The sequence below is a fragment of the Streptomyces sp. V2I9 genome (genome assembly GCF_030817475.1).
Taxonomy (GTDB): domain Bacteria; phylum Actinomycetota; class Actinomycetes; order Streptomycetales; family Streptomycetaceae; genus Streptomyces.
Genome location: NZ_JAUSZJ010000002.1, coordinates 1,735,286 through 1,792,119, shown reverse-complemented (window position 1 = coordinate 1,792,119; position 56,834 = coordinate 1,735,286). Strand labels below are relative to the sequence as shown.

Here is a 56,834-nt window from a genome sequence, read left to right as displayed (position 1 = left end):
CCTTCTCCGCGATGGAGTGGATCTCCTGGATGCGCGCCGGGCTCGGCTCGGCCTCGGGGTCGATGCCCGCGATGCCCTGCTGGGTGAGCCCGTAGCGCTCGGCGAGGTAGCCGAAGGCGGAGTGGGTGGTGATGAAGGTCTTCGTGGCGGTGTCCTTCAGCCCGGTCTCGTACGCCGTGTTCAGCTCGCCCAGCTCGGCGACCAGGGCCTCGGTGTTCTTCCTGTAGTCGGCGGCGTGGTCGGGGTCGGCCTTCTCCAGGGACTTCCCGACGCCCTCGGCGACCTCGGCGTACTTCACCGGGTCGAGCCAGATGTGCGGGTCGGCGCCGCCCTCCTCGCCGTGGTTGTGGCCGTCGCCCTCGGAGTGCTCCTCGTGGGCCTCCTCCTCGTGGCCGTGCTCGTCGGCGTGCTCCTCCTCGCCCTCGTGGCCGTGGTCGTGGCCGCTGACCTCGGAGCCGTGGTTCTCCAGTGTGGTGAGGGTCGCGGCGTCGACGGTGTTCTTCACACCGGACTGCTTGATCGCGTCGTCCACGACGGGCTGGATGCCCTTGAGGTACAGGACGTAGTCGGACTCGCTGATGGAGCCGGTCTGGCGCGGGGTGAGCTCCAGGTCGTGCGGCTCGACGCCCGGCTTGGTGAGGCCGGTGACCGCGACGTGCTCGCCGCCGATCCTCTCGGCCAGGAACTGCATCGGGTAGAACGACGCGGTGACCTTGAGCTTGTCACCGTTGCCCCCGTCCGCCGCGTCGGAGGTGGAGCAGGCGGAGAGAGCGGTCAGACCGAGGACGGCTGCTCCGGCGACGGCGGTGGTGGGTATGAGGCGACGTACGTTCATGACAGTCATTTTCAACAAAACTGGAAACGATTGTCAACAAGGCTGATGAGATGCCCGGAAGATCACGAGGTGGTGGCGCCGAGCCCCTCAACCCCTCTATCGATTTGATCCGGGGGGTGCACGCGCCGGTAACCTGAGTCATTCGCCGTTCGTCATCGTCGTATGAAGAGAGCACCGTGGCCGCCGACAAGATCGACACCATCGTCAGCCTGAGCAAGCGCCGTGGCTTCGTCTACCCCTGCAGCGAGATCTACGGAGGCCAGAAGGCCGCCTGGGACTACGGGCCGCTGGGCGTCGAGATGAAGGAGAACCTGAAGCGTCAGTGGTGGCGCTACATGGTCACCGCGCGCGAGGACGTGGTCGGCATCGACTCGTCGGTCATCCTCGCCCCCGAGGTCTGGGTCGCCTCCGGCCACGTCGCCACCTTCTCGGACCCGCTGACCGAGTGCACCTCCTGTCACAAGCGCTACCGCGCCGACCACCTGGAGGAGGCGTACGAGGAGAAGCACGGCAAGCCGCCGGTCAACGGTCTCGCCGACCTGAACTGCCCCAACTGCGGCAACAAGGGCACCTTCACCGAGCCCAAGCAGTTCTCGGGTCTGCTCTCCACCCACCTCGGCCCCACCCAGGACTCCGGCTCGGTCGCCTACCTGCGCCCCGAGACCGCCCAGGGCATCTTCACCAACTTCGGCCAGGTGCAGCAGACCTCGCGCAAGAAGCCCCCGTTCGGCATCGCCCAGATGGGCAAGTCCTTCCGGAACGAGATCACTCCGGGCAACTTCATCTTCCGGACCCGTGAGTTCGAGCAGATGGAGATGGAGTTCTTCGTCAAGCCGGGCGAGGACGAGGAGTGGCAGCAGTACTGGATGGACCAGCGCTGGAACTGGTACACGGACCTCGGCATGCGCGAGGAGAACATGCGCTGGTTCGAGCACCCGAAGGAGAAGCTCTCCCACTACTCCAAGCGCACCGCCGACATCGAGTACCGCTTCCGCTTCGGCGGCAACGAGTGGGGCGAGCTGGAGGGCGTGGCCAACCGCACCGACTACGACCTCAAGGCGCACTCCGAGGCGTCGGGCACCGACCTCGTGTACTACGACCAGGAGGCCAACGAGCGCTGGACGCCGTACGTCATCGAGCCCGCGGCCGGTGTCGGCCGCGCGATGCTGGCGTTCCTGCTCGACGCCTACGTCGAGGACGAGGCCCCCAACGCCAAGGGCGTCATGGAGAAGCGCACCGTGATGCGCCTCGACCACCGCCTGGCCCCGGTCAAGGTCGCGGTCCTGCCGCTCTCGCGCAACCAGCAGCTCTCGCCGAAGGCCAAGGGCCTCGCCGCCGACCTGCGCAAGAACTGGAACATCGAGTTCGACGACGCCGGCGCCATCGGCCGCCGCTACCGCCGTCAGGACGAGATCGGCACCCCGTTCTGCGTCACCGTCGACTTCGACACCCTCGACGACAACGCGGTGACCGTGCGCGAGCGCGACACCATGAAGCAGGAGCGTGTCTCGCTGGACCAGATCCAGGCGTACCTGGGCGCGCGTCTGCTCGGCTGCTGACGTCCGTCCGTACGGATTCATGGCGAGGCCCCCGGTTCCGGGTAGGGAACCGGGGGCCTCGCCGTACGCCGGAAGCCCGTGACGGCGGAACGGAGCCCGTGACGGGGGAACGGGGCCCGTGACCGGGAACCAGGGGCGTGTTCGCGCGCCGGGTCCGTGACCGGAAATCCGGTGCGGCGCGCTCGGGGCGCAGGGTACGGTTCCCGCATGTCTTCGTTCTTCCAGATCTACGAGTGAGAGCGCGGCGGGTGCGCACACCCCGCCGCAGCCGGGGACCGGGGTGACCGGCCCCGTCCACCTGTCCTGACTCACTTCACCTTCCCCACGGGAGAACACCATGGCCAAGAGCCGCAACAACCTTCTCGGCGTCGGCGGTCAGCGCAAGAAGCTGTCCCGCGCCGAACAGCAGGGCGCGGGCTCCGTGCGCGACGCCGACCGCAAGGTCGCCGAGGACAAGAAGCAGGAGCTGGTCCGCAAGATGCGCGAGCGCGCCGAGGCCCAGACGGCCCCGGTCGCCGAGCCGGCCGACCAGGACGCGTCCCCCGCGCAGAGCTGACGCCTGAGCGGTAGGACCTCGTACGTTCCGTACGACCGTGGGCCCGGATCGACTGCTGGTGATCCGGGCCCGCAGCCGTACCCGGGGGCAAGGGTCACGCCCGTGCCCCTGCCCTTCCAGGGGAAGGAATCCGTACACCTTCCCCTCGGAACCGGATGAGAGGTCGTGCGGTCGGGCCGGATCGCACGGAACCGGGAGGCCGGACGTTGGACACGAACAGGCGGGAAGTCCTGGCAGAGGTGGCGTCGGCGGAACGCCCGTCGTCCCCGGAGGTGATCGCCGAAGCCGTGGACGCGCGACGGGTCCGCGCGCGGGCGCGCCTGACCGACTTCGACCCTCCGGAGGAGTGCGTCGAGGTGGAGGCGGTGGCCGGCCTGCTGCGGGACCTCCAGGAAGCAGGGCAGGTCAAGGGGTACCCACGGGACGTGTGGGTGAGCCTGGGCACCGAACCGGGGGCCACCGCGCACCCGACCGCGCTCCTGTGGTGGCCGTTGACCGAGTGGCGGGCGGCGGCAGTGCGTCGCGCCCGCCGGGACCTGGTCGTGGTACGGCGGGAGGGGGCCCGGAGGGCGGAAGAACGCGCGAAGCGGGTGAGCCGGGTGTCCGACGCGGTGGACAGGGTTCTGGTGCGGCGGCGGCGGGACGCCCAGCACCCGTATGACGGCCTCGACCCTCTGTGACGCCGCTCCTCCGTACGACGGCCCCGGCCACCGAGCCGGGCGACCGGAGGGAATGGCTCGTCGTCCCTCCCGTCCGGGAAACTGGCCGCCATGGACAAGGTCGAAGTCGTCGTCGCCCATGCCGAGCGTGCGACTCTGCGCGTCGGTGACGTGTTCCTGAAGGTGGACGCCGATCAGGCGCGGGTCGACGCCGAGGTCGAGGCGATGGCCCTCGCCCCGGTCCCGACGCCGGAGATCAGGTGGCGCAAGCCGCCCGTGCTCGCCCTCGCCGCCCTTCCGGGGGCGACGCTCGGACGTCTCGGCGGTCGGGCCACCGGGTCGGCGGCGGGGTGGGCGGCGGCGGGAGCCGCCATCCGGAAGCTGCACGACGCACCGCCACCGCCCCGGACCGGCCGGGCCGGCCGGAGCGCCGCCGCGCTGGGTGCGGAACTCGACGCCGAGTGCGCCCTTCTCGTGGCGAACGGTGTCCTGCCCGCCGACCTGGTGGCCCGCAACCGCCGGGTCGCCGAGGCCGCGCTGCGACCCTGGACCCCGGCGTTCACACACGGCGACCTCCAGATCGCCCACGTCTTCCTCGACGGTGACGAGGTCACCGGCATCATCGACTGGTCCGAGGCGGGCCGGGGGGACGCCCTGTACGACCTGGCCACCTTCACGCTGGGCCACGAGGAGCACCTCGACGACGTCCTCACCGGTTACGGCGGCGACGTCGACCTCGACGTGATCCACGCATGGTGGTCGGCGCGGAGCCTGCTGGCGGTGCGCTGGCTGGCCGAGCACGGCTTCGACCCGTTCGCGCCCGGCTGCGAGGTGGACGTACTGAGATCCCGCATGTGAGCCTTCACCGGCTCCTGGTGAGGGCCCGTCAGCGGAACAGGTGCGGGTGCTGTCGAGCCAACTCCCGTGTGATCGCCTCGTCGGTGGGGTCCGCGATCTCCCAGTCGTGCGGAGCCGGGTGCCCGGCGAACAGGCCGCAGGCCGCGTCCGCGTCACGGGGGTCGAGGACGGCGCACCAGGGGAGCGGTGTCAGCCGGGCGGGCCCCGCGCCCCACCGGGCCCAGACGGCGCTTCCGGGCCGCCCGCCCTTGTCCCACAGCATCGCGGCGTGGGCCTCCTCGTGGCCCTCCCCGAGTTCGCAGAGGACGTGTCCGGTCTCGGGGCTCTGCCCGGGGTCCGCGAGGGCGACCGCGTACTTCGGGGGCGGCAGTGACGCGACGGCGGTGCACTGGTTCACGGGTACGGGTCACCCTTCGGGGCGTCACCGAAGGCGAGCCGTTCCGCGACCAGGTCCCCGAGCGGATCGGCCACGTCCCAGGAGTGGGACGCGGGGTGCCGGTCGAAGTAGGTGCACCGCCGCACGATGCCCGTCTCGATCTGGCGGAGGATGACGGGGCACCAGGGGACGTACGCGGTCCGGTGGGCGCGCTCCGGCTCGCTGCCGGTCCAGAAGAACCACAGGGCGGGCGAGTCGGGCGTACGCCCCGGCACGAGGTAGGCGGCGTGTTCGGTGCCCTGGTCGTCGTGCGCGCCGAGCTCGCACAGCACGTACGGCTCCGGTTCGGCGGGGCCGTCCGTGTCGGAGGCTAGGAGGCGCAGCAGGTCCTCGGGCGGGAGGGCTGTCACGGCGGTGCACTGGAGCACGTCGTTCAACTCCTGGTCGAGTGGCGGGATGCCCGGCCCCGCAACCGGGCGGTGGGGTGTCACAGGACTTCGCCCCGGCTACGGGCGTTGAGCCGGGCGGTACGGGCGCGGAGCTGCTCCATCAGGACGGCGGGCCGCACATGGCGGGGCGCGACCTCCCACTCGACACCGCCACCGACGGGCCGCAACGACCAGTAGGGGCCGGCGACGCCACGGAACTCCCCCACGCGGTCGGCGCGGCTGGTGTCGACCACGAGGGTTCCGAGGGCGGGGACCGGGTCCGGGGCCGGGGCCAGGGCCGGGGCGGGGGTGTCGGAGGGTGTGGGGGTAATCGGGCGTACGTTCTCGCCGTCCATCGATCGCTCCTCTCCGTAGCCGTTTGGCTACCGGGGCGATTCAGAGTGACCTAGGGTCGGGACGTCTTCAACGTGGGGATCTGGGAGGGCACGTTGGCAAACATCAAGCAACTCAACCCCGAAGCGAGCCTGCAGGCGGCCTTCGGCGCCCGTTTGCGCAGGATGCGTCTGGAGCGTGGCTGGATCCAGGATCAGCTGGCCGACCTGCTCGGCTGCTCGGGCAGGCACATCTCGGCGATCGAAACTGGCCGCAAATCGGCGACTCTGCCCTTCGCGAGGAAGGCCGACCGGCTATTTGATCTCATCGGCTCGGAGCACTCGTTCGAGCGTCAGTGGCAGGAGATGAAGCACGGCAACCTGCTGGAAGGCTTCCCGGAGTACGTGGGGTACGAGGGCCGGGCGGTGGAGATCAGGCTGTTTGACGTCGGTTTGATCCCTGGACTGTTGCAGACGCCGGAGTATGCGCGGGCTGTGGCATTCGGAGATGTGAAGCGCGGCTCCATCACTGCGGAACAGGCCAATGAACGTGTCGCGTTCCTGGCGGAGCGGCAGGCTGCGCTCATTCGGCCACGGCCACCCATGGTATTCGTCGTCATGGATGAGAGCTGTCTGCATCAGGCGGTCGGCGGACCGGATGTCATGGACGCGCAGCTCCAACGGCTGATCGAGATGTCCGCGCGGCCCAACTGGATCATCCAGGTAGCACCGTTCAGTCTGGGGGCGCGTAGGGCGTTCTACCTGCCGGTCAATCTGCTGACCATGGCAGACCGGTCCATCGTTGCGTACGCCGAATCGCAGACGCAGGGGAGCGTCGAGCGCGAAACCTCGTTCGTGGTGCCCATGCTCACGGCCTACCATCAGTTCCAGAGCGAGGCGCTGTCGAAGGCGGCCTCTGTGGCCAAGATCAGCCGGTTGCGAAAGGGCACTCAGTGAAGACCGAATCCCCTCGTTGGTTCAAGTCCTCGTACAGCGCGAACGGTGGCAACTGCGTCGAGGTGGCGGCCAACTTCGCCGCCTCGCGTGGCATCGTTCCGGTCCGTGACTCGAAGGTCGTGGACGGCGCTGTGGTCACCGTTCCCGTGACCGCGTTCGCGGCGTTTGTCATGGGTGTGCAGGGCGGAACGTTCGACACCGTCTGAGGAACCGAGCAGCGGGATCGCCCCACCGTGCCGCGCATGGTGGGGCGTTCACGTATTCGGTGCCCTCTGGTGTCCGTCCGGCTGCATCCTGCATGGTGGGGTCAACTGCGGCGAAAGGGCACTCCGTGACGACCGAATCCCCTCAATGGTTCACGTCCTCGTACAGCTCGAACGGCGGTGCCTGCGTCGAGGTGGCGGCCAATTTCGCTGCCTCGCGCGGCGTTGTTCCGGTCCGTGACTCGAAGGTCTTGGGCGGGCCTGTGGTTGCCGTTCCCGTCACCGCGTTCGTGGCGTTTGTCGCGGGTGTGCAGGGCGGAACGTTCGACACCGTCTGAGGAACCGAGTAGCGGGATCGCCCCACCGTGCCGCGCAGGGTGGGGCATCCTGCTGCTCGGAGAGAAAGGGCACTCTTGATGACGGCCACTGATACCAGCGGGCGCGAGCCCGAGCCTCGACCGCTCGTGCGTCGAGGGATTCAGCGTCTGGCACACGAGCACTGGAGAACCGGTCGCTCCGTGTGGGAAGCGGATCTCGCAGGCAGAGAGCTGGTGGTGGATCACCTGGAGGTGCGCGAGGGCGTTGCCTCAGAGAATGCGGCACGCGTGCTCGGGCCGGACAACGAGCTTGTCTGGATCAGGAGTCGGCGCTTCGTCCTGGACGGCAAGCCGGTGCTGCTCGCGACGTCATACCTTCCGGCGTCTCTGGTCGACGGCTCCGCGATCACCGAGCCGGCCACGGGGCCTGGCGGAATCTACGCTCGGCTGGCCGAACTGGGCCACGGACCGGTCCACTTCCGGGAAGAGATCCGTTCACGCATGCCACTGCCCGAGGAAACCGCAAAGCTCAGGCTTCCTACTGGGACGCCCGTCATGCTTATCTGCCGGACCGCCTTCGCGGAGGAGGGGCGTGTTGTGGAAGTCAACGAGATGGTGCTCGATGCCGCCGCGTACGTCCTGGAGTACGACTTCGACGCGTGATCCGACCCAAAGCCCTCTGGTGCCCGTCCGGCCGCATCCTGCATGGTGGGATCAACTGCGGCGAAAGGGCAGCCCATGGCGACCGAATCTCCTCGTTGGTTCACGTCCTCGTACAGCTCGAACGGCGGTGACTGCATTGAGGTCGCAGCCAACCTTGCAGCCGCTCGTGGCATCGTTCCGGTCCGTGACTCGAAGGTTGCGGACGGGCCCGTGGTTGCCGTTCCCGTCACCGCGTTCTTGGCGTTCGTCGCGGGTGTTCAGGGCGGAACGTTCGACACCGTCTGAGGAAGCCACTGTGTCGGTCGTTCCAGCCGCACACCCCGGCCCGCTCGCATCTGTCCCGGCTGTGGTTCCGCAGGCTGCCGAAGGCTGATGGACTCACCCCATGACGACCTTGCTGCCCCGCGTCCTGCACGCACTGGAGCGGTTCCATGCCACCCGCCCCTGGGATCACAACGCCCACTACCACCGGTGGATTCTGCGCCGTCTCCCCAGCCGTTTCAGCAGGGCTCTGGACGTCGGATCGGGCAGCGGCGACCTCGCCCGGCTCCTGGCCTCACGGGCCGGAACCGTGCGCGGTATCGACGTCGATCCCACGATCGTCGACCGTGCGCGGGAACTCACGGACGCCGCCGCCCCGGTGACCTTCACGGTCGGAGACGCCCTGCAGGAAGTGCCGCCCGGACCCTATGACGCCATCACCTGTGTCGCCACCATCCACCACATGCCGTTCCGCGACGCCCTCTCCTGCTTCCGGCGGCACCTGTCGCCCGGCGGAACCCTCGTCATCGTCGGTGCCTACCGCCCGCAGTCCCCGAGCGACCACCTGATCGACGCCGTGGCCGTTCCGGCGAACGTCGTCATGGCCTGGATCAAGAGCAGAGGACGCAAGGTCCCGCGACCGGCCTCGATGTCCGCTCCGACCCGACCGGCGGCCATGACCTTCGCGGACATCGTTCTCGACGCCCACCAGGCGCTACCCGGTGCACGATTGCGCCGCCGTCTGTTCTGGCGCTACACACTGGTATGGCACCGGCTTCCGGTCCGCGCGTCGAAAGTAGATCTTGAGCGATGAATGTCCAACGTTCGGGATCGGAAGCGGTGCTGGAGACGGCACACGTACCCCGCCTCGGACCGGGCCGGCCATCAACGGGTGGTGGTGATCCATACGCGTCGCTACTGCTCGTAGGCCTGGGGCCGGCTCCTCCCGACGAATGCCGCGGAGCGCACGGTGGAACAGGCCTCCTGGATTCCCGTCATCACCTGATCCGCCGGACGGTCAGGAACGTGGGTCGGCAGGCGCAGCCGTCTCGGTCCAGGCGGTTTCGAAGTATCTGACGCGTTCGTTCTGCCCGGCAGGTCTCATGCCGGCTGCCAACATCACGTGCTGGGACGCGATGTTGTCGTGGTCGGCGTCGCCCTTCACACGGGTGGCGCCGTGTTTCCGTGCGATCAGCAGCAGTTCGCGGAGGGCTTCGGACGCGTACCCCTTGCCTCGCGCAGACGGGACGAGGCCGTAGCCGACCGTGACAGTGCCGTTCATGTCCGCAGGTCCGTGGAATCCCAGGCCGCCGATCGTCCGACCGTCCTCACGGCGACGGATCTCGTAGTTGCCGAACGGCTGGGGGTCACCGGTGTTCGCGCAGGTGTCCAGGAAGCGCTTGGCGGCGGCCACATCCCCGACGCCGGGGTATCCGGGCGCCCATCGGGCACCGCCGTCCGACTCGCCCGCCACCACCTGCTCGGCCTCGCTGAAGGTCATCGGATGAAGCACGAGCCGCGCCGTCACAAGATCGCTCATGGCAGGGAGGTGTATCACGCGGGACGGCCGTTCAGCACGTGGATTGTCCGACCTGGCGGCACCCCGCATCCGGGCCATGCGCCCGGCCGGCCCTATTCGCCCGGCGCGGCGCGTACTTCGGCCAGGTGGCGTCGGACGTCGGCTCTCCACCCGTAGTGCAGGTAGCGCAGGTCGAGCGATACGGACACGGTGGTCCCCGATTCGTCACCTACCGGCCGTCCGGGCCGCTGTCGGCGCGTGCGGCTCGCACGGCCTCCCGTACGGGATCGACGGCCGCGCTCCATCACGAGCCGTCGCCCGGGCGCGCGTTGAGCACCCGCGCGGCGTCCGGTTCGGGAGGGGGGCTACGCTCTCGGATCATCGATGCGGATGATCGGCACCGACCAGGGGGAGCAGCTTGTGCGTACGGCCACGGTGACAGCCGGCGGGGACCAAATCCGCTGGGTGGAGCTGCCGGGCGAGGACCCGGCCCGTGTCTACGTGCACGGTCTGGGGGCGACGTCGCCCGCCTACTTCACCGAGGTCGCGGTGCACCCGTTGCTGGCAGGCCGCCGTTCGCTGCTGATCGACCTGCTCGGGCACGGCCTCAGCGATCGGCCGACGGATGTCGACTACACCCTGGAGTCGCACGCCGACGCCCTCGCCCGCGCCTTGGAGTACGCCGGTGTCGGCGGCGCCGAGGTGATCGCGCACAGCATGGGCGGCTCGGTGGCCATCGTGCTCGCCACCCGGCATCCGCACCTGGTCTCCCGGCTGGTCCTGGTCGACGCCAACCTCGACCCGATCGCGCCCCTGCGCGGGGCGAACGGCAGCAGCGGCATCGCCGCGTACAGCGAGGAGGACTTCCTCGACGGCGGCTGGGAAGAGGTCCGCGACCAGGCGGGCCCCAGCTGGTGGTCCACCATGCGGCTCACCGGCCGGGAGGCGCTGCACCGCACCGCCACCCATCTCGTACGGGACACCGTTCCGGCACTGCGTGAGCAACTGGTGGACCTGCGGATTCCCCGCGCCTACCTGCTGCCCGAGGCCGACGGGCCGCTTCCGGGCACCGACGCGCTCACTCGGGCCGGGGTGTCCGTCGTCCCGGTCCCGGACTGCGGCCACAACATCATGCTGGACAACCCGCAAGCCTTCGTGCGGACCACGGCGGCGGCGCTGACGGACTGAGCCGCGAGGCCCGGCCCGGAGTCCCACGCGGTCGAGTCCCGCGCGGTCGAGTCCCGCGCGGTCGAGTCCCGCGCGGACGGGGCCGAGGCGCCGGAGGCGGCGGTGGGCGGGGTCTTCCGGATGGCCCCGCCTCCCGCGACCGGCCCCGGCCATCTCCCGAGCCCGACCCGCTCACCCCACGAGATCGCGCCAGAACGGTACCGTCGCCCGCAGCGGTGAAGCGTCGTCCCATCGCGGGGAGCCGTGGGCCTCCTGGTCGATGTAGTCCGCCAGGTCCGCACCGTAGAAGATGATGTCCGTCTGGTGGATCGACAGCACCGGGTGCCCGTACGTGCCGCGGCCGGCCGGGAGGTAGCGGTGCGAGTGGACGGGGACCAGCCGCGGGACGCCGGCCAGCTCCGCACGGGCCGTCGCCAGGGCTTCGGCGAGGACGTCCGGCCGGGGGCCCCACGCCGGTGACCAGAAGGCGTTGTGCTCCACGTCGAACAGCACGCCCTCCACCGGCGACGCCAGGCTCGCGCGCAGACCGTCGCGGTCACCGTCGCGCCAGTCCGGCCACCCTGGCCGCCGGCTGGCCGGGGAGGGGCGTCCTACGGGCAGCCCGGCTGCCAGGAACGCCCGGTGGTCGTCGGCGAACGTGAACCCGAACTCCTCCTCGACGCGCGCGCATTCGATGTCCGTCAGGCCGGGCAGGATCTCGACCCTCCTCAGCCGTGCCAGCCTGCGCGCGGCCTCCTCGCCCAGTCGGGCCCCTGCGTCCGTGGTCATCCCGCCATGGTAGGGGCGCGCTGCGCGGCCCCGGCGGCCGCACGGTTTTGAACCGCTTCCCGGGGGCAACCGGCCGCCATGGACACCAACGCGCGCACGGACGAAGCGGCTCCCACCCGGGGAGACGAGCACCACCTCCTCCTCAGCGCCGACACCAACGGTGACGGCAAGCCGGACGTGTGGATGACGGACACGACCGGCGACGGCAGAGCGGACCTCTACCAGTTCGACACCACCGGCGACGGCACCGTCGACGTGACGGTGGTGGAAGGAGCGGAGGAGCCCGGCACGGACCGGCTCGTCGTCGAGGGCGACGGCGGCCACCCCCCGCAGGTCTGAGGACCCGGTTCCAGGGCGGTGACGGGGGGCGGCGCGAGGAGCGTTTTGGCCGCTCCCGGCGGGCGGGTCAGACTGTGGGCGGCCTCCCGCCCCGCCGGGCCCCGCTCCTCTCCCCGTCAGGAACCGCCGTGTCCCACCTCTCCGCCGCCCCCGAGACCTGCGGCGCCGCCCCGCCGCGCGCCGACGAGCACCGCTTCAGCGCCGTCATCCGCCGCATAGCCGAGGAGATGGCCGACCGCGACGACCACGGCGCCCCCGCCGACTACATCCCGATGCTGGCCGGTGCCGACCCCCGCCGCTTCGGCATGGCCGTCGCGGAGCCGGACGGGACCGTGTACGGGGTGGGGGACTGGCGGCAGCCGTTCTCCACGCAGTCCATCTCGAAGGTGTTCGCCCTGGCCCTGGCGCTCTCCCTGGACGGCGAGCGGATCTGGCGGGGCGTGGGCCGGGAGCCCTCGGGCAATCCCTTCAACTCGCTGGTGCAGCTGGAGTACGAGAACGGCATCCCCCGCAACCCGTTCATCAACGCCGGCGCGCTGGTGGTCACCGACCGGCTCCAGGCCCTGACCGGGGACGCCTCCGGCCAGGTGCGGGAGCTGCTGCGCAGGGAGAGCGGCAACCCCGCCATCGACTTCGTCCCGGAGGTCGCCGCCTCCGAAGCGGCCCATGGCGACCGCAACGCCGCACTGGCCCACTTCATGGCCTCCTACGGCAACGTCACGCACCCGGTCCCCGACCTGCTCACCGCCTACTTCAGCCAGTGCTCGATCGAGGCGTCCTGCGCGGACCTCGCCCTCGCCGCGGGCTTCCTCGCCCGGCGCGGAGTGCGGGCCGACGGGTCCGTCCTGCTGAGCCGCAGCCAGGCGAAGCAGGTCAACGCGGTCATGCTCACCTGCGGGACGTACGACGCGGCCGGGGAGTTCGCCTACCGGGTGGGCCTGCCGGGCAAGAGCGGCGTCGGCGGGGGCATCATCGCCATCGTGCCGGGCGAGTGCACCCTGTGCGTCTGGAGTCCGGGTCTCGACCGGCGCGGCAATTCGGTGGCGGGCGTGGCGGCCCTCGACCGGTTCACCACGCTCACCGGGCTGTCCGTGTTCTGATCCGCCCGCCCTCCCTCCGGGGCCGGTACCGTGCGCCCCCTCCCGTCACCACCCGTGACGCCCCTCCCGTCATCACCCGTGACGCCCCTCCCGTCACCACCCGTGTGCTCGGACGGCAAATGGCCGTGTACGTAAGGGAGTTCGGGGCACTCGGTGGTCAGGCCGGTCCGCTTCGAGACCGGATCCGGAGCGACCGTCCCGAAGGAGCGAGAAGATGGCTACGCAGTACACCGGCCAGCAGCATCACCACGCGCCGAAGAGTGGGGCCGCAGGCAACGTCTTCAGCATCATCGCCATGGTCCTGGGCGTGATCGGGTTCCTCTTCCTGCCGATCGTCTTCGCCCTCGGCGGCCTGGTCATGGCCATCATCGCCAAGACCGTCCGCCATGAGCGCCTCGCCACCATCGCCATCGTGGTCAGCGCCACCGGTCTGGTCGGCGGCATGCTGCTCGGCTACCTCGTCAACACGTGACCTGCGGGTCCGCCACCGTACGACCCCGCACGACCCATGGCACGACCCCGTACGACCTCCGGCCTGAGCCTCACCCACCCCATCCGGAGTGGGTGAGGCTCAGGCGTGTGCGCACGCTCACTCCACTCCGCGCGCCTTCCGGACCTGCCCGATCCGTTCGGCCAGGGCGACGATGACGACGATGGCGACGTTGTCCATGCGCTGAACGGCCACGGGGTGCTCCTTCGTGGTCGCGCGGCCCCGCAGGGGGGCGCCGTTGCTCCGGGGAAGGGGACGTGTTCAGCCCGCTGACCCGCCACCGGGAACGCCCGCCGAATCGCTCGGCCATTCGACCCCCTTCCCGTAAGCGGAAAACGCCCTCGCGCCCGCTGAAATGCTCTTAAAGTCGCCCTGCCATGCAGATCTGCGTGGATTCTTCGAAGAATCCTCCATGGAGGCATTTTGCTGCCTGAAAAGCTCTGTCGAACCGGTTTCAGGGGCACGCGGGCCCGAAGAGCGACGGTGGCCGTCACGGCTCTGACGGTCGGCCTGCTGGCCCCGCTCGGTCAGGCCCCGGCCGGCGCCGCTCCCGCCGCCATCACTCCCGCTGCCACCGCTCCTGCTCCCGCCGCCGCTTCCACCGGGAGCCCGGTCGTGGCCACCGGGACGAACGGCGGGGCCCTGGTTCTGGTGCGCGGCGAGGACGGCACCGTCCACCGGCGCGCCCACGACCCGGAGAAGAACACGTGGGGCGCCTGGACCGACACGGGCGGCAAGGCCGCCGGCGATCCGGTGACCGCCCGCAACCTCAACAAGCGGACCGAGGTGTTCGTACGGCGTGACAGCGGCCGCCTGTGGTCCCAGAGGCAGCAGGCCGACGGCTCCTGGAGCGAGTGGAGCGACCTGGGGACCCCTCCCGGTACGACCGCCGCCGGGGTTCCCGCCGTCGTCGCCAACGACAACACGTACAGGAACCCCGCCCCGAACAAGGAGGGCGTCGTCCGGGGCAACACCGACGGGCGGCTCGAACTCTTCGTCCGGGGCGCCGACAACCGGATCTGGCACCGCGTCCAGAAGGCGCCCAACGGTTCGACCTGGAGCGCGTGGGAGGCGCTGCCGGGCACCTGGGCGGGCAACCCCACCGCCGCGGTCTCCGGAAACGGACGCATCAGCGTCTTCGCGCGCAAGGCCGACGGACGCCTGCGCGTGACGGCGCAGAAGCGCCCGAGCACGCCCGACACCTCGCTGCCCGCAGCCAACTGGGCCGCCTGGAAGGAGATCGGGACCGGCCATACCGGCAACGTCACCGTCGCCCTCAACAACCGCAAGAAGGGCACGTTCCTCCAGGTCTTCGGCAACCGCGGCGGGAACGGGCTGTGGACCGTCACCCAGTCCGAGCCCGGTACGGCGAAGAACCCGACCGGGACCTGGGCCACCGGCAAGGCGCAGCGGATCGGCCCCGCGGTCCCCGGCCGCCCCGTCGTCATCGCCCACAGCGACAGCCGCCTCGCCGTCCACGGCGTCAACGCGGACGGGTACGTCGCCTACCGGACGCAGACCGCCTCCTCCACGCAGGACGCCCCGAACGGGATCTGGGCGGCCGGTTGGAAGCCCCTCGGCGACCGGCAGGCGGACTCCTTCGCGGTGCGCTCCGCTCCGCAGGGCACGACCACCGCGTTCGACGTGTTCGCCATCGGCACGGGCACGAGCACGCTCTACCAGCGCTCCCGGTTGTCCGCCGGCACGGGCGACGGAAGCCGCGAGGACGTCTGGCTCGACTGGGCCGACCTCTCTCCCGTCGGCTCGGGTCCGTGCGACGGCCCCGGCTCCCTGGAGTGCCTGAGCATCGAGAGCGCCGGTCTGAAGCTGGTCCTCGGCCTGGAGAACTCGCTCGACCCCGAGGGCAACGTCACGCGTGAGCCGCAGACCGGCCGGCCGTGGCAGAAGTGGACGCTGAAGAAGACGGGCGACCCGAGCGGCGCGATCGCCATCGTGAACCGCGCCAAGGGCACGTGCCTCGACGAGGACGACGACATCGTCCTCCCCTACCACCTCGTGCTCGCCCCCTGCGATCCGGAGCGGAAGGAGCAGATGTGGTACGTCGAGCCGGTCCTGCCCGAGGGGGCCGACGCGGGGAAGGACACCGCGTCCACGTTCCGCCTGCGTCACCGCGCCGACCCCGAGAGCTGCCTGACCGCGCTGGCGGGGGACGACTGGCCGCACACCGCGAAGAAGGTGGAGCTGATCGACTGCGACACCGAAGCGGACAACGACCACACCACCTGGCGGTTCGGCAACAAGTCCATGGTTCCGGGAGCGACGACGGCGACCGCGCCCGGGGTGCTGGACATCGTCCTCCAGCAGGCCGCCCGGCGGTGCGCCGAGAAGCCCGAGACCAACACGTGCGAGTTCGTCGCCCTGGAGACGCCGAAGGCGTACCGGGCCGCCGAGGGGTGCGTGAGCGGGCAGGTGCTGTACAACCAGAGCTCCGACCGGGACGCGGAGTACTCCATCAGCTGGGCGCACACCACCGGCACGCAGTTCTCCTTCGGCCGGACCGTGGGGGTCTCGATCGAGTTCCTGTCGAGCGAGTTCAGCCTGAACTTCAGCTGGCTCCAGGAGAGCACCAAGACCGAGCAGGTGCAGGTGCACGTACCGCCGAGGCAGTTCGGCTGGGTGGAGTTCGCCCCGGTCCTCCGCGAGACGATCGGCTACTGGAAGATCACGCTGGACGGCCACAAGTGGACCGTGCCGGGCCACAACGTCTCGTACGCCAAGAACGGCACGAGCGGTGCGGAGACCTACGTCGTCCCCCGTACGTCCGACACCCCGCCCCACGGCGATCACTGTGACTGATCCGCCGATGTGCCCGATGTGCCGGATGTGCTGATCCGGTGCCGGTGATCCGCTCGCCGTCGCTCCCGCGCCGGTGAGCGGGACGGCCCCGGGAACCCTGTTTCCCGGGGCCGCCCGCCGCGCGGTCGAGCGGGCGCGGCCGGGAAGGCGACCGCGGCGGCCGCTTCCGCTCGCCTGCGAACGGCGGGCCCCGTCGCGTACGGGTGCGCGGGCCACCCGTCCGGAGTACGCGACAATGGGGCCATGACCACGCTCGCCCCCGCCCTCCCGCAGCTCCGCATCGGCCCGCACACCGTGCAGCCGCCGGTCGTGCTGGCCCCGATGGCCGGCATCACCAACGCCCCGTTCCGGACGCTGTGCCGGGAGTTCTCCGGGGGCAAGGGGCTGTTCGTCAGCGAGATGATCACCACGCGGGCGCTGGTCGAGCGCAACGAGAAGACCATGCAGCTCATCCACTTCGACGCCACCGAGACGCCGCGCTCGATCCAGCTGTACGGAGTGGACCCGGTCACCGTCGGCAAGGCCGTCCGTATGATCGTGGACGAGGACCTGGCCGACCACATCGACCTCAACTTCGGCTGCCCGGTCCCCAAGGTCACCCGCAAGGGCGGCGGCTCCGCGCTCCCGTACAAGCGGCCCCTGCTGCGGGCGATCCTCCGGGAGGCCGTCTCGAACGCCGGTGACCTCCCCGTCACCATCAAGATGCGCAAGGGCATCGACGACGACCACCTCACCTTCCTCGACGCGGGCCGCATCGCCGTCGAGGAGGGCGTCACCGCCGTCGCCCTGCACGGGCGCACCACCGCCCAGCACTACGGCGGCACCGCCGACTGGGACGCCATCGCCCGGCTCAAGGAGCACGTCCCGGAGATCCCGGTGCTCGGCAACGGCGACATCTGGTGCGCCGACGACGCCCTGCGGATGATGCGCGAGACCGGCTGCGACGGCGTCGTCGTCGGCCGCGGCTGCCTCGGGCGGCCCTGGCTCTTCGCCGACCTGGTGAGCGCGATGGAGGGGCGCACGACCCGGCACGCGCCCACCCTGCGCGAGGTCGCGGACGTCATGGTGCGCCACGCGACGCTGCTGGGGGAGTGGATCGGCGACGAGGCGCGGGGCGTGATCGACTTCCGCAAGCACGTCGCCTGGTACCTCAAGGGCTTCGCGGTCGGCTCCGAGATGCGCAAGAAGCTGGCCGTCACCTCCTCGCTGGAGGAGCTGGCCTCCCAGCTGCACGAGCTGGACCTCGACCAGCCCTGGCCGGACGGCGCGGACGGGCCCCGTGGGCGGACCTCGGGCAACAACCGGGTCGTCCTGCCGGACGGCTGGCTCAAGGACCCGTACGACTGCGCGGGCGTCAGCGCCGACGCCGAACTGGACACCTCCGGCGGCTGACCGCGTACGGACGCGGGCCCTGCCCGTACCCCGTGACGCCCCGGCCCGCCGCGTCCGTCCGGGATGCCGTCCGCGCCGGGGCCGCGCTCAGCCCGTGACGTCCGGACCCGCGTGGCGTTCCAGCGGGGCCGCCGCCGCGGAGTTCATCACGTTGAAGACGACGCTGCCCGCCCGGTAGCGGTCGTCCGTCCACTCGATGGCCCGGCCCGCCGCCGTGTACGTCAGATGGCGCTGGCGCAGCAGCGGGCTGGCCCGGCGGACCCGCAGCAGCCGGGCGTCCTCGCTGCCCGCCGCCACCGCGTCGATCAGGTGCTCACCGTAGTGCGCGACGACGTCCGCCCGCTCCGCGATGCTGTCCATGATCGAGACGCAGTCCTCGGGGAGCGCGAGGACCGCCGGGGCCACCCACTCCGCGTACACGGTCCGCTCGACCATCACCGGTTCGCCGTCCAGGCGTCGCAGTCGCAGCACGTACAGCACCCCGCTGCCCGGTTCGGCGCCCAGCCGGGCCGCCTCCTCGTCGGTCGCGGGCCGCGCGGTGCGCTCCAGGATGCGGCTGGAGACCTCGCACCCCATCGCCCGCGCCCACTGCGCGAAGCTGTTCAGCTGCTGGAAGCTCTGCCGCCGCTCCTGGCGCAGCACCACCCGCCGGGCCCCCTGCCGGGAGCCGATCATCCCCTCGGAGGCGAGCAGGGCCACCGCCTGGCGCACCGTGCCGCGCGAGACCTCCCAGCGGGCGGCCAGGTCGCTCTCGGACGGCAGCCGGGAGCCCAGCGGATGGGCGCCGCTGCGGATCGCCTGACGCAGCGATTCGGCGATCTCCTCGTAACGCGAACGGCCCACACGTCCCCCGTCGGTCGGCTGATGTCTGACCGGACTGTGCACAGGCAGCTGACCGTGCGGTGGTCCGAAGGCCCACCCTAACGTCTCCTCGCATCGGTCCCGCGTCCGGTTCCGCCGTCGTCACAACTCCGACATGACGGGCTTTCCTCTTCCGCCGGTCTTGCGGGGGCGGACATCGGGTGTTCACCGCGCCGACATCTGAGAAGGGCGAACTGATGCCAGCTTGTCTGAACAAGTGACCCTCACTTCGCTCCGGGAGACTCACCGTGCACAGAGCCCGACCCCGCCTCCGCACCCGCGCCAACGGCCGTGCCGTCGCCGCTCTCGCCCTCTCCACCGCCGCCCTCACCGCGCTCACCGCGTGCGGCGCGGCGCCCGAGGAGAAGACCGCGACGGGGGTGAACGGGGTGAAGTCCACCGAGGCCGCCTCGGTCGCCGACTTCGGCGGGCTGGAGAAGCTGGTCGCCGCCGCCGAGAAGGAGGGTGAGCTGAACGTGATCGCCCTGCCGCCGGACTGGGCGAACTACGGCGAGATCATCAAGGCGTTCGAGGCCACGTACAAGATCAAGATCAAGAGCGAGACGCCCGACGCGTCCAGCTCCGACGAGATAGCCGCCGTCAAGTCCCGCAAGGGCCAGAAGCGCGCCCCCGACGTCCTCGACCTCGGTATCGCCTTCGCCCGCAGCGGCGCGGCCGAGAACCTCTTCGCCCCGTACAAGGTCGCCTCCTGGGACAAGATCCCCGACAGCCAGAAGGACGCGGACGGCCGCTGGTACAACGACTACGGCGGCTACGTCTCCATCGGCTGCGACGCCGCCCGCATCACGACCTGCCCCGAGACCTTCGCCGACCTGCTGAAGCCCGAGTACAAGGGCAAGGTGGCCCTCAACGGCAACCCGACCAAGTCCGGCTCCGCGTTCGGCGGCGTGTACGCGGCCTCGCTCGCGAACAAGGGCTCGTTCGGGGACATCCAGCCCGGCATCGACTTCTTCGGCAAGCTGAAGAAGAGCGGCAACTTCATCCCCGTCGAGTCCACCCCGGCGACCGTCGAGAAGGGCGAGACGCCGATCAGCATCGACTGGGACTACCTGAACGCCGGGTACGCCGACCAGTTCAAGGGCAAGGGCGTCGACTGGAAGGTCTCCGTGCCGACCGACGGCGTCTACGCCCAGTTCTACTCCCAGGCCATCAACAAGGAGGCCCCGCACCCGGCCGCCGCCCGCCTCTGGATGGAGTTCCTGTACAGCGCCGAGGGCCAGAACCTCTGGCTCAAGGGCTACGCCCGCCCCGTGCTGCTGCCCGCCATGACCGAGGACGGCACGGCCGACAAGGCCTTTGTCGCCAAGCTGCCGAAGGTCGCGGGCACCCCGTCCTTCCCCTCCTCCGAGGAGCTGGACCAGGCCAACGCCACCCTCGCCGAGAACTGGGACAAGGCCGTCTCCTGATGACTTCCGCCCACCCGACCGCCGCCCCGGTACGCGGGGCGGCCCCCGCCGGGGCGCCGGGCACCGGTCCCACGGCCGCGGGGCCCACGACCACCGGGCCCCGGCCGGCGGGCCGTCCGCGCCGGGCCCGGCCCGCCCGCGCCTGGCTCGGCGCGCTCCCGCTGCTCGTCTTCGCCGGCCTCTGCTTCGGACTGCCCGCCGGCGCCCTGCTGTACGGGGCGCTCACCCGCACCGACCCGGTCGCCGGGACCACCGAGTTCACCGGCGAGCACCTGGAGCGTTCGCTCCGGGGGCCCTACCTCACCTCGCTCACCGGCAGCGTCGAACTGTCCGCGCTGACCGCCGCCCTCGCCACCGTGCTCGGGGTGCTGATCGCCCGGGCCGTCGTCACCTCCCGGCGCGGCGCGCTGCGCGGGGCGGTCCTCACCGCCTCCGGGGTGCTGGCCAACTTCGGCGGCATCCCGCTCGCCTTCGCCTTCGTCGCGACCCTCGGCATCTCCGGGGTCGTCACGGAGATCGGCCACCTGGACGCGCTCGGCTGGAACCTCTACTCCTTCACCGGGCTCACCGTCATCTACCTCTACTTCCTGGTCCCGCTCATGGTCCTCGTCGTCGTCCCCGCGCTGGACGGGCTGCGCCCGCAGTGGCGGGAGGCCGCGCTCAGCACCGGGGCCTCCACCTGGCAGTTCTGGCGCCACGTCGGCCTGCCGGTGCTCGCGCCCTCGCTGCTCGGCGGCTTCGTCCTCCTCTTCGGCAGCGCCTTCGCCGCGCACGCCACGGCCGCCGCCCTGGTCGGCGGCTCCGTCCCGCTGGTCACCCTGAAGATCGCCGACGCGCTCTCCGGCAACGTCCTGGTCGGCCAGGAGAACGTGGCCCTGGCGCTGAGCCTCGACATGATCGTGATCGCCGGACTGGTGATGGCCGTCTACCTGCCCCTCCAGCGACGGAGTTCCCGATGGCTGCGCTGACCCCCGCCTCCCCGGCCGCCGTCCCCGCCGCGGAGCGGAAGGCCCGCCGCCCCCGTCCCCGCTACTGGCGCGGAGCGGTGCTCACCGTCGCGGGCCTGTACTTCCTCACCCCGCTGATCTCCTCGTTCGTCTTCACCGTCCACGTACCGGGGCAGGGCGTCACCTTCGCCGCGTACAGCGGAATCCTGTCGGCCGAAGGCTTCACCGAGAGTCTGTTCCTCTCGCTCTCGCTGGCCGCCGCCACCATCGCGCTCGCCCTGCTACTTGTCGTGCCCGCCCTGATCGCGGTCCGGCTCGGACCGGCCCGGCTGCGCGCCGTCGTCGAGATCGTCTGCATGCTGCCGCTGGTGGTGCCGCCGATCGCCCTGGTCACCGGGATCGCCACGGTGCTGCGCTGGGGACCCGACCACCTCTCCCGCACCCCGCTCTACCAGACCTTCCTCGCCGTGCAGAACGAGTCGTTCCCGGTGGTGCTGGTCCTCGCCTACACCGTGCTGGCGCTGCCGTTCGTCCACCGCTCGCTGGACGCCGGACTGCGCGCGGTCGACGTGCCCACCCTGGTGGAGGCGGCCCGCAACTGCGGGGCCGGGCGGCTGTACGTGATCCTCCGCGTCATCCTGCCCAACCTGCGCTCCTCGCTCGCCGGGGCGTCCTTCCTCACCCTGGCGCTGGTGCTCGGCGAGTACACCGTCGCCTCCCTGCTGGGCTTCCGGCCCTTCGCGGTGTGGATCGTCTCCGTCTCCGGCGCCGAGGCCCGCATGTCGGTCGCGGTGTCGCTGCTCAGCCTGCTGATCACCTGGGCCCTGCTGCTCGTCCTCTCCCGCGCCGGAACCGGCGGGTCCACCGACGTCCCGGCCGCCGGACCCGCTGCCCCCGGACCCGCTGCCCCCGGACCCGCCCCCGCCGGACCCGCCGCCCCCGGAGCCGCTCCGGCCGGACCCACCACCGCCGGGTCCGCCGCCCCGGCCGCCGCCCCCATTCCCGTACCCGGCAAGGAGTAGTCACCCATGTCAGCCCTGCCAGCCCTGTCCGCCCCGTCCGCCGGCCGCCGCCCCGAGCGGGCCGGGCCCGCCGCGCGCGCCGGTGCGGGAGCACGGGTGGAGTTCCGCTCGCTGCGCCGGGCGTTCGGCCCCACCGTGGCCCTCGACGGACTCGACCTCACCGCCGAACCCGGCGAACTCCTCGCCCTCCTCGGCCCCTCCGGCTGCGGCAAGACCACCGCGCTGCGGGTGCTCGCCGGATTCGAGCAGCCGGACTCCGGCGAGGTCCTGGTGGATGGCGAGGACATCACGCCGATCCCCGCCAACCGGCGCGACGCCGGAATGGTCTTCCAGTCCTACAGCCTCTTCCCGCACCTGAACGCCCGCGACAACGTCGCCTTCGGCCTGCGCGTGCGGAAGGCGCCCGCCGCCGAACGGCACGCCACCGCCGCCGAGCTCCTCGCTCTGGTCGGCCTGCCCGACCACGGCGGACGCTTCCCGCACCAGATGTCCGGCGGCCAGCAGCAGCGGGTCGCCCTGGCCCGCGCGCTCGCGCTGCGGCCCCGCGTGCTCCTGCTGGACGAGCCGCTCTCGGCACTCGATGCCAAGGTCCGGCTCTCGCTCCGCGAGGAGATCCGCCGCCTCCAGCTCTCGCTCGGCATCACCACCATCTTCGTCACCCACGACCAGGAGGAGGCCCTTTCGATGGCCGACCGGGTCGCCGTCCTGAACGCGGGCCGCCTGGAGCAGTGCGCACCCCCGGCCGAGCTGTACGACCGCCCTGCCACCGCGTTCGTCGCTGAGTTCGTCGGGACCATGAACCGGCTGCCGGGCCGGCTGACCGGCACCGGTTCGGTCGAGGTCGCCGGCTCCACCCTGCCGGTGGACGGCGAGGCCCCGGCTGGCAGCGGCCCCGTCGAGGTGCTGCTGCGGCCCGAGGGCATCCGTGTCCAGGCCGACCCGGACGGCACCGCCACCGTGGTCTCCGCCTCCTTCCTCGGCTCGGTCACCCGCGTCCTGCTCGACCTCCCGGACGGCACCGCGGTCAAGGCCGACCTGGCATCGCGGGACGCCGCCGACCTGCTGCCCGGCGTACGGGCCACGGTCGCCCCCGTACCGCGACCGGTGCTGGTCGTCCCCGCGGCGACCCCGGACGGGAGGACCGGTTCCACCCGCTCCGTACGGGAGACGCCGGCCGGGAAGGCGGACGCGTGACGGCGCCCGCGGCCGTGCTGTTCGACATGGACGGCACCCTCGTCGACACCGAGGTGCTCTGGTGGGAGACGGCCGACGAGGTCGCCGCCGGGCTCGGCCACCGGCTGACCGACGCGGACGCGCCGGAGGTCGTCGGACGGGCCGTCGCGGACACCGCCGCTCATCTGATCGCGGTGACGGGCCGGACGCCGGCCGCGCTGCCCGCGATCGCTGACGAACTGACCGGCTCCTTCTTCCGCAAGGTCGAGGCGGGAGCACCCCTGCGCCCCGGAGCCGCCGCTCTGCTGGCCGCGCTGGAGCGGGCCGGAGTGCCGTTCGCACTGGTCAGCGCCTCACCGCGGAGCGTGGTGGACGCGGTGGTGGCGGGCGCGCTGGCCGGCGTTCCCTTCGCCTTCACCCTGTCGGCCGACGACACCGCCCTGACCAAGCCGCACCCCGATCCGTACCTGGCGGCGGCGGGCCGGTTCGGTGTCCCGGCCTCGGCCTGCGTGGCCGTCGAGGACTCCCCGGACGGCACCGCGTCCGCGCACGCCGCGGGGTGCGCGGTGCTGGTCGTGCCCTCGCTGCTGCCGGTGCGGCCCGCGCGGGGGAGGACCTTCGCCCGTAGCCTGGAAGAGGTGGATTCCGGGGTGCTCGCGGAGTGCCTGCGGCGTCCCGAGGCGTCCGGATCCTGAAATTCGGAGCCCGAATCGAGCGTGATTCACGCCACCCCTGATCGGGGTTGCGCTCAGATGAGCAAATCGGAGGCGGCTGCACTTCTGGAAGACGTGGCACTCAGTGCCACCCCGCTGCGTTCGAGGAGTGGACTCATCTGCTCCGCGATACGCTCCGATGAGCGGTATGAGTCAAGTTTCGGCCATGTCGCCTTCAGGAGGTGAAGTCAAGGATTTCCCTGCTTCGGCCTGACGGCCCTTTGGATCTGCTGGCGGACGGGTGGTTGCGGCCGTATGACGACCAGGTGGACGTACCCATACGCCTTCGATCTGGGTATGTTCCTCGCCGTCAGGGCAGCCACCGCGTCCTCGAGGAGTCGAGACCCGTGTCGGAAAACAAAGATCCCCAGAAGTTCGTCTACGACTTCACCGAGGGCAACAAGGATCTGAAGGACCTCCTGGGCGGCAAGGGCGCCAACCTCGCCGAGATGACCAACCTCGGGTTGCCCGTCCCTCCGGGCTTCACCATCACCACCGAGGCGTGCAAGGTCTACCTGGAGAGCGGCGACGCGCCGACCGAGCTGCGCGACGAGGTGAGTGCGCACCTCACGGCCCTGGAAGAGCGCATGGGCAAGCGGCTCGGCCAGGCCGACGACCCGCTGCTGGTCTCCGTACGCTCCGGCGCGAAGTTCTCCATGCCGGGCATGATGGACACGGTCCTCAACATCGGCCTCTCCGACGCCTCGGTGGCCGGTCTCGCCACCCAGTCCGGCGACGAGCGCTTCGCCTGGGACTCCTACCGCCGCCTCATCCAGATGTTCGGCAAGACCGTCCTCGGCGTCGACGGCGACCTCTTCGAGGAGGCCCTGGAGGCCGCCAAGCACGCGAAGAAGGTCACGGTCGACACCGACCTCGCCGCGGCCGACCTGAAGAAGCTGGTCAAGCAGTTCAAGAAGATCGTGGAGTCCGAGGCCGGGCGCGAGTTCCCGCAGGACGCCCGTGAGCAGATGGACCTCGCCATAAACGCGGTCTTCGACTCGTGGAACACCGACCGCGCCAAGCTCTACCGCCGCCAGGAGCGCATCCCCGGCGACCTCGGCACGGCCGTCAACGTCTGTTCGATGGTCTTCGGCAACCTCGGCCCCGACTCCGGCACCGGCGTCGCCTTCACCCGCGACCCGGCCAGCGGCCACCAGGGCGTCTACGGCGACTACCTCCAGAACGCGCAGGGCGAGGACGTCGTCGCCGGCATCCGCAACACCGTGCCGCTCGCCGACCTGGAGTCGATCGACAAGAAGTCGTACGACCAGCTCATGCAGATCATGGAGACCTTGGAGAACCACTACAAGGATCTCTGCGACATCGAGTTCACCATCGAGCGCGGCCAGCTCTGGATGCTCCAGACCCGTGTCGGCAAGCGCACCGCCGGCGCCGCCTTCCGGATCGCCACCCAGCTCGTGGACCAGGGCCTGATCGACGAGGCCGAGGCGCTCCAGCGGGTCAACGGAGCCCAGCTCGCCCAGCTGATGTTCCCGCGCTTCGACGACGCCGCGAAGACCGACCTGCTCGGCCGGGGCATCGCCGCCTCGCCCGGCGCCGCGGTCGGCAAGGCCGTCTTCGACTCGTACACCGCGATCAAGTGGTCCCGCTCCGGCGAGAAGGTCATCCTGATCCGCCGCGAGACCAACCCCGACGACCTCGAAGGCATGATCGCCGCCGAGGGCATCCTGACCTCGCGCGGCGGCAAGACCTCGCACGCGGCGGTCGTGGCGCGCGGCATGGGCAAGACCTGCGTCTGCGGCGCGGAGGACCTGGAGGTCGACACCAAGCGCCGCCGGATGACGGTCGGCGGCATCGTGATCGAGGAGGGCGACCTCGTCTCGATCGACGGCTCCACCGGCAAGGTCTACCGGGGCGAGGTCCCCGTCGTACCGTCCCCGGTCGTCGAGTACTTCGAGGGCCGGATGCACGCCGGAGCCGACGACGCCGACGAACTGGTCGCCGCCGTGCACCGGATCATGGCGTACGCGGACCGGGTCCGCCGGCTGCGCGTGCGGGCCAACGCCGACAACGCCGAGGACGCCCTGCGCGCCCGCCGCTTCGGCGCCCAGGGCATCGGTCTGTGCCGCACCGAGCACATGTTCCTCGGCGAGCGCCGCGAGATGGTCGAGAAGCTGATCCTCGCGGACACCGACGACGAGCGCGAGACCGCGCTGGCCGCCCTGCTCCCGCTCCAGAAGGCCGACTTCATCGAGCTGTTCGAGTCGATGGACGGACTGCCCGTCACCGTCCGGCTGCTGGACCCGCCGCTGCACGAGTTCCTGCCCGACATCACCGAGCTGTCGGTCCGCGTCGCGCTCGCCGAGTCCCGCAAGGACGCCAACGAGAACGACCTGCGCCTGCTCCAGGCGGTGCACAAGCTGCACGAGCAGAACCCGATGCTGGGTCTGCGCGGGGTGCGTCTGGGCCTGGTCATCCCCGGCCTCTTCGCCATGCAGGTACGGGCGATCGCCGAGGCCGCCGCCCAGCGCAAGAACGCCAAGGGCGACCCGCGCGCCGAGATCATGATCCCGCTCGTCGGCACGGTCCAGGAGCTGGAGATCGTCCGCGAGGAGGCCGACCGGGTCATCGCCGAGGTCCAGGCCGCCACCGGCACCGACCTCAAGCTGACCATCGGCACCATGATCGAGCTGCCGCGCGCCGCGCTGACGGCGGGCCAGATCGCCGAGGCCGCGCAGTTCTTCTCCTTCGGCACGAACGACCTGACCCAGACGGTGTGGGGCTTCTCCCGCGACGACGTGGAGGCCTCGTTCTTCACCGCGTACCTGGAGAAGGGCATCTTCGGTGTCTCCCCGTTCGAGACGATCGACAAGGACGGCGTCGGCGCGCTGGTCCGCAGCGCCGTCGAGGCCGGCCGGGCCACCCGCCCCGACCTCAAGCTCGGCGTCTGCGGCGAGCACGGCGGCGACCCGGAGTCGGTGCACTTCTTCCACGAGGTGGGCCTGGACTACGTGTCCTGCTCGCCGTTCCGCATCCCGGTAGCCCGCCTGGAGGCGGGCCGGGCCGCAGCCGAGTCCAAGGGCAGTGACAGCCGCTGACCCGGACTCACCGGTCCGGGGTGCACGAACACCCCGGATCTCCTGGGCAGGGCTGCACGAACAGCCCTGCCCATCGACCACGGCCGCATGGACGGCCTGCCCCTCCGGGGCCGTAGCGGGAAGCCGAGCCCGGCCCTCACCGGGCGCACCGGCCCCGCCCCGGCCACGGAGGACCAGGAAGCGGCGGCACCCTGTGCGGGGGTGCCGCCGCTTCGCCGTGCGGCCCGGTGTGCGTCACCACTTCGCCCGCGCGGCCCGGCGGATGCTTTTACGCGGGACGGCCGCGATGCACAGGGGCCGTGCGCGGAGATGACCGGCCGTAGCGAGAAGCCGTCAGGAACGCGCACCGAATGGAGCGCGGAAGGTGTGGCGCAGAGCACATTGCGCCGTTGCGTCGTTTAATACGCAAAGAAATTCGGGTGTCCGGCGGGAGACCGGGGTGCGGTCCATGGATCCCCACCCATGGACCGCACCCGGCTTACCCCCATCGGGTACGGAGCCGCACCGTCACCCACCGCCGCCGAACACATGAAGCCCCCCACGGCCTTCAGGTGCTCATCCGGTGAGCGCCGGATGCGTACCCGACGTCGTACAGCCTTTCGGGTGAAGCGGAACGGGGCGAGACCTTTCACTTCTGGCCGAAACCCCGTGGTGACCTCCTGTGACGACCCGCATACCCTTTGGCGTGGGTAATTGCGGATGCAACAGGTGGGGGAGAAGTGCTGCGGATCCATGTGTCCAGGCTGGACCTTTCGCGGGTGCGGATGGCCACGAGGCCGGACGCGCTGTGGGAAACCGTTCTCAGTTTTCACCGGCTCAGGGACCGGCGCGCTTCGACGGTGTTCGGAAAATGGCGTTCGGAATCCCGCGCGCGGTTGAACGGTGAAGCACAACTGCTGGCAGCCGTCGTCCCGCCCCGCGGGTATTTCCCGGATTTCCTGACGCCCTCCCAGGAGGGCACGGAGCCTTTCGGGTTCGACACCGGAATGGAGGCGCTGCGCGACACCCCCGCCGACCGCGTCCACGCCGAGTTGGAGCTCCTGGCCGCCGGACGGCTGCGACAGCGGGCAGACCGGCCGGTCGGTCAGTGCCGCCGGGAAGCCCGGCCGGGTACGGCGGGCGCGGCGCTGCCCGCCGCGCTCATGGACGGCCGGGCCGAACCGCCGGCCCGGCTCATCGGCGCCCTCCGCAGCTACCACCGCGCGGCCGTCGAGCCCTACTGGCCGCACATCCGGGCCAGCGTCGAGGCGGACCGGGCCGTACGCGGCCGGGCCCTGCTGGACGGCGGCACGGACGGACTCCTGGCCACCCTGCCGCCGATGATCCGATGGCGCGCACCCGTGCTGGAGGCGGACTACCCGGTCGACCGCGATCTCCACCTGGACGGGCGCGGGCTGCTGCTCCAGCCGTCCTTCTTCTGCCGGGGCACCCCGGTCGTCTACCGCGACCCCTCGCTCCCGCCGGTGCTCGTCTACCCGGTCGCCAACCCCGGCGCCCCGGTCTTCGCCGAGCCGGGCCCCTGGCTCGGGCGGCTCGTCGGGCACACCCGCTCGGCCGTCCTCTCCTCCATAGGCACCGGCTGCACCACCAGCGAACTGGCCCGCCGGGCCGGGGTGTCGCTGGCCTCCGCCAGCCAGCACGCCTCCGTGCTGCGCGAGGCGGGCCTGGTCCTGACGCTGCGCCACGGCAGCTCGGTCCTGCACACGCTGACCCCGCTCGGTGGCTCCCTGCTGCGCGGCGGCGCACCGCACGCTCTGCCCGAGGGGGCGTGACGGCCGCCGTCCGCCGCTGTGCGGGGGCGTTGTCAGTGGGCCGTGCCAGTCTTCTGCCCGTGACACCGATGAGTTCGGCACGGCCCCGCCGTCCACCCATCGACAGCGCCGGACGGAGCGACCGCGGGCGCCACGGGACCGAGGAAGAGGGAACGACCATGGCTCAGATGATCTTCGTGAACCTGCCGGTGAAGGACCTGGAGACCACCAAGGGCTTCTTCGAGAAGCTGGGCTACGGCTTCAACCCGGCGTTCAGCGACGACAGGACCGCCTGTCTGGTCATCAGCGACACCATCTTCGCCATGCTGATGACCGAGCCGCGCTTCAAGGACTTCACCGAGAAGGACGTCGCGGACGCCTCGAAGACCACCGAGGTGATCCTCGCCCTGAGCTGCGACAGCCGCGAGGAGGTCGACCGGCTGGCGGACGCGGCCCTGGCCTCCGGCGGCTTCCCGGCGAACGAGACGCAGGACAGGGGCTTCATGTACGGCCGCTCGTTCCAGGACCCCGACCACCACATCTGGGAGGTCATCTGGATGGACCCGGCCGCCGCCGGGGACCAGGGCTGAATCGCCGGGGGCGGCGAGCAGGAGGGCGGGTGCCGGGCCGCAGGAGGTGCGCCGGGGCCGCCGAGGGCCACCGGCGCACACGGGGCGCCGGCGTCAGCTGCGGAACGGCCCCTTCACCTCGTACGTGATGCCCCCGGAGGAGCTTCCGCTCGTCCCGCGCTGCGAGGAGAAGTAGAGCCTGCTGCCGTCCGGCGAGAACGCGGGGCCGGTGATCTCGGAACCGGACTGGCCGGAGATCCGCAGGAACGGGGCCACCGTGTCGTCCGGCGTGATCAGGCAGATCTCCATGTTCCCGCCGTCCTCCGCGATGTAGAGGTCGCCGGAGCCGGACCGGGTGACGTTGTCCACGCCGGTCAGCGGGGCCGAACCGCCCGTCACCAGCGAGTCGTCGTAGGCGAGCGAGATCGACGAGGTGTTCGCGTCGTACGCCCACACCCGGTTGTCGCCCTTGGTGGTGAACCAGCAGGTGCCGGCCGCGTAGAAGCAGCCCTCACCGCCGTTGAACACCTTCGCCCCGGAGACCTGGTACCGCGTCTGGGTGGAGGAGGCGGCCGGGTCGGGCACGTTCGCCCAGGTCACCGGGCCGGAGGTGGACGAGCCCGCCACCAGCACCTGGAGCGTGCCCGCCGACAGGTCGCCCCAGGTCGAGGGCCGGAAGCGGTAGAAGCGGCCGTCGCTCTCGTCCTCGGTGAGGTAGACGTACCCGTGGTCCGGGTCGGCGGCGGCGGCCTCGTGCTTGAAGCGTCCCATCGCCGGACGGCGCACCGCCGCGTTCACGCCCCAGGGGTCGGTCTCGTACACGTACCCGCGGGTGACCTCCTCGCAGGACAGCCAGGTCTTCCACGGGGTGGCGCCGCCCGCGCAGTTGTTGTTCGTGTTGCCCAGGATGCGGTACGCGGAGGTCACCGTCCCCGAGGAGTTGAACTTCAGCGCGCTCGCCCCGCCCCCGCTGCTGGGGGACACCTCGGCGTTGGAGACGTAGATCCAGCCCGATCCGTCGGCGTAGGTCGCGCCGCCGTCCGGGGCGCTGTGCCAGCGGTAGGAGGTGCCGGGCACGGTCTGCCCGGAGCGGGCGACGACCCGGCTGGTGAAACCGCGCGGCAGCAGGATGCCGTCGCTGTTGGCCGCCTGGAGCGCGCCGTACGGGCCGGTGGCCGGCTGGGCCGGGTCGGCGAAGGCGGCGCCTCGCCACAGCGTGCCGCCGAAGGCCGCCGCCGAGCTGCCGATCACCGCGGTGCGCAAGAAGTTCCGACGTTCCACGATCACTCCACGCATGAGTGTGGGCCCACCGCTCCGGACGGACCGGCGGGTCGCGCGTCAGGACTGTAGGAGAGCGGAATGGACGGATCGGCACGCGCGGGTGAACGCCCGGCGGAGGAGTTGCGCAGGCGGCCGGTGCGGCGGACGGCGCCGCCGTCCGCGGCCGGTGCGGCGGACGGCGCCGCCGTCCGCGATCAGTCCACCCGTACGGGGAACACCGGGACCGAGGCGTCCGGGTCGTCCAGGCACGCTCCCGTGGTCAGGTCGAACCGCTGCTTCAGCAGCGGCGAGGCGACGAACGCCCGCCCGCCGACCGAGCCGAGCAGCCCGCGCGCGAGGACGTACGCCCCGGTGAACGGGTCCCGGTTGCCGATCGCGTACACCCGGCCGGACCGGTCGGTGAAGACGGCCGCCTGGTCCCCGTCCGGGAGCAGGGCGGCGACGCCCCGTCCGGGGGTCAGCAGCTCCCGGTCGCAGACCGTCAGCCAGCCGCCTCCGTGGGCGAGCCGCACGGACCCGGCGGGCGGCACGGAACCGCCGGTGCCCTCCTGCGCCGTCGTGTTCGTCGCGGTGGTCATCAGGACGCGGTCCCTTCGAGGGTGCGGACGGCGAGCACGGGTCCCGCGAGCAGTCCCAGATCGGGCTTGATCTGGTCCCGCTCCGGAACGAACCTCACCGAGGGGTCGGGGGCGCCGGGGGCGTTGACGAAGGTGACGAACCGCCGCAGCCGTTCCGGGTCGGCGATGGTCTCGGCCCACTCGTCGCGGTAGCCCGCCACATGGTCGGCCATCAGGCGCTCCAGCTCGTCGCAGAGGCCCAGCGAGTCGTGGACGACCACGTCCCGGACGTGGTCCAGGCCGCCGTCGATCCGCTCCAGCCAGGCCGAGGTGCGCTCCAGGCGGTCGGCGGTGCGGATGTAGAACATCAGGAACCGGTCGATGAGCCGCACCAGTTCGGCGTCCGACAGGTCCTGGGCCAGCAGGTCCGCGTGGCGCGGGGTGGCCCCGCCGTTGCCGCCGACGTAGAGGTTCCAGCCCTGGGCGGTGGCGATGATCCCGAAGTCCTTGCCCCGCGCCTCCGCGCACTCGCGGGCGCAGCCGGAGACCGCCGACTTCAGCTTGTGCGGGGAGCGCAGGCCCCGGTAGCGCAGCTCCAGGTCGATCGCCATCCGCACGGAGTCCTGCACGCCGTAGCGGCACCAGGTCTGCCCCACGCAGGACTTGACCGTGCGCAGTGATTTCCCGTACGCGTGCCCGGACTCGAAGCCCGCCTCCACCAGACGGGCCCAGATCGGCGGGAGCTGGTCGACCCGAGCGCCGAAGAGGTCGATGCGCTGGCCGCCCGTGATCTTCGTGTAGAGGCCGAAGTCGCGGGCCACCTCACCGATGACGATGAGCTTCTCGGGGGTGATCTCGCCGCCCGGAACGCGCGGCACGATCGAGTACGACCCGTTGCGCTGGAGGTTGGCCAGGAAGTGGTCGTTGGTGTCCTGGAGCGCCGCCTGCTCGCCGTCCAGCACATAGCCGCTCGCGCCGACCGTGGGGGCGAGCGAGGCGATGACCGAGCCGACCGTCGGCTTGCAGACCTCGCAGCCGTCCCCGCCCCGCGCCTCCTCGCGGCCGTGGGAGTCGAGCAGCGCGGCGAACGAGGTGACCCGCAGGGTGCGGACGATCTCGTACAGCTCGCTGCGGCCGTACGGGAAGCAGCCGCACAGGCCGGCGTCCTCGGGCGGCGGCATCAGCTGCCCGATCACCTTGAGACAACTCCCGCACCCCGTACCGGCCTTCGTGCACTTCTTCACCTCGGGCAGCGTGGTGTGCCCGCAGATCTCGCCCTTGGTCACGTTGTGGCAGGAACAGACCACCGCCTCGTCCGGCAGCGCGGCGGGGCCGAGCGCCACCGGACCGCCGCCCGCCCCGGCCGGCAGCACCAGCTGCTCGGGGGCGATGGGCAGCACCGTGCCCGTCATCGGCCGCAGCGTGCCGTACTGCTCCGCGTCCCCGACCAGCACCCCGCCCAGCAGGGTCCCGTCCCGACCGATCACCAGCTTCTTGTAGACCCCCGACCGGGCGTCGGAGTAGACGACGTCGAGCGCCCCCTCCGCCGTCCCGTGCGCGTCCCCGAACGAGGCCACGTCCACACCGAGCAGCTTCAGCTTCGTCGACAGGTCAGCCCCGGTGAACGCGGACCGCCCGCCCGCGATGACCTCGGCCGCCGTCCGGGCCATCTCGTACCCCGGCGCCACCAGCCCGTACACCCGGCCGTCGGCGGCCAGCGCGCACTCACCGACCGCGAAGACGGCCGGGTCCGACGTCCGGCACTCCTCGTCCACCACGATCCCGCCGCGCTCCCCGACCGCGAGACCGCACGCACGCGCCAGCTGGTCCCGAGGCCGTACGCCCGCCGAGAAGACCACGAGGTCGACCGCGAGCGAGGACCCGTCGGAGAGGGCCATCCCGGTCACCGCGCCGGCCTCGTCCGCGGTGACCTCCCGCGTGCCGACCCCCGTGTGCACGGTCAGGCCCATGTCCTCGACGGTCCGCAGGAGTGCCGCGCCGCCGCCCTCGTCCACCTGGACCGGCATCAGCCGGGGCGCGAACTCCACGACGTGGGTGGCGAGTCCGAGACCCTTGAGCGCCCCGGCGGCCTCCAGGCCCAGCAGTCCGCCGCCGACCACCGCCCCGGTCGCCGCGCCCTTCGCGTACTCCTCGATGGCGAGCAGGTCCTCGATGGTCCGGTACACGAAGCAGCCCCGGGCGTCCTTCCCCGGCACCGGCGGCACGAAGGGGTACGAGCCCGTCGCCAGCACCAGCGTGTCGTACGGGAACACCGCGCCGGACCGCGCGGTCACCGTCCGCCCCTCCCGGTCGATGCCCGTCGCCGGATCGCCCACATGCAGCTCGATGCCGTGCCGCGCCATGAAGTCCGGCTCCACCAGCGACAGTTCCTCGGGGCTGCGGCCGTCGAAGTACGAGGTGAGCGCCACCCGGTCGTAGGCGGGCCGCGGCTCCTCGCAGAGCACGACGACGCGGGCGCCGCCGGCCGCCGGGGTCAGCCCGCGCTCGGCCAGGGTCTCCAGGAACCGCTGGCCGACCATGCCGTGCCCGACGACCACGATCGTCGGGACGGCGGCGGTGGCGGCCGGGGGGGCGGGGGTGCTCGGGCCGGCGTCCGGTGCTGCGGCTGCGGCAGCGGCGGTGGCGCTCGGGTCGAGGGTGGGCTCCGGCATCTCAGTGGCCTCCGTCGGTTGTCCTCATGCACCGAGCGTGGGAGGCAGGTGTTACCCGGCGGCATCCCGGCTGTTTCCCGGCCGGAACCTTGCGCTCAGCGGACGGACCGGGGCCCTGTGAGGGGCCGGCGAGCGCTGGGGCGAGGGGCGACGGAGCGGTGGGCCGGGGTGCGGGGCGCCGGGGTGGGGCGGCCGGTCCGGGGTGCGGACCGGGGCGAGCGGGCCGGCGACAGGCGTCTAGGGTCGGGTCGTGCCTGACATATCGCTGACCACGCTGATCCTTCTCTGCCTCGCCGCGGCCGCCGCCGGCTGGATCGACGCGGTGGTGGGCGGCGGCGGACTGCTGCTCCTGCCCGCGCTGCTGCTCGGCCTCCCGCACGTACCGGCGGCCCACGTCCTCGGTACCAACAAAGCCGTGGCGATCGTGGGCACCTCGGGTGCGGCGGTGACCTATCTGCGCAAGGCCCCGGTACGGGTGGGGCTCGCGGTACGGGTCGGGCTGATGGCGCTGGCGGGGTCGATGACCGGTGCGTTCTTCGCCGCCGGGATCAGCAGCGAGGTGCTCCGCCCGGTGATCATGGTGGTGCTGCTCGGAGTCGCGGCCTTCGTGATGCTGCGTCCGTCCTTCGGCACGGCCGCTGCGGGCGACGGCACGGACCGCCCGGTCGCCAGGGCCCGGATCATCACGGCGATCGTGCTGGTCGGCGGCGGCATCGGCTTCTACGACGGCCTGTTCGGGCCGGGCACGGGCACCTTCCTGGTGCTGGCCCTGACCGCCGTGCTCCATCTGGACCTCGTGACCGCGTCGGCCACGGCGAAGATCGTCAACGTGTGCACCAACGCGGGGGCGCTGGCGATGTTCGCGTACCAGGGCACCGTGCTGTGGCAGCTCGCGGCCGTGATGGCCGTCTTCAACCTGGCGGGCGGGATGGTCGGGGCCCGGATGGCGCTGAGCCGGGGGAGCGGCTTCGTCCGGGCGGTGCTGCTGACCGTGGTGTTCTCGCTGGTGGCCAAGCTGGGTTTCGACCAGTGGAACGCGTGAGGGCCGCCGGCCGCCGGCTCCGCGCGGGCCGGACGGCCGCCGGTCGTCGCTCCCGCGCGCATCCCGGCCGCAGCGGGGACCGGTCCCTCAGCGCACGCCGGTGAGGTGCGCGTACGCCACCACGTTGCCCTGGTAGCCGGTCTCCTCGGAGAAGCCGCCGCCGCAGGTGATCAGCCGGAGCGCGGCGTGCGGCGCGTCGCCGTAGACACGCTGGTCGGGGAAGGCGTCGTTGTCGTAGACCTCGATCGCGTCGATCGAGAACACGGCCGTGTGCCCGTCCTTGCGGTCCACCTCGACCGTGGTCCCCTTGGTCAGGGACCCCAGGGCGTAGAAGACGGCCGGACCCTCCGCGTTGTCCACGTGCCCCGCGACGATCGCGGTGCCCCGCGCGCCGGGCGGGACGCCGCCCCCGTACCAGCCGGCGAGGTTGCGGTCCTCGTCCGGCGGTACGTCGAGGCTGCCGTCGGCGGCCAGTCCCAGCCGGGTCATCGGGGCGTCCACGTCGATGGCCGGAATGCGGATGCGGACCGGCTCGGAGCGGTCCATCGGTTCGGCGACCGGCGATCCGGGCTGGAGCTGGGGCCCGGCGGCGAACGCCTGGGCGCTGGAGGGCTGCGGCGGGATGAGCTGGCCGCCGGGGCCGTTCTGGACGAGCCAGACCCCGCACAGTACGGCGATGCCCACCAGCCAGCCCTTGGCCTTCTGCGCGCTTGGGGACACGGCGTCGTCCTCGGTCGGTGGTCCGGGCGGACGGGGCGCGCTCGGGGACGCGCCCCGCCCGGTCAGGGGGGAAGCGGTGCTGCGGCTTCCGTGCGGGCGGGTCAGCTTCCTCCGGCGCCCTCGGAGCGGCGGCGCATCAGCCACAGTCCGCCGACGGCGGCCAGACCGATCACGCCGACGCCGAGCGCGACCCGGGTGGAGTTCGGTTCGACGCTGCCGCCGACCCCGGTCCGCACATGGCCGGACGGGCGGTCGTGGATCGGCTTGTCGGGCTTGCCTCCGCCGATCACCTCGAGGTCACCGACCGCGTCCTTGCCGTTGTCGCAGGAGACGACGATCTCGTAGATGCCGGGCCGGGTGTCGTGCGGCACGGTGAACTGGCCGACCACGACCTCCTTGTGGGTGCCGGGGCGCATCTCGAAGTCCCCGGCGTTCAGTTCGTTGGCGTCGCCGATGCCCGAGCCCTTGGGGCCGCAGGCGGTGGTGTTCACGGTGACGGTGGCGCCGGGAACCGCGGTGGACGGGGTGATCTCCAGACGGCCGAAGTCACCCGCGTACGCGGACGGAGCGGCGGCGGCGAGACCGAACGCGATGACGGTGAACGCGGCACCGACGGTGCCGGTCACGAGGCGGGCAGGACTGCGCATGGTGATCCTCCGGGCAGACGGCGCGAGCAGGTGTGTCCTGGCCCCGAGCCAACGGGGATACGGTCGCCGCCGCCTTCTGACGTCCGATCAGCTTTCACCCGTACGGACCGGCGCGGCACCCTTGCCGAGCTGGAACACCGCAGGTCGAGGCGGTGCGACTGGGCCGTTCGGTCCGTGCCGCCGGGCACGGTGCCGATCGGGTGAGGTGCGACGACGGAGTGTGACCCAGATCACATGTGTGGCCGGGCGGGCGCCGGGCACACGCATGACACCCCCCCACGGGACGGGACCCCCGCCCCCCCCACGGCACCCGCCCCCGCCGGCCCACCCCCCTGGACCGGCGGGGGCGGTGTCGGTTCCGCCGCCTCGGACGCGTTCCGCTTCCGGGCCGGACTGTGGTGCGGACTCCGGCGGGACCGGTGGTGGACTGTGGGCCGGACTCCGGGCCGGGTGCGTCCCGCCTCCGGGGCGCGCCGCGGTCGGGCGGTGGTCACGCCCCGCCCGTGGCGCTCCAGGTGATCTGCGGCGGACGCACGCGGGCGCACAGCGGCTGCCCCTTGGCGTCGGTGAGCCCGAGCCGCCCGGTGAGGTGGCCGGTGCGTGCGGCCGACTCCAGGACCTCCGGCTCGATGTCGGCGAACATCAGTTTGGCGCGCCGGAACATGGTGAAGACCCCTGCCCCGTCCACCGTGCCCCAGGACAGGTAGACGAACCGCCCGCCCAGCCGGTTCTGGACGTACGGCCCCGCCACCTCGACCCCGTCCGCCGTGACGGTGGCCGTGCAGTCGAGGGCCCATGAGGCGGAGGGCGCGTCCGCGGGGTGCGGGCCGAGCAGTTCGTCCGGCCGGTCCTTGCGCTGGACGCCGACGTGGATGTTCTCGTACCCCGGAAAGTCGCTGTCCGGACCGCAGTCGCGGCCGGGGAGGTCCGATGCCTGGATGTGGATCTGCATACCCCCATGGTCCGGTACGGCCGGGGCGGACGGCCCCGCCCTTCCGTACGCGGTCTCACACGGTGTCCACCGGGGCGCTGTCGTACACCGCGCGCAACCCCCGCATCAGCTCCTCGTCGACCGTGAACGCGTGGTCGTCGATCCTCCGCACCGGCGCGATCCCCCGGGAGTTGCAGACGAAGGCCGCGGGGAAACGGCCCACTCCGTCCGGTCCGTCCAGCGTCACCGGCCGGCGCACCGAGGGCCGGCCGGCCCGGTCGAGGCCCTGCTCCAGGAGCGTCATCGTGATCCCGGTGAGCGCGGGCGCGTCGGGCCACACCACCGAAGTCCCGTCCCAGAAACCGATGTTGGTGATCGCGCCCTCGGTGACCACCCCGCCGGGCAGGGTCAGCAGCGCCTCGTCGAAGCCCGCCCGCCCGGCCAGCATCCCGTAGTACGTCTGCCCGAACTCGCCCGGCCGCTTGATGTGCGGAGCCGTGCGGGCGTACGGGACCGACATCAGGCTTCGCGCCCCGGCCGGCATGACGGCGGGCTCCCGGACCGTCACCATCAGGGTCGTCTCCTCCGCGCCGGGCGGCAGGTGGACGTTGACCCGCACCGAGGCGTCCGTCCGCCCCGCACCGGCCAGGGCGTGCCGGATCAGCTCCCGCACCCGGCCGCCGCCCAGGGGAAGTGCGAACAGCTCCCGGTTGGCGGCGTCCATCCGGGCGAGGTGCGCGTCCAGGCCGCGCGTCGCGCCGTCCCGTACCTGGAGGGCGGTGAAGTGGCCGAAACCGTACAGGGTGGAATTCCGCAGATCCTCCTCGGTGGCGGGCCGCCCGTCGAACTCGATGTACGGCACGGGTGTGTTCGGTGTTTCCGGGGTGCTCGGGGTGTTCCGCGGGCGCGTCGTCATGCCGTCACCGTATGCCGTGCGCTTCTCCGGAGGTCCGGCTTGACCTCAACCATGGTTGAGGCTGAAAGGTCGTCCCCATGACCACCACAGCCGCGTCCACGCAGCCCACCACGTCCACGAAGCCGTCCGCGTCCACCGAGCCCGCCGCGCCGCTCAAGGTCGCCGTCATCCTCGGCAGCAACCGGGACGGCCGCTTCGGCCCCGTCGTCGCGGCCTGGTTCCTGGCCCGCGCGGCGGCCCACCCCGGTATCGAGACCGACCTCATCGACGTCGCCGAGGCCGACCTGCCCACCGCCATCACGTTCAGCCCCCGGCCCGAGGAGGCGGCCCGCCTCGGCGCGGTCTCCGCACGACTCGCGGCGGCCGACGCCTTCGTCGTCCTCACCCCCGAGTACAACCACTCGTTCCCCGCCCCGCTGAAGACCCTCATCGACTGGCACAAAGCCGAATGGCAGGCCAAACCCGTCGCCTTCGTGGGCTACGGCGGCATCTCCGGCGGGCTGCGCGCCGTCGAGCAGCTCCGGCAGGTCTTCGCCGAGCTGCACACCGTCACCGTCCGCGACACCGTGTCCTTCCACAACGCCGGCGCCCTCTTCGACGACGCGGGGCGCCATCTGGACCCGGAGCCCGCCGACGCGGCCGCCAAGACGCTGCTGGACCAACTCGTGTGGTGGGGCACGGCCCTGCGCGACGCCAGGAACCTCCGCCCGTACGGCGCCTGACCTCCCGGCCCGTACGGCGTCCGGCCTTCCCGGCCCCTGCCGCGTCCGACTTCCCCGGCACGGGCCCCGCCACCCCCTTCCGTCCCCCTCCGTACGGCGCCCGACCCGGCGTGGGCCGAGAATCGCAGCGAAGGCCCGCGGGCAGGGAGCCCGCCGTACTCCGAGGAGACCGCCGATGACAGCGCCGCCGGCATGGCTGACCGTTCTGACCACGACCGACAGCGAGGACAAGGCCCACGCCCTGGCCCGGTCGGCGGTGGAGGCCAGGCTGGTGGCCTGCGCGCAGATCTCCGCGCCCGTCACCTCCGTCTACCGGTGGCAGAACGCCGTCGAGACGAGCGAGGAGTGGCAGATCTTCCTCAAGACGACGGCGGAACGCTACGAGGAACTGGAGGAACACATCCAGCGGGAGCACGACTACGACACGCCGGAGATCATCGCCCTGCCGGTGATCCGGGGCAGCGCCCGCTACCTCGGCTGGGTGTCGGCGGAGGACGGCACCTCCGGCAGCCCTGTGACGGCGGCGATGCCCACGTCCGTGCCGGGCGACCGCTCCACCGGCGCCGAACTGCCCTTCTTCGTGTACGGGACGCTGCTGCCGGGCGAACCCAACCACGACCTGTTCCTCCGGGGCCGTACGGCACGGGAGCGGCCGGCCGTGCTGCCGCGGGCGCTGCTGTACGACGGACCCGGCTACCCCTACGCGATCGAAGGCCACGGCCGGGTCCACGGCACGCTGCTCGTCGCCGCACCCGGCGCGTACGGGGAGCTGCTGGGGCTGCTCGACCACCTGGAGGAGTTCCTCGGCCCCGGCCACCCGCGCAACCTGTACGAACGCGTCGTCCGTGAGGTCGAGTCGCCGGACACGGGCGGGTGGACCGGCGGGACGGAAGCCGGGGGAGCGGCGGGCGGAGGCGGTTCAGACGGCGGCGGGACGGGCAGCGGGGAAGCGGGCGGTGGGACGGGCAGCGGGGAAGCGGGCGGTGGGGAGACCGTGCGGGCCTGGGTCTACCTCGCAGCGACCGCCGTCACCCGCTCGCTGCGGACCGGCGGCGTCCTGATCCCCGGCGGCCGCTGGGTCACCGCCCGGTCGGGCTGAGGACGGCCCCCGGCGCCCAAGGCGGTCGTGGTACCCGTAGCGGCCCCGGTACCCATGGAGGCTCCGGCACCCCTGGCGGAGCCTCCATGGGTACCGGGGACGGTGGCGTCACGCCGTCCGCCGGGCGAACCGCCCTCACCGCACCCCGGACGCCAGTGCCTCCGCCACCCCCGGCTCCTCCGGCCCCAGGAAGTGCGGGTCGGGCCGGAGCAGCGCGTCCAGCGCCGCCTTGCCCGAGGCCGCCAGCTCGCGCACCCCGCCGTAGTACCAGGTGGCGTCCCGCCGTTCATCGACCCCGACGCCGTACGCGTCGATCCCGGCGGACCGGCACAGCGCGACCGCCCGGTGGATGTGGAAGCCCTGGCTCACCAGCACCGCCCGGTCGACCCCGAAGATCTTCTTGGCCCGGACGCAGGAGTCCCAGGAATCGAACCCGGCGTAGTCGCTCACGATCCGCTCGTCCGGGACCCCGTGCCCGGTGAGGTAGGTGCGCATCGCGTCCGGCTCGTCGTACTCCGCGCGGCTGTTGTCCCCGGTGACCAGCACGACCCGCACCTTCCCGGCGCGGTACAGCTCGGCGGCCGCGTCCAGCCGGTGTGCGAGGTACGGGGTCGGCCGGCCCTTCCACAGCCCCGCGCCGAACACCACGGCGACCTCGCGGGCCGGCGCGTCGGCCACCGCGCCCACGCGGTCCCCGGACTCCAGCCGCATCCAGGTGGCGGGCACGAGGGCCAGCACGCAGACGGCCACCGTCCCCTGCACGAGCCGTCGTCGCCCCCGCCGGGTACGCGGCAACCGCACCCCCGCGAGCCGCCGCCACCCCCGCGCGCCCGCCTGCCGGGCCCCCGCGCGCCACCCGCCTCCACCCAGCGCCCCGCGCCACCCCCGTACCTCGCGCTCCCCGGTCTTCCCGTTCGTCCCGCGCACCGCACACCCCGCCCCTCGGTCCGACCGTCGCGCCGTGCGCGCGCCGTGTCCCCACCCCACTGGACGACCGGCGCGCCGCGAAGGTTCGCCCGCCGCCCCGGTCGTGGCGTCCGGCACCGGCCGCGAACCGGGTGGCGAGGGCGGCGGCAGGGGCTCCGCACACCGCTCCCCACCCCGCCGTGAGGCGGCGGCAAAGACCCGTGACCCCGGCGCAACGGCGAGGCAACCTCCGCCCGGCACCATCGATCCATGACGGAGCACGCCCCGCACCACCCGCACCCCGCACCGCGGCCCCACCGCCCTGTCCCGGCCGCCCCGGAGAGCGCCCCCGTCCTGGTGGCCGTGGCGCACGGCAGCCGCGACCCGCAAGCCCTGCGGACCGTGCTGGCCCTCCTGGACCGGGTACGCGAGCTGCGCCCCGGACTCGACGTCCGGCTCGGCCACATCGAGCTGAACGCGCCCCTGCTCCCCGACACCCTGGACGGCCTGCGCGGGGCCGACGCCGTCCTCGTGCCGCTGCTCCTGGGGCGCGGCCACCACGTCAAGCGCGACCTGCCCGCCACGGCCGCCGCCGCCCCCGCCGTCCGCAGCCGGATCGCCGCCCCCCTCGGGCCGCACCCCCTGCTCGTCGAGGCGCTGTACGGGCGGCTCATCGACGCCGGCTGGGACCCCGCCGACCGGGGCGGCCGGCACACCGCCGTGGTCCTCGCCGCCGCCGGGTCCCGCGACCCCGCATCCGCGCGGGACACCCGGCACACCGCCCGCCTGCTCGCCGAACGCCTCGGCGTCCCCGTCGTCCCCGCGTACGCCTCCGCCGCCACGCCCACCGTTCCCGCCGCGCTGCGCGCCCTCGCCGCCCGAGGACGCCACCGGGCCTTCGTCGCCTCGTACTTCACCGCACCCGGCCGCTTCGCGGGCGCCTGCGCCGCCGCCGTACCGCACCGGGCCTCGGCCCCCCTCGGCGCCCACCCGGCGATGGCCCGGCTCGTCCTGCACCGCTACGACCAGGCGCTGTCGGCCGGGGCCCCGGCCGACACGGTGACCTTGCTCGCTTCCGCCTGACATCCGGTCCCGCGCACGCCGTGTCGTCCTTGCCGGTCGCTACTGTCGGGACCATGGACGGCACACAGGACACACAGGGCGCACACGGGACGGACCGGGCAACCGGCGCGCACGGCGTACACGGCGCACGGGCCGCACGGCACGCACCGGGCGGCCGGGGCGCCGGCCCCTACGGGCAGGCCGACACCGAGCGGTTCGACACCGAGGAGGACAAGCGCCCCGGCCGCACCGCCTTCCAGCGCGACCGCGCCCGGGTCCTGCACTCCGCCGCCCTGCGCCGCCTCGCCGGAAAGACCCAGGTCGTCACGCCCGGCACCCGTTCCCTCCTGTGGGACGCCAGCCCCCGCACCCGGCTCACCCACTCCCTGGAGTGCGCCCAGGTCGGCCGCGAGCTGGGAGCGGCCCTCGGCTGCGACCCGGACCTGGTGGAGACGGCGTGCCTCGCCCACGACCTGGGCCACCCGCCGTTCGGCCACAACGGCGAACAGGCGCTGAACGACTTCGCCTCCGACTGCGGCGGCTTCGAGGGCAACGCCCAGTCGCTGCGCCTGCTGACCCGCCTGGAGCCCAAGCGGTTCGTCCACGACCCGCGCACCGGCGACCTGGTCAGCGTCGGCCTCAACCTCACCCGTGCCGCCCTGGACGCCGCCACCAAGTACCCCTGGCCGCGCGGTGCGCACCCCACCGACCCGCACTCGGTGAAGTTCGGGGTGTACGCCGACGACCTCCCGGTCTTCGCCTGGGCCCGCGAGGGCGCGCCCGAGGACCGCACCTGCTTCGAGGCCCAGGTCATGGACTGGTCCGACGACGTGGCGTACTCCGTGCACGACTTCGAGGACGGGCTGCACGCCGGGCACATCGACCCCAACTGCCTCTACGCCGAGCCGGAACGCGAGGAGATCTGGGCGGTCGCCATCGGACGCTACGTCCCCGCCGACACCGACCCGCAGGAACTGTCCGACGCCCTGGACCGGCTGATCGACCAGGAGTGGTGGCCGCACGGTTACGACGGCTCCGCCGTGGCCCAGGCCCGCCTCAAGGACGCCACCAGCCAGCTCATCGGCCGCTTCTGCCTCGCGGCCGAGACCGCCACCCGCGCGGTGTACGGCCCCGGCCGCCTCGGCCGGTACGGCGCCGAGCTGGTCGTCCCGCGCGAGGTGCGCCACGAGTGCGCGGTGCTCAAGGCGGTGGCCGACCGGTACGTGATGCAGCGCGCCGAACAGGAGACCCTCCGCGCCGACCAGCGCGTCGTCATCGCCGAACTGGCCGCCGCCCTCACGACCCGCGCCCCCGAGGGGCTGGAACCGCACTTCCGCGCCCTGTTCGACCGGACGTCCGACGACCACGCCCGCAAGCGCGTCCTCGTCGACCAGATCGCCGCCCTGACCGACGCCTCCGCACGATCCCTGCACGCCGCGCTCACCGCGCGCCGCGGCTGACCGGCAGACTGGAAGGGGCCGGACATCTGACCACGGGGTGTGACCTGACCGGGGCACACCCTCTTTCGCCATCACGCTGTGTGCGGGACGCTCGCAGCAGTGGGGGCGCCGCGCAGCACAGCACTTGAGGAGGCATCACGTGGTCGACGCACACCAGACGTTCGTCATCGTCGGAGCGGGACTCGCCGGGGCGAAGGCGGCCGAAACACTGCGTGCCGAAGGGTTCACCGGCCGGGTGATCCTCATCGGCGACGAGCGCGACCATCCCTACGAACGGCCGCCGCTCTCCAAGGGCTACCTGGAGGGCAAGGCCGAACGCGACAGCGTCTTCACCCACGAACGCCCCTGGTACGCGGGCGCGGACATCGAGCTGCACCTCGGTCAGCCGGTCACCGCCCTCGACCGGTACGCGAAGACCGTCCAGCTCGGTGACAACACCGTCATCCACTACGACAAGCTGCTGCTGGCCACCGGCTCCGAACCGCGCCGCCTCGACATCCCCGGCACCGACCTGGCCGGCGTCCACCACCTGCGCCGCCTCGCCCACGCCGACCGGCTGCGCAACGTGCTCGCCGCCCTCGGCCGCGACAACGGCCACCTGGTCATCGCCGGAGCCGGCTGGATCGGCCTGGAGGTCGCCGCCGCCGCCCGCGGCTACGGGGCCGAGGTCACCGTCGTCGAGGCCGAGCCCACCCCGCTCCACCAGGTCATCGGCCCCGAGCTGGGCCAGATCTTCACCGAGCTGCACAGCGCGCACGGCGTCCGTTTCCACTTCGGCGCCCGCCTCACCGAGATCACCGGCCAGGACGGCATGGTGCTGGCCGCCCGCACCGACGACGGCGAGGAGCACCCCGCCCACGACGTCCTCGCCGCGATCGGCGCCGCCCCCCGCACCGCCCTCGCCGAGGCCGCCGGCCTGGAGATGGCCGACCGCGCCCACGGCGGCGGCATCGCCGTGGACGCCTCGCTGCGCACCTCCGACCCGCACATCTACGCCGCCGGGGACGTCGCCGCCGCCTCCCACCCGCTGCTCGGCACCCGGCTGCGCGTCGAGCACTGGGCCAACGCCCTCAACGGCGGCCCGGCCGCCGCCCGCGCCATGCTCGGCCAGGACGTGACGTACGACCGGGTGCCGTACTTCTTCTCCGACCAGTACGACCTGGGCCTCGAATACTCCGGCTGGGCCCCGCCCGGCTCCTACGACGAGGTGATCATCCGGGGCGACGCCGGGAAGCGGGAGTTCATCGCGTTCTGGCTCAAGGACCGCCGCGTCCTCGCCGGGATGAACGTCAACGTGTGGGATGTCACCGACACGGTCCAGGAACTGATCCGGGCCCGTCGGCAGCACGACCCGGAGGCCCTCGGAGACCCGTCCGTCCCCCTGGACTCCCTGCTCTGAGGCCCCCGGCCGGGGTGCGGGCCCCCCGGCCCGCGCCCCGGCCGGGCGGCTGCCGCGCGTCCGCTCGTCCGCGCCCACCCGTAGACTTCACCCGTGGCTGGCAGGATCAACGACGACGACGTGAAGGCGGTACGGGACGCCGTCCCGATCGACTCCGTCGTGTCCGAGTACCTCCAGCTGCGCAACGCGGGCGGCGGCAACCTCAAGGGCCTCTGCCCCTTCCACGACGAGAAGTCCCCCTCCTTCCAGGTCAGCCCCGCCAAGGGGCTGTTCCACTGCTTCGGCTGCCAGGAGGGCGGCGACACGATCGCCTTCGTGATGAAGATCGACCACCTCTCCTTCTCGGAGACGGTCGAGCGCCTCGCCGCCAAGGCGGGCATCACCCTGCGCTACGAGGAGGGCGGCTACAACCCCTCCCACCAGCGCGGCGAACGCATCCGGCTGATCGAGGCCCACCAGGCCGCCGCCGAGTTCTACGTCCGCGCGCTGGAGAGCCCCGAGGCCGAGATCGGCCGGAAGTTCCTCGCCGAGCGCGGCTTCGACCAGGACGCCGCCGCCCACTTCCGCGTCGGCTACAGCCCCGCCGGCTGGGACCACCTCACCCGCTATCTGCGCGGCAAGGGGTTCAGCGACAAGGAGCTGATCACCTCCGGCCTCTCCCAGGACGGCCGGCGCGGCCCCATCGACCGCTTCCGCGGCCGGCTCATGTGGCCGATCAGCGACACCGCGGGCGACATCGTCGGCTTCGGCGCCCGCAAGCTGCGCGACGACGACAACGGCCCCAAGTACCTGAACACCCCCGAGACCCCGGTCTACAAGAAGTCCCAGGTGCTGTACGGCATCGACCTGGCCAAGAAGGACATCGCCAAGGCCAGCCGCGCCGTCGTCGTCGAGGGGTACACCGACGTCATGGCCTGCCACCTCGCCGGGGTCACCACCGCCATCGCCACCTGCGGCACCGCCTTCGGCAACGACCACATCAAGATCCTGCGCCGCCTCCTCATGGACAACGGCAGCGCCCGCGTGATCTTCACCTTCGACGGCGACGCGGCAGGCCAGAAGGCCGCCCTGCGCGCCTTCGAGGACGACCAGAAGTTCGCCGCCGAGACCTACATCGCCATCGCCCCGGACGGCATGGACCCCTGCGACCTGCGCCTCGTCAAGGGCGACGACTCCGTGCGCGACCTGGTCGAGCCGCGCACCCCGCTCTTCGAGTTCGCGCTGCGCCAGATCGTCGGCCGCTACGACCTGGAGACCCCGGCCGGCCGCGCCGCCGCCCTCGACGAGGCCGCCGCCGTCGTCGCCAAGATCAAGACGAGCAGCGTGCAGCGCGAGGTCGCCGTCCAGCTCGCCGGCCTCGTCGGCATCCTCGACCAGGAGTTCGTCGTCCGCCGCGTCTCCCAGCTCGCCCGCTGGGCCCGTGACAAGGGCGGCGACCACGGGGAGCGCGGCGGCCGCGGCGGTCCCCGGGGCGCACGCGGCCCGCACGGCGGCGCCCCGCAGCGGACCGACCCCGCCCCCGGCTTCTCCGGCCCCGCGCTCAACCTCCGCAGCCCCGCCCACCGCACCGAGCGCGAACTGCTCAAGCTCGCCCTCCAGAAGCCCGCCCTGGTCTCCCCGGCCTTCGACGCCTACGGCGTGGACGAGTTCACCGCCCCGCCCTACGCCGCCGTACGCCGGTGCATCGAGGAGGCGGGCGGCGCCGAGCAGGGCGTCGTCGACGACCGGGCGTATCTCGGCGCGGTCCTGGACGCCGCCCCCGACAACACCGTCCGCAACCTGGTCACCGAACTGGCCGTCGAGGTCTTCCACGGCAAGTCGATCGACGAGACCTACGCGGGCATGCACCTCGTCCACGTACGGCTGCGCGCCGTCGACCGCCGGATCGCCGACGTCCAGAGCAGCCTCGCCCGCCTCGGCACCAACGTCGCGCCCCAGGACCTGGCCGCCGCACAGAACGAGGTCTGGGTCCTCCAGCAGTACGCCCAGTCCCTGCGCGCCCACGGCGCCGCCGCGCTCTGAGCCCGGCGTCCCGTCTCCGGGGCGGTGACCGTCCGGTGACGGACCGGAAGCAGAAAGTGCTCGCACGCCCCTCGTGACAGTCGTGTGCCGTACCCCACACTGGGGAATGTCTGAGGCAACGGAGCACGCCGGTCCGCAGGGGAACACCCGCGCCCGGACAGACCTCCACCCCGTCATCCGGCAGCGATCACCTGGAGGTCGCCCCCGTGCAGACCCGGACCGTGACGACCACGACCGAGCCCATCGCGGCCATCCCGGCGCAGCACAGGGCCCGGCACCACCCGGAGACCACCGCCGGGCCGCCCGGATCCGCCCCCGAGGCAGTCATGGTCGAAGCGACGCACCTCCCCGAACCCCCGGAGCCCCGGAGCCGCGCGGACTCCGGCGGCCCCACCTCCGACCTGTTCCGGCAGTACCTGCGCGAGATCGGCCGCATCCCGCTGCTCACCGCCGCCGACGAGGTCGAGCTGGCCCGCCGCGTCGAGGCCGGACTCTTCGCCGAGGAACGCCTCGCGGGCACCCCCGATCTCGACTCCCGCCTCGCCGGGGACCTGGACCGCCTCGTCGTCCTGGGCCGCACCGCCAAACGCCGGCTCATCGAGGCCAACCTCCGCCTCGTCGTCTCCGTCGCCAAACGCTACGTGGGCCGTGGCCTGACCATGCTCGACCTGGTCCAGGAGGGAAACCTCGGACTGATCCGGGCCGTGGAGAAGTTCGACTACGCGCGGGGCTACAAGTTCTCCACGTACGCGACGTGGTGGATCCGCCAGGCCATGTCCCGCGCCCTGGCCGACCAGGCCCGCACCATCCGTGTCCCGGTCCATGTCGTGGAGCTGATCAACCGCGTGGTCCGCGTCCAGCGCCGCCTCCTCCAGGAGCGCGGCGTCGAGCCGACCGCCGAGGACATCGCCGCCGAGCTGGACCTGACGCCCGAGCGGGTCACCGAGGTACTCCGCCTCGCCCAGGAACCGGTCTCCCTGCACGCCCCCGTCGGCGAGGAGGACGACGTCTCCTTCGGTGACCTCATCGAGGACGGCGACGCCCCCTCGCCCGTCGAGTCCGCCGCCTTCCTGCTGCTGCGCGAACACCTGGACGCGGTGCTCTCCACCCTCGGCGAACGCGAACGCAAGGTGGTCCAACTGCGGTACGGCCTGGACGACGGGCGGCCCCGCACCCTGGAGGAGATCGGACGGATCTTCGGCGTGACGCGCGAACGCATCCGCCAGATCGAGTCCAAGACCCTCACCAGACTGCGGGACCACGCCTTCGCCGACCAACTCCGCGGCTACCTGGACTGATCCGCGAGGAGAATCAGTCCACCTCGGCCGGCGCCTGGGCGAACTGGGCCGCGTACAGCCGGGCGTAGGCACCGTCGGCCGCCAACAGAGCGTCGTGCGTGCCCTGTTCCACGATCGACCCGTTCTCCATCACCAGGATCACGTCCGCGTCCCGGATCGTGGAGAGCCGGTGCGCGATCACGAACGACGTACGCCCGTGGGCCAGCCGCGCCATCGCCTTCTGGATCAGCACCTCGGTCCGGGTGTCCACCGAACTGGTCGCCTCGTCGAGCACCAGGATCACCGGATCGGACAGGAACGCCCGCGCGATCGTGATCAGCTGCTTCTCGCCCGCGCTGACCCCGGTCCCCTCGTCGTCGAGCACCGAGTCGTACCCGTCGGGCAGCGTCCGGATGAACCGGTCCGCGTGCGCCGCCTTCGCCGCCTCCTCGATCTCCTCCCGGCCGACCTCGCGCGAAGCGCCGTACGCGATGTTCTCCGCGATCGTCCCGCCGAACAGCCAGGTTTCCTGGAGCACCATGCCGATCGAGGACCGCAGGTCGGCCCGCGACATCCGCGCCACATCGACCCCGTCCAGCGCGATCCGCCCGCCGGTCACCTCGTAGAACCGCATCAGCAGATTGACCAGCGTCGTCTTGCCCGCACCGGTCGGGCCGACGATCGCAACGGTCTGCCCCGGCTCCACGCTCAGCGACAGATCCTCGATGAGCGGCTTGTCCGGCTCGTAGCGGAACGACACCTTCTCCAGCGAGACCCGGCCCTCCAGCGCCTTGGGGCGCTCCCCGTGCTCCGGGTCCGCCTCCTGCTCCTCGGCGTCCAGCAGCTCGAAGACCCGCTCCGCCGACGCGATACCGGACTGGACGAGGTTGGCCATCGAGGCGACCTGCGTCAGCGGCATCGAGAACTGCCGCGAGTACTGGATGAACGCCTGGACGTCACCGATCGACAGTGACCCCGAGGCGACCCGGAGCCCGCCGACCACCGCGACCAGCACGTAGTTGATGTTGGAGATGAAGAACATCAGCGGCTGCATGAGCCCGCTGGCGAACTGGGCCTTGAAGCCCGCCTCGTACAGCGCCTCGTTCTGCTCGGCGAAGTCCCGCGCGGACTCCTCCTGCCGACCGAACACCTTCACCAGGGCGTGCCCGGTGTACATCTCCTCGACATGGGCGTTGAGCGTGCCCGTCACCCGCCACTGCCGCACGAACTGCGGCTGCGACCGCTTGCCGACCTGCGTGGCGACGACCACCGACAGCGGGACCGTCACCAGCGCGACCAGCGCCAGCAGCGGCGAGATCCAGAACATCATCACCAGCACGCCGACGATCGTCAGCACCGAGTTGATGAGCTGGCCCATCGTCTGCTGGAGCGTCTGGGAAATGTTGTCGATGTCGTTCGTCGCCCGGCTCAGCACCTCACCGCGCTTGGCCCGGTCGAAGTACGACAGCGGCAGCCGCGCCAGCTTCGTCTGGAGATCCTCCCGCAGCTGGAACACGATGCGGTTGATCACGCGGATCGAGGTCCGCGTCGCCACCAGCATCAGCAGCCCGGCCCCGACGTAGATCACCAGGGCCACCAGCAGGACGTTCCCCACCGCACCGAAGTCGATGCCCTCGCCGGGGGTGAAGTCCACACCCGACAACATGTCGGCCATCGACCCCCGGCCGTCCTCCCGCAGCGCCTCGATCGCCTGCGCCTTCGTCGTACCGTCGGGCATCCCGCGCCCGACCACACCGGCGAAGATCAGGTCGGTCGCCATGCCGAGGATCTTCGGCCCGGCCACCGCCAGCGCGACGCTCACCGTCACCGCGGCCAGCATCAGGTACAGCGACGCCTTCTCCCGGCCGAAGCGCTTCAGCAGCCGCTTGGCCGACCCCTTGAAATCCATCGACCGGTCGGTGGGCGCGCCCCCGGCCATCATCCGTCCAGCCGGACCGGCCATCACGCGGCCTCCGCTTCCGTCAGCTGGGAGAGCACGATCTCCCGGTACGTTTCATTGCCGTCCATCAGATCGTGATGGGTCCCGGACCCCACGACCCGGCCCTCGTCCAGCACCAGGATCCGGTCCGCGTCACGGATGGTGGACACCCGCTGCGCCACGATCACCACGGTCGCCCCGGCCGTTTCCCGGCCCAGCGCCGCCCGCAGCGCGGCGTCGGTCGCGTAGTCCAGCGCCGAGAACGAGTCGTCGAACAGATAGATCTCCGGCCGCTGCACCAGCGTCCGCGCGATGGCGAGCCGCTGCCGCTGACCGCCGGACACATTGGTGCCGCCCTGCGCGATCGGCGCGTCGAGCCCGTGCTCCAGCGCCTCGACGAACTCCTTCGCCTGCGCCACCTCCAGCGCGTGCCACAGCTCCTCGTCGGTGGCGTCCGGATTCCCGTACCGCAGGTTCGTCGCCACCGTCCCCGAGAACAGGTACGGCTTCTGCGGCACCAGGGACACCGTCTTCGCCAACAGCACCGGATCGAGCGTCCGCACGTCCTCGCCGTCGACCAGCACCTCGCCGGCCGTGACGTCGAACAGCCGGGGCACGAGCCCGAGCAGCGTGGACTTCCCGCTGCCCGTCGACCCGATGACCGCGGTCGTCTCGCCGGGCCGGGCCACCAGGTCCACGTTCCGCAGCACCGGCTCCTCCGCACCCGGGTAGCGGAACTCGGCCCCGCGCACCTCCAGGTGGCCGTGGAGCCGCAGCTCGGTGACGGGCGCGAGCGGCGGTACGACGCTCGACTCGGTCCCCAGGACCTCCTCGACACGCTCGGCGCACACCTCGGCGCGCGGCACCATCATGAACATGAAGGTGGCCATCATCACGGCCATCACGATCTGCATCAGATAGGCGAGGAACGCGGTCAGCGCGCCGATCTGCATCCCGCCGCTGTCGATGCGGTGCGCGCCGAACCACACCACCGCGATCGACGACAGGTTCACCACCGTCATCACGGTCGGGAACATCAGCGCCATCAGCCGCCCGGTCGCCACCGACACATCGGTCAGCTCGGTGTTCGCCCCCCGGAACCGCTCCTCCTCGTACCCGTCCCGGACGAAGGCCCGGATGACCCGGTTGCCGGTGATCTGCTCGCGCAGCACCCGGTTCACGCCGTCCAGCCGCTCCTGCATGGTGCGGAACAGGGGACCCATCCGCTTCACGATCAGACCGACCGAGACCCCCAGCACCGGCACGACCGCCAGCAGCACCGCGGAGAGCGGCACGTCCTGCCCGAGCGCCATGATGATGCCGCCGACGCACATGATCGGGGCCGACACCATCAGGGTGAACGCCAGCAGCACCAGCATCTGGATCTGCTGGACGTCGTTGGTGGTCCGGGTGATCAGCGAGGGAGCCCCGAACCGCCCCAGCTCACGCGCGGAGAAGGACTGCACCCGGTCGAAGACGGCGGCCCGCACATCGCGCCCGAGCGCGGAGGCCGTACGGGCGCCGTAGTACACGGCCCCCACGTTGCAGAGGATCTGGAGCACGCTGACGGCGATCATGAGACCGCCGAACTCCAGGATGTAACCGGTGTCGCCCGTGACGACACCGTTGTCGATGATGTCGGCGTTCAGACTGGGCAGATACAGGGTGGCGCAGGTCTGGAGCAGCTGGAGGAGCACCAGCAGCGCGATGGGTTTCTTGTACGGGCCCAGATGGACCCGCAGGAGTTGTATGAGCACGCGTGTCTCTCGGAATCGGCGGCAGGCAGAGGCCGACCCAGTTTCGCGTACGCCGTACTCCGAGAGCGAACCCTTTTCCCCAAGCTCGGGTCAAACCTGGAGCACGCGGGCAAGCCCCGCGCGCTCCGGATCAGGGAGGCTCACTCCGGGGCACGGAGAGGGGGCGGCCGACCGAACGCGCCGGGTCCACGCCGGGGCCCTTCCGGTACGCGCCGGGCGCGGGCGGTCCGCTTCCGCCCTCGCCGGGCTCACTCCGGGTGGACGCCGCCGAACGCGCCGGGGTGGATCTGCTCGCGGGTCGCCCGGTACTGCTGGCGCACCGCGCCGCCCACCGCCAACTCCTCGCCGGGCTCCAGCACCCGGGCCGCCGCACCCTGCCAGGCCGGGGGGGTGCGCGGGTCGAGCGAGCCCTGCGAGACCCCGAGCGCCCACGCCGCCTGCCGGGCCGCGCCGATCGCCGCGTACTGAGCGGGCTGCGGCACGACGACCTGGGTGCCGAACACCGCCGGAGCCAGCGCCTGCACGGCGGGCAGCTCGGCGGCGGCCCCCAGCAGGAACACCCGCCGCACCTCCACCCCCCGCCCGCGCAGCACGTCCAACGCGTCGGCCAGGGAGCACAGCATCCCCTCGAACGAGGCCCGCGCCAGATGCTCCGGCTTCATCGACTCGCGCCGCAGCCCGCAGAGCGTGCCGGCGGTGTGCGGGAGCTGCGGGGTGCGCTCGCCCTCCAGATACGGCAGGAGTACGAGCCCCGAAGCGCCGGGCGTCGACGTGAGCGCCAGCGCGGACAGCTCCTCCAGCCCCTCCAGCCCCAGCATCTCGGCGGTCCCGCGCAGTGCGCGCACGGCGTTGGAGAGATGGACGACCGGCAGGTGCATCCCGGTGGCGTCGGCGAACGAGGTGATCATCCCGTTCGGATCGGCGAGCGCCTCGTGGTGCACGGCCATCACGGAACCGGAGGCCCCCAGCGACACCACCGCGTCGCCCACGGAGACCCCGAGCCCGAAGGCGGCGGCCATGGTCTCGCCGGTGCCCGCGGAGATCAGCAGCCCCTCGGGCGTCATCCCGGCGGAATCGGAGGGCCCGAGCACCTCGGGCAGCGCGGCGGAGTGCCCGAGGGCGAGCTCCACCAGATCGGGGCGGTAGGAGGCGGACCCGGCCGACCAGTACCCGGTGCCCGAGGCCGCGCCCCGGTCCGTGGTCCGCCGGGCGGGCCGGCCGAGCAACTGCCACACGAGCCAGTCGTGCGGCTGGAGCACGGCGGCCACCCGCTGGGCGTGCTCGGGCTCGGTCCGCGTCAGCCAGCGCAGCTTCGCCACCGGCTGCGCGGCGCTCGGCACGGCCCCGACGGCCTCCGCCCAGGCCTGCCGCCCACCGAGCGCGTCGATGAGGTCGGCGGCGGCCACCTGCGCCCGCCGGTCGTTGCCGAGCAGCGCGGGCCGTACGAGGTTGCCCTGCTGATCCAGCGGTACGAGCCCGTGCTGCTGCGCGGAGACGCCGATGGCCTGCACGCCTTCGAGCAGCCCGCCGGCGGCCGCCTCGCCGAGCGAGAGCAGCCACGCCTGCGGATCGACCTCGGAGGCCTTGGCCTCGACCGGGTGGGCGGCGTACCCCTCCCGGAGCACGGCGCCCGAGTCCGTGTCGCAGACGACGATGTGAGTGAAAGCGGACGAACTGTCCAGCCCCGCGACTATGCCCATACGGAGATTCTGCCGCACGGCGGGACCGTCCCGGAACTCACATCGCGCCCCACGGGCCCGTCAGGTGTTGGTCGTCCCCCAGTCGTCCTCCAGCCCGTTCCGGCTGCTGCGGTCCCGCAGCGACCGGACCCGCTCGGCGACGGAGGCGGGCACGTGGTCCCCGACCTTGTCCCCGACCGAGTGGTACGCCTTGTCCGCGAGGTCCCGCCCGCTGTGCGCCGCGGTCTCGGCGGCGTTGCGGACGGCGGGGTTCTCCGCGAACCGCCGGGCCGACTTCTTCAACTGCTCGTAACGCTCGCGCCCGGCTCGCGTGCCGAGCACGTAACCGAGGGCCACTCCGGCGATGAACGTGAGCCGGTACCGCATGGCTGCCACCCTTCCTACGCTTGGTGCGACGTGTGCAGCCCGCCTACCCGCAGGCACCCGAGATCACCCCGGGCGATACCGATTGGCGGAGCACCCCCCTGCTTGCGCTAATGTATGTGTCGCAGCGAACGCGCGCCGCCCGGCAGCAGCCAGGCAGGTACGATTTCGAAGCAACGCAGCAATCCCCTGTAGCTCAATTGGCAGAGCAGCCGGCTGTTAACCGGCAGGTTACTGGTTCGAGTCCAGTCGGGGGAGCGCGATCCCCTGTAGCTCAATTGGCAGAGCATTCGGCTGTTAACCGGAGGGTTACTGGTTCGAGTCCAGTCGGGGGAGCGGAACGGAAGAGGACCCTTCGGGGTCCTCTTTCGCGTCTGTCCGGAACGGCCCCCGGACCCGTCCGGAGCGTCCCGACGATCACCCTTTAGGGTCTCCTTCGCCCCGACCGCAACCGGGCAGCACGCAGCGCCGTCCTCAAGATCAGGCGAAGTCGACCATCCGAAGCAAGAGATCGTATGACCGGCTATGCTGCGGCAGACGGGGCGCACACGTGTACGCGCCACGCCGAAACGGGGCGGTAGCTCAGCCGGTTAGAGCAGCGGACTCATAATCCGTCGGCCGTGGGTTCGAGTCCCACCCGCCCCACTCTGAGCCGGAACGGTTCGCCTGTTTGACCAGCGAAAACAGAGAGGTCCCCGCTAGGCGGGGACCTCTCTCGCGCTTTCAAGATCGTCACCTCGGCCGTGGCTCGGCCGAGGTGACAGAGAGCCAAAACGCAGAGGCCCCATCCAGGTGGAGGTCTTCACCTTGCCCCGCACGACGAACTCGGCGCGGTGGGCCGCCGTGGCGAGTTCGCGGCTGTCGACGAGCGCCCCGCCGCCGTAGTGCGACCACGCACCGTCGTCGTCCTGCTGCTCGATCTGCGCGACGACATTCCGCTTGCCGTCCGGCACCGGCGTCCCGACGACGACCGCCGAGGCGGTGGAGACAGGGCGAACGTACTGCCGACACAGCGCAGACCCCCGCGAGGGAAGCACCCGTCAATCGGCTCACCGACTTGCGCGAAACGACCTCTGCTCCGCCTGCCGCCGGGGCTGAGGCCCCGGCGGACGTCTCCGTCGGGCGGCTCCGGCAGGTCCCGTCCGACGGATCATGAGGCAGCCGTTCATCCGCCCGGTCTCAGCGCGGTAGCCGGCCCGTCACGGGCTCCCCGCGACTCTGTCGCACCTCGGGAGCGGCGGGTGAAGGGGGGTGCGGGGCGATCAGCACTGGTAGATCAGCTCGGTGCGGTCGAGGCGCGCTCGGGCCAGGTCCACGCGCGGGGTGACCCAGTAGATGGCGCCGTCGCCGACACCGGTTATCCCGCTCTGGTTGGCCTGGGCCAGCGGCTGCCAGGCGGCCGCCAGCTCGTCCCAGTCGATGAGGGCCGGATCGTCCTCCGACGGCCCCGCGTCCGGGTCGTCCTCCCACGCCTGTCCCCGCCGTGTGCCGACCCGGCCCAGGACCTCGTACTCGACGGTGTTCTGCTGGGCCTGCGCCACTCCGCACAGCTTGACGTCGTAGTTGGGGTCGTCCAGCACGAGGGGGACGACCTGGGGCCCGGCGAGCGCCCGGAACTCCTCGACCGCGCTGTCCAGGGTCTCGGACTCGTCGTTGATGTCCAGGTCCCAGAACGCCGTGGCATGCAGCGGCCGCCGTTCGATCAGGTACTCGTCATCGCTGCGCTCGAACGTGCACGAGGACGGGTCCCAGGGGGTCGTCTCCGTGCCGGGCGGGACGTACAGCGCGCGGGGGAACGCGGGCGGCCAGCCGTAGTCCAGGTCGATGAGCTCGGAGAACGGCTCCGCGAAGAGGAGCAGGCGGCCGTCGGCAGGGAGCCCGGTGTCCAAGGAGTGCGGGGGCAGGGCGGCGAGGTCGATGGAGGCCACGAACACCCCCGATCCGTCCCACGTCATGCCGGTCGGCAGGTCCGGCAGTCCGCCGAGCCAACCGACCGCTCCCTCTTCGGACCGACCGGGTTTCAAGGCGTAGGCCGGCTGCACCACTGTGAGGATCAGGTCGAGGGATTCATCCGAGACGCCCATCTCACGGGCTTGCGCACGGAATGCTTCACGAGTTGCCATGCCCCAACTCTGGCATGGACCACTGACACAACTCCGGCATGGGCCACTGCAACGGGATCAGCCCCATCCAGCACCGCGCTCGCCGGAGGTGGTCCGGCCATGGCGCCTGAAGGCATTTCAGGAACGAGGGCGTCCGGACCCGACGCGACGACGGGGCCCGCACCCGCCCGCGTCGCTCGGTCGCCGTGAGCGGGGGCCACGCGGCCCGCCGCCTCACCGGTGGCACCAGCTCCCACCCGGTGCGGCGACCGGCCACGGGGTCGGACGCGCCGCGGCGGGCGCGGCGGTGCGGTCAGCAGCAGTTGGGGTGGTCCCAGGGCTGCCAGGACGTACCGAGGTCGGGGCGCGTCTTGCCCACGAAGGCGCCGTTGGTGTTCGTGAGGTAGATGTTCGTGCGGAACTGGCCCGGTGGGTGCGTGTCCGAGTCCGTCACCGTGATGGAGCTCGCCGCGTTGGCCTTGCCGAGCGGGTCGGGCTTGCCCGGGGACGTCCACCGGGTCCAACTGCCGTTCTTCGTCCAGCGCGTCCCCACCGCGTAGTCGGTGCCGACCAGGAACTGTTCGTCCTCGCCGTTCGGCAGGTCGTGCCTGGTCACGCCGTACTTGCCTAGGTACTTGCCGTTGCCACCGGCCGTGCGGATGGCGGCCGCCCGGACCGGCGTGATGGACACGGCCGGCCCCGCCGTGGCGGCGACGGCGACGACGGCAGTCCTGATTCTCTTCACCCTGTGCATCCCGTCCTCCGACGTACTGCGAGCGGACCGGCCCTCTGCCGGTCCGGCGGTGGAACGCCGTCGCCCCACTGGCCTCCGGTGAACCGCACGCTCACCTCCTCGCTCGGCCCCACGTGCCACCGGTGCGGCCACGGCGCCCTGTCGGCGGGGAGGGGGCGGCCCCGGGTGATGGCGTCGGACGTCGTTCGTCGTCGTCGTCGCGGGCGGGCCCCGGTCGGGGACTTCGTGGCCGGTTCGGTCGCCGACGCCGTCTCCCCGACGCCGTCTCCCCGGCGGCGGCGACCGCCGGCGGCGTCGCGTGCGTGGCGGCCGTGGCCCTGCTCGCCCTGAAGGTGGCGCGCCTTCGCCCGCTACGACGCGCGCGACC

At 72.0% G+C, this 56,834-nt stretch carries 54 protein-coding genes, 3 tRNA genes and 2 pseudogenes (2 of these 59 running past the window's edge); 37 read left to right on the top strand and 22 right to left on the bottom strand.

Annotated features, from left to right (window positions below):
* A protein-coding gene (locus tag QFZ71_RS08070; RefSeq protein WP_307667572.1) for a metal ABC transporter substrate-binding protein crosses the window boundary here: on the bottom strand, nt 1-835 show its 5' portion. The gene continues 194 nt to the left of window position 1, outside the view; only the first 835 of its 1,029 coding nucleotides appear in the window; the start codon lies at nt 833-835; its stop codon lies beyond the left edge, outside the window.
* 176 nt (nt 836-1,011) lie between these two features.
* On the opposite strand from QFZ71_RS08070, the gene QFZ71_RS08065 reads away from it, so the two are divergent.
* The 4 genes from QFZ71_RS08065 to QFZ71_RS08050 all read left to right on the top strand — a co-directional run bounded on the left by QFZ71_RS08065 (nt 1,012) and on the right by QFZ71_RS08050 (nt 4,467).
* Nucleotides 1,012-2,394, top strand: a complete 1,383-nt coding sequence (locus QFZ71_RS08065; protein WP_307667571.1) for a glycine--tRNA ligase — start codon at nt 1,012-1,014, stop codon at nt 2,392-2,394.
* 337 nt (nt 2,395-2,731) lie between these two features.
* Nucleotides 2,732-2,950, top strand: coding sequence for a DUF6243 family protein (locus QFZ71_RS08060; RefSeq protein WP_307667570.1), 219 nt, complete (start codon nt 2,732-2,734; stop codon nt 2,948-2,950).
* 206 nt (nt 2,951-3,156) lie between these two features.
* Nucleotides 3,157-3,630, top strand: a complete 474-nt coding sequence (locus QFZ71_RS08055) for a hypothetical protein (protein ID WP_307667569.1) — start codon at nt 3,157-3,159, stop codon at nt 3,628-3,630.
* Between the two features lie 90 nt (nt 3,631-3,720).
* A complete protein-coding gene (locus QFZ71_RS08050; protein WP_307667568.1) occupies nt 3,721-4,467 on the top strand; it encodes a phosphotransferase family protein in 747 nt (248 codons plus the stop codon).
* Nucleotides 4,468-4,495: 28 nt separating this feature from the next.
* On the opposite strand, the gene QFZ71_RS08045 is transcribed toward QFZ71_RS08050, so the two are convergent.
* Genes QFZ71_RS08045 through QFZ71_RS08035 form a run of 3 tightly spaced genes read right to left on the bottom strand, consistent with a single transcriptional unit; the run spans nt 4,496 to nt 5,627 of the window.
* Nucleotides 4,496-4,864 (bottom strand): hypothetical protein, encoded by a 369-nt coding sequence (locus QFZ71_RS08045; RefSeq protein ID WP_307667567.1) that lies wholly within the window; start codon nt 4,862-4,864, stop codon nt 4,496-4,498.
* A complete protein-coding gene (locus QFZ71_RS08040) occupies nt 4,861-5,271 on the bottom strand; it encodes a hypothetical protein (protein WP_307667566.1) in 411 nt (136 codons plus the stop codon). The genes QFZ71_RS08045 and QFZ71_RS08040 overlap by 4 nt, the downstream gene beginning before the upstream one ends.
* 59 nt (nt 5,272-5,330) lie before the next feature.
* Nucleotides 5,331-5,627 (bottom strand): hypothetical protein, encoded by a 297-nt coding sequence (locus QFZ71_RS08035; protein WP_307667565.1) that lies wholly within the window; start codon nt 5,625-5,627, stop codon nt 5,331-5,333.
* A 93-nt stretch (nt 5,628-5,720) separates the two neighbouring features.
* On the opposite strand from QFZ71_RS08035, the gene QFZ71_RS08030 reads away from it, so the two are divergent.
* From QFZ71_RS08030 to QFZ71_RS08005, 6 genes are all read left to right on the top strand, one after another.
* The gene (locus QFZ71_RS08030) at nt 5,721-6,560 is read left to right on the top strand and encodes a helix-turn-helix transcriptional regulator (protein ID WP_307671374.1); all 840 of its coding nucleotides are present in this window, start codon (nt 5,721-5,723) and stop codon (nt 6,558-6,560) included.
* Complete coding sequence (locus tag QFZ71_RS08025; RefSeq protein WP_307667564.1) at nt 6,557-6,766, top strand: DUF397 domain-containing protein; 210 nt, start codon at nt 6,557-6,559, stop codon at nt 6,764-6,766. Before QFZ71_RS08030 ends, QFZ71_RS08025 begins: the two co-directional genes overlap by 4 nt.
* 125 nt (nt 6,767-6,891) lie before the next feature.
* Nucleotides 6,892-7,101, top strand: coding sequence for a DUF397 domain-containing protein (locus QFZ71_RS08020; protein WP_307667563.1), 210 nt, complete (start codon nt 6,892-6,894; stop codon nt 7,099-7,101).
* Between the two features lie 27 nt (nt 7,102-7,128).
* The gene (locus QFZ71_RS08015; RefSeq protein WP_307667562.1) at nt 7,129-7,743 is read left to right on the top strand and encodes a GntR family transcriptional regulator; all 615 of its coding nucleotides are present in this window, start codon (nt 7,129-7,131) and stop codon (nt 7,741-7,743) included.
* 75 nt (nt 7,744-7,818) lie between these two features.
* Complete coding sequence (locus QFZ71_RS08010) at nt 7,819-8,028, top strand: DUF397 domain-containing protein (protein WP_307667561.1); 210 nt, start codon at nt 7,819-7,821, stop codon at nt 8,026-8,028.
* 100 nt (nt 8,029-8,128) lie between these two features.
* Nucleotides 8,129-8,818, top strand: a complete 690-nt coding sequence (locus tag QFZ71_RS08005; protein WP_307667560.1) for a bifunctional 2-polyprenyl-6-hydroxyphenol methylase/3-demethylubiquinol 3-O-methyltransferase UbiG — start codon at nt 8,129-8,131, stop codon at nt 8,816-8,818.
* Between the two features lie 204 nt (nt 8,819-9,022).
* Here the strand turns inward: QFZ71_RS08005 and QFZ71_RS08000 are convergent, their stop codons facing one another.
* On the bottom strand, nt 9,023-9,544 hold the full coding sequence (locus QFZ71_RS08000; RefSeq protein ID WP_307667559.1) for a GNAT family N-acetyltransferase: 522 nt from the start codon (nt 9,542-9,544) through the stop codon (nt 9,023-9,025).
* A gap of 399 nt (nt 9,545-9,943) precedes the next feature.
* Between QFZ71_RS08000 and QFZ71_RS07995 the strand changes: the two genes are divergently transcribed.
* Nucleotides 9,944-10,711: an alpha/beta fold hydrolase gene (locus QFZ71_RS07995; protein WP_307671373.1), complete on the top strand. Its 768-nt coding sequence runs from the start codon at nt 9,944-9,946 to the stop codon at nt 10,709-10,711.
* Between the two features lie 171 nt (nt 10,712-10,882).
* Here QFZ71_RS07995 and QFZ71_RS07990 read toward each other — a convergent pair whose 3' ends face one another.
* Nucleotides 10,883-11,479, bottom strand: coding sequence for a hypothetical protein (locus QFZ71_RS07990; protein ID WP_307667558.1), 597 nt, complete (start codon nt 11,477-11,479; stop codon nt 10,883-10,885).
* 78 nt (nt 11,480-11,557) lie between these two features.
* Here QFZ71_RS07990 and QFZ71_RS07985 point away from each other — a divergent pair, with 78 nt between their 5' ends.
* The 5 genes from QFZ71_RS07985 (at nt 11,558) to dusB (ending at nt 17,617) form a co-directional block, all read left to right on the top strand.
* On the top strand, nt 11,558-11,818 hold the full coding sequence (locus QFZ71_RS07985) for a hypothetical protein (protein WP_307667557.1): 261 nt from the start codon (nt 11,558-11,560) through the stop codon (nt 11,816-11,818).
* A 128-nt stretch (nt 11,819-11,946) separates the two neighbouring features.
* Entirely contained in the window at nt 11,947-12,918 is a 972-nt protein-coding gene (locus QFZ71_RS07980) for a glutaminase (RefSeq protein ID WP_307667556.1), read from the top strand.
* 214 nt (nt 12,919-13,132) lie between these two features.
* A complete protein-coding gene (locus tag QFZ71_RS07975) occupies nt 13,133-13,390 on the top strand; it encodes a hypothetical protein (RefSeq protein ID WP_307667555.1) in 258 nt (85 codons plus the stop codon).
* Between the two features lie 501 nt (nt 13,391-13,891).
* The gene (locus QFZ71_RS07970) at nt 13,892-16,225 is read left to right on the top strand and encodes a hypothetical protein (protein ID WP_307667554.1); all 2,334 of its coding nucleotides are present in this window, start codon (nt 13,892-13,894) and stop codon (nt 16,223-16,225) included.
* A gap of 243 nt (nt 16,226-16,468) precedes the next feature.
* Entirely contained in the window at nt 16,469-17,617 is a 1,149-nt protein-coding gene (gene dusB / locus QFZ71_RS07965) for a tRNA dihydrouridine synthase DusB (RefSeq protein ID WP_307667553.1), read from the top strand.
* Between the two features lie 87 nt (nt 17,618-17,704).
* On the opposite strand, the gene QFZ71_RS07960 is transcribed toward dusB, so the two are convergent.
* A complete protein-coding gene (locus tag QFZ71_RS07960) occupies nt 17,705-18,460 on the bottom strand; it encodes a GntR family transcriptional regulator (RefSeq protein WP_307667552.1) in 756 nt (251 codons plus the stop codon).
* 266 nt (nt 18,461-18,726) lie between these two features.
* Here QFZ71_RS07960 and QFZ71_RS07955 point away from each other — a divergent pair, with 266 nt between their 5' ends.
* From QFZ71_RS07955 to QFZ71_RS07920, 8 genes are all read left to right on the top strand, one after another.
* A complete protein-coding gene (locus QFZ71_RS07955) occupies nt 18,727-19,905 on the top strand; it encodes an ABC transporter substrate-binding protein (RefSeq protein WP_307667551.1) in 1,179 nt (392 codons plus the stop codon).
* Nucleotides 19,905-20,873 carry an ABC transporter permease subunit gene (locus QFZ71_RS07950; protein WP_307667550.1) on the top strand — a complete coding sequence of 323 codons (969 nt, stop codon included), beginning with the start codon at nt 19,905-19,907 and terminating at the stop codon, nt 20,871-20,873. The genes QFZ71_RS07955 and QFZ71_RS07950 overlap by 1 nt, the downstream gene beginning before the upstream one ends.
* On the top strand, nt 20,861-21,874 hold the full coding sequence (locus QFZ71_RS07945; RefSeq protein WP_307667549.1) for an ABC transporter permease: 1,014 nt from the start codon (nt 20,861-20,863) through the stop codon (nt 21,872-21,874). The genes QFZ71_RS07950 and QFZ71_RS07945 overlap by 13 nt, the downstream gene beginning before the upstream one ends.
* Nucleotides 21,875-21,880: 6 nt before the next feature.
* A complete protein-coding gene (locus QFZ71_RS07940) occupies nt 21,881-23,068 on the top strand; it encodes an ABC transporter ATP-binding protein (protein WP_307667548.1) in 1,188 nt (395 codons plus the stop codon).
* The gene (locus QFZ71_RS07935; RefSeq protein ID WP_373465089.1) at nt 23,065-23,742 is read left to right on the top strand and encodes an HAD family hydrolase; all 678 of its coding nucleotides are present in this window, start codon (nt 23,065-23,067) and stop codon (nt 23,740-23,742) included. The genes QFZ71_RS07940 and QFZ71_RS07935 overlap by 4 nt, the downstream gene beginning before the upstream one ends.
* Nucleotides 23,743-24,107: 365 nt before the next feature.
* The gene (gene ppdK / locus QFZ71_RS07930) at nt 24,108-26,819 is read left to right on the top strand and encodes a pyruvate, phosphate dikinase (protein ID WP_307667547.1); all 2,712 of its coding nucleotides are present in this window, start codon (nt 24,108-24,110) and stop codon (nt 26,817-26,819) included.
* Between the two features lie 719 nt (nt 26,820-27,538).
* Nucleotides 27,539-28,591, top strand: coding sequence for an ArsR/SmtB family transcription factor (locus QFZ71_RS07925; protein WP_373465088.1), 1,053 nt, complete (start codon nt 27,539-27,541; stop codon nt 28,589-28,591).
* A gap of 158 nt (nt 28,592-28,749) precedes the next feature.
* Nucleotides 28,750-29,160, top strand: a complete 411-nt coding sequence (locus tag QFZ71_RS07920; protein WP_307667545.1) for a VOC family protein — start codon at nt 28,750-28,752, stop codon at nt 29,158-29,160.
* A 93-nt stretch (nt 29,161-29,253) separates the two neighbouring features.
* Here QFZ71_RS07920 and QFZ71_RS07915 read toward each other — a convergent pair whose 3' ends face one another.
* The 3 genes from QFZ71_RS07915 to nirB all read right to left on the bottom strand — a co-directional run bounded on the left by QFZ71_RS07915 (nt 29,254) and on the right by nirB (nt 33,649).
* Nucleotides 29,254-30,420, bottom strand: a complete 1,167-nt coding sequence (locus tag QFZ71_RS07915; RefSeq protein WP_307667544.1) for an alkaline phosphatase PhoX — start codon at nt 30,418-30,420, stop codon at nt 29,254-29,256.
* Nucleotides 30,421-30,614: 194 nt separating this feature from the next.
* Nucleotides 30,615-30,998 (bottom strand): nitrite reductase small subunit NirD, encoded by a 384-nt coding sequence (nirD, locus tag QFZ71_RS07910; RefSeq protein ID WP_307667543.1) that lies wholly within the window; start codon nt 30,996-30,998, stop codon nt 30,615-30,617.
* A complete protein-coding gene (nirB, locus tag QFZ71_RS07905; RefSeq protein WP_307667542.1) occupies nt 30,998-33,649 on the bottom strand; it encodes a nitrite reductase large subunit NirB in 2,652 nt (883 codons plus the stop codon). The genes nirD and nirB overlap by 1 nt, the downstream gene beginning before the upstream one ends.
* Nucleotides 33,650-33,899: 250 nt before the next feature.
* Between nirB and QFZ71_RS07900 the strand changes: the two genes are divergently transcribed.
* On the top strand, nt 33,900-34,691 hold the full coding sequence (locus QFZ71_RS07900; protein ID WP_307667541.1) for a TSUP family transporter: 792 nt from the start codon (nt 33,900-33,902) through the stop codon (nt 34,689-34,691).
* A gap of 87 nt (nt 34,692-34,778) precedes the next feature.
* Here QFZ71_RS07900 and QFZ71_RS07895 read toward each other — a convergent pair whose 3' ends face one another.
* The 4 genes from QFZ71_RS07895 to QFZ71_RS07880 form a co-directional block, all read right to left on the bottom strand.
* Complete coding sequence (locus QFZ71_RS07895; RefSeq protein WP_307667540.1) at nt 34,779-35,411, bottom strand: class F sortase; 633 nt, start codon at nt 35,409-35,411, stop codon at nt 34,779-34,781.
* Between the two features lie 101 nt (nt 35,412-35,512).
* The gene (locus QFZ71_RS07890) at nt 35,513-36,058 is read right to left on the bottom strand and encodes a hypothetical protein (RefSeq protein WP_307667539.1); all 546 of its coding nucleotides are present in this window, start codon (nt 36,056-36,058) and stop codon (nt 35,513-35,515) included.
* Nucleotides 36,059-36,548: 490 nt separating this feature from the next.
* Entirely contained in the window at nt 36,549-37,010 is a 462-nt protein-coding gene (locus tag QFZ71_RS07885; protein ID WP_307667538.1) for a DUF5990 family protein, read from the bottom strand.
* A gap of 55 nt (nt 37,011-37,065) precedes the next feature.
* Nucleotides 37,066-37,905, bottom strand: coding sequence for an aminotransferase class IV family protein (locus QFZ71_RS07880; protein ID WP_307667537.1), 840 nt, complete (start codon nt 37,903-37,905; stop codon nt 37,066-37,068).
* Between the two features lie 77 nt (nt 37,906-37,982).
* On the opposite strand from QFZ71_RS07880, the gene QFZ71_RS07875 reads away from it, so the two are divergent.
* The 3 genes and pseudogenes from QFZ71_RS07875 (at nt 37,983) to QFZ71_RS07865 (ending at nt 39,726) form a co-directional block, all read left to right on the top strand.
* Nucleotides 37,983-38,627: an NADPH-dependent FMN reductase gene (locus tag QFZ71_RS07875; RefSeq protein ID WP_307667536.1), complete on the top strand. Its 645-nt coding sequence runs from the start codon at nt 37,983-37,985 to the stop codon at nt 38,625-38,627.
* 175 nt (nt 38,628-38,802) lie between these two features.
* A pseudogene (gene cutA, locus QFZ71_RS07870) lies at nt 38,803-39,145 on the top strand (divalent-cation tolerance protein CutA).
* Nucleotides 39,142-39,726, top strand: a complete 585-nt coding sequence (locus tag QFZ71_RS07865) for a gamma-glutamylcyclotransferase family protein (RefSeq protein WP_307667535.1) — start codon at nt 39,142-39,144, stop codon at nt 39,724-39,726. Before cutA ends, QFZ71_RS07865 begins: the two are co-directional and overlap by 4 nt.
* Nucleotides 39,727-39,861: 135 nt before the next feature.
* Here the strand turns inward: QFZ71_RS07865 and QFZ71_RS07860 are convergent, their stop codons facing one another.
* Complete coding sequence (locus QFZ71_RS07860) at nt 39,862-40,527, bottom strand: vancomycin high temperature exclusion protein (protein ID WP_307671371.1); 666 nt, start codon at nt 40,525-40,527, stop codon at nt 39,862-39,864.
* A gap of 375 nt (nt 40,528-40,902) precedes the next feature.
* Here QFZ71_RS07860 and QFZ71_RS07855 point away from each other — a divergent pair, with 375 nt between their 5' ends.
* The 5 genes from QFZ71_RS07855 (at nt 40,903) to QFZ71_RS07835 (ending at nt 47,873) form a co-directional block, all read left to right on the top strand.
* Complete coding sequence (locus QFZ71_RS07855) at nt 40,903-41,715, top strand: sirohydrochlorin chelatase (RefSeq protein WP_307667534.1); 813 nt, start codon at nt 40,903-40,905, stop codon at nt 41,713-41,715.
* 53 nt (nt 41,716-41,768) lie between these two features.
* Nucleotides 41,769-43,154, top strand: a complete 1,386-nt coding sequence (locus tag QFZ71_RS07850; RefSeq protein ID WP_307667533.1) for a deoxyguanosinetriphosphate triphosphohydrolase — start codon at nt 41,769-41,771, stop codon at nt 43,152-43,154.
* Between the two features lie 139 nt (nt 43,155-43,293).
* Nucleotides 43,294-44,553 (top strand): NAD(P)/FAD-dependent oxidoreductase, encoded by a 1,260-nt coding sequence (locus QFZ71_RS07845; protein WP_307667532.1) that lies wholly within the window; start codon nt 43,294-43,296, stop codon nt 44,551-44,553.
* A gap of 93 nt (nt 44,554-44,646) precedes the next feature.
* The gene (gene dnaG / locus QFZ71_RS07840) at nt 44,647-46,575 is read left to right on the top strand and encodes a DNA primase (RefSeq protein ID WP_307667531.1); all 1,929 of its coding nucleotides are present in this window, start codon (nt 44,647-44,649) and stop codon (nt 46,573-46,575) included.
* A gap of 206 nt (nt 46,576-46,781) precedes the next feature.
* On the top strand, nt 46,782-47,873 hold the full coding sequence (locus QFZ71_RS07835) for an RNA polymerase sigma factor (protein WP_307667530.1): 1,092 nt from the start codon (nt 46,782-46,784) through the stop codon (nt 47,871-47,873).
* A gap of 13 nt (nt 47,874-47,886) precedes the next feature.
* Here the strand turns inward: QFZ71_RS07835 and QFZ71_RS07830 are convergent, their stop codons facing one another.
* The 4 genes from QFZ71_RS07830 to QFZ71_RS07815 all read right to left on the bottom strand — a co-directional run bounded on the left by QFZ71_RS07830 (nt 47,887) and on the right by QFZ71_RS07815 (nt 53,614).
* Nucleotides 47,887-49,815, bottom strand: a complete 1,929-nt coding sequence (locus tag QFZ71_RS07830) for an ABC transporter ATP-binding protein (RefSeq protein ID WP_307667529.1) — start codon at nt 49,813-49,815, stop codon at nt 47,887-47,889.
* The gene (locus QFZ71_RS07825; protein WP_307667528.1) at nt 49,815-51,548 is read right to left on the bottom strand and encodes an ABC transporter ATP-binding protein; all 1,734 of its coding nucleotides are present in this window, start codon (nt 51,546-51,548) and stop codon (nt 49,815-49,817) included. Before QFZ71_RS07825 ends, QFZ71_RS07830 begins: the two co-directional genes overlap by 1 nt.
* 248 nt (nt 51,549-51,796) lie before the next feature.
* The gene (locus QFZ71_RS07820) at nt 51,797-53,248 is read right to left on the bottom strand and encodes an FGGY family carbohydrate kinase (protein ID WP_307667527.1); all 1,452 of its coding nucleotides are present in this window, start codon (nt 53,246-53,248) and stop codon (nt 51,797-51,799) included.
* A 60-nt stretch (nt 53,249-53,308) separates the two neighbouring features.
* On the bottom strand, nt 53,309-53,614 hold the full coding sequence (locus QFZ71_RS07815) for a YtxH domain-containing protein (RefSeq protein ID WP_307671370.1): 306 nt from the start codon (nt 53,612-53,614) through the stop codon (nt 53,309-53,311).
* Between the two features lie 182 nt (nt 53,615-53,796).
* Here QFZ71_RS07815 and QFZ71_RS07810 point away from each other — a divergent pair.
* The 3 genes from QFZ71_RS07810 to QFZ71_RS07800 all read left to right on the top strand — a co-directional run bounded on the left by QFZ71_RS07810 (nt 53,797) and on the right by QFZ71_RS07800 (nt 54,256).
* Nucleotides 53,797-53,869 (top strand) — tRNA-Asn (locus QFZ71_RS07810).
* Between the two features lie 5 nt (nt 53,870-53,874).
* Nucleotides 53,875-53,947: transfer RNA gene (locus QFZ71_RS07805), tRNA-Asn, on the top strand.
* 235 nt (nt 53,948-54,182) lie between these two features.
* Nucleotides 54,183-54,256 (top strand) — tRNA-Ile (locus QFZ71_RS07800).
* Nucleotides 54,257-54,309: 53 nt separating this feature from the next.
* Here QFZ71_RS07800 and QFZ71_RS07795 read toward each other — a convergent pair.
* From QFZ71_RS07795 to QFZ71_RS07785, 3 genes are all read right to left on the bottom strand, one after another.
* Nucleotides 54,310-54,564, bottom strand: coding sequence for a hypothetical protein (locus QFZ71_RS07795; protein ID WP_307667526.1), 255 nt, complete (start codon nt 54,562-54,564; stop codon nt 54,310-54,312).
* A 309-nt stretch (nt 54,565-54,873) separates the two neighbouring features.
* A complete protein-coding gene (locus tag QFZ71_RS07790; RefSeq protein WP_307667525.1) occupies nt 54,874-55,734 on the bottom strand; it encodes a DUF1963 domain-containing protein in 861 nt (286 codons plus the stop codon).
* A gap of 292 nt (nt 55,735-56,026) precedes the next feature.
* A complete protein-coding gene (locus tag QFZ71_RS07785) occupies nt 56,027-56,458 on the bottom strand; it encodes a hypothetical protein (protein ID WP_307667524.1) in 432 nt (143 codons plus the stop codon).
* Between the two features lie 193 nt (nt 56,459-56,651).
* On the opposite strand from QFZ71_RS07785, the pseudogene QFZ71_RS07780 reads away from it, so the two are divergent.
* A pseudogene (locus QFZ71_RS07780) lies at nt 56,652-56,834 on the top strand (MFS transporter); its annotated part runs 11 nt beyond the window's last position; the annotation flags it as partial.

Coding starts and splice junctions, on each gene's coding strand:
- QFZ71_RS08060 (WP_307667570.1), top strand. CDS start 2,732: ATGGCCAAGAGCCGCAACAACCTTCTCGGCGTCGGCGGTCAGCGCAAG.
- QFZ71_RS08050 (WP_307667568.1), top strand. CDS start 3,721: ATGGACAAGGTCGAAGTCGTCGTCGCCCATGCCGAGCGTGCGACTCTG.
- QFZ71_RS08035 (WP_307667565.1), bottom strand. CDS start 5,627: ATGGACGGCGAGAACGTACGCCCGATTACCCCCACACCCTCCGACACC.
- QFZ71_RS08010 (WP_307667561.1), top strand. CDS start 7,819: ATGGCGACCGAATCTCCTCGTTGGTTCACGTCCTCGTACAGCTCGAAC.
- QFZ71_RS08005 (WP_307667560.1), top strand. CDS start 8,129: ATGACGACCTTGCTGCCCCGCGTCCTGCACGCACTGGAGCGGTTCCAT.
- QFZ71_RS08000 (WP_307667559.1), bottom strand. CDS start 9,544: ATGAGCGATCTTGTGACGGCGCGGCTCGTGCTTCATCCGATGACCTTC.
- QFZ71_RS07990 (WP_307667558.1), bottom strand. CDS start 11,479: ATGACCACGGACGCAGGGGCCCGACTGGGCGAGGAGGCCGCGCGCAGG.
- QFZ71_RS07985 (WP_307667557.1), top strand. CDS start 11,558: ATGGACACCAACGCGCGCACGGACGAAGCGGCTCCCACCCGGGGAGAC.
- QFZ71_RS07975 (WP_307667555.1), top strand. CDS start 13,133: ATGGCTACGCAGTACACCGGCCAGCAGCATCACCACGCGCCGAAGAGT.
- dusB (WP_307667553.1), top strand. CDS start 16,469: ATGACCACGCTCGCCCCCGCCCTCCCGCAGCTCCGCATCGGCCCGCAC.
- QFZ71_RS07950 (WP_307667550.1), top strand. CDS start 19,905: ATGACTTCCGCCCACCCGACCGCCGCCCCGGTACGCGGGGCGGCCCCC.
- QFZ71_RS07945 (WP_307667549.1), top strand. CDS start 20,861: ATGGCTGCGCTGACCCCCGCCTCCCCGGCCGCCGTCCCCGCCGCGGAG.
- QFZ71_RS07940 (WP_307667548.1), top strand. CDS start 21,881: ATGTCAGCCCTGCCAGCCCTGTCCGCCCCGTCCGCCGGCCGCCGCCCC.
- QFZ71_RS07920 (WP_307667545.1), top strand. CDS start 28,750: ATGGCTCAGATGATCTTCGTGAACCTGCCGGTGAAGGACCTGGAGACC.
- nirD (WP_307667543.1), bottom strand. CDS start 30,998: ATGACCACCGCGACGAACACGACGGCGCAGGAGGGCACCGGCGGTTCC.
- nirB (WP_307667542.1), bottom strand. CDS start 33,649: ATGCCGGAGCCCACCCTCGACCCGAGCGCCACCGCCGCTGCCGCAGCC.
- QFZ71_RS07890 (WP_307667539.1), bottom strand. CDS start 36,058: ATGCGCAGTCCTGCCCGCCTCGTGACCGGCACCGTCGGTGCCGCGTTC.
- QFZ71_RS07885 (WP_307667538.1), bottom strand. CDS start 37,010: ATGCAGATCCACATCCAGGCATCGGACCTCCCCGGCCGCGACTGCGGT.
- QFZ71_RS07880 (WP_307667537.1), bottom strand. CDS start 37,905: ATGACGACGCGCCCGCGGAACACCCCGAGCACCCCGGAAACACCGAAC.
- QFZ71_RS07875 (WP_307667536.1), top strand. CDS start 37,983: ATGACCACCACAGCCGCGTCCACGCAGCCCACCACGTCCACGAAGCCG.
- QFZ71_RS07855 (WP_307667534.1), top strand. CDS start 40,903: ATGACGGAGCACGCCCCGCACCACCCGCACCCCGCACCGCGGCCCCAC.
- QFZ71_RS07850 (WP_307667533.1), top strand. CDS start 41,769: ATGGACGGCACACAGGACACACAGGGCGCACACGGGACGGACCGGGCA.
- QFZ71_RS07830 (WP_307667529.1), bottom strand. CDS start 49,815: ATGGCCGGTCCGGCTGGACGGATGATGGCCGGGGGCGCGCCCACCGAC.
- QFZ71_RS07820 (WP_307667527.1), bottom strand. CDS start 53,248: ATGGGCATAGTCGCGGGGCTGGACAGTTCGTCCGCTTTCACTCACATC.
- QFZ71_RS07815 (WP_307671370.1), bottom strand. CDS start 53,614: ATGCGGTACCGGCTCACGTTCATCGCCGGAGTGGCCCTCGGTTACGTG.
- QFZ71_RS07790 (WP_307667525.1), bottom strand. CDS start 55,734: ATGGCAACTCGTGAAGCATTCCGTGCGCAAGCCCGTGAGATGGGCGTC.